At 72.5% G+C, this 55,535-nt stretch carries 51 protein-coding genes (2 of these 51 running past the window's edge); 27 read left to right on the top strand and 24 right to left on the bottom strand.

Annotated features, from left to right (window positions below; translation table 11 throughout):
• A protein-coding gene (locus ACOWU6_RS05340) for a carbohydrate ABC transporter permease (RefSeq protein WP_421074975.1) crosses the window boundary here: on the bottom strand, positions 1 to 349 show its 5' portion. 563 nt of this gene lie to the left of the window's left edge; 349 of the gene's 912 nt are visible here — the first part of the coding sequence; it begins with the start codon at positions 347 to 349; its stop codon lies off the left edge, out of view.
• Positions 346 to 1,644: an ABC transporter substrate-binding protein gene (locus ACOWU6_RS05345; RefSeq protein ID WP_421074976.1), complete on the bottom strand. Its 1,299-nt coding sequence runs from the start codon at positions 1,642 to 1,644 to the stop codon at positions 346 to 348. The genes ACOWU6_RS05340 and ACOWU6_RS05345 overlap by 4 nt, the downstream gene beginning before the upstream one ends.
• A gap of 117 nt (positions 1,645 to 1,761) precedes the next feature.
• On the opposite strand from ACOWU6_RS05345, the gene ACOWU6_RS05350 reads away from it, so the two are divergent.
• Positions 1,762 to 2,991 (top strand): ROK family protein, encoded by a 1,230-nt coding sequence (locus ACOWU6_RS05350; RefSeq protein WP_421074977.1) that lies wholly within the window; start codon positions 1,762 to 1,764, stop codon positions 2,989 to 2,991.
• 87 nt (positions 2,992 to 3,078) lie between these two features.
• Here ACOWU6_RS05350 and ACOWU6_RS05355 read toward each other — a convergent pair whose 3' ends face one another.
• The 3 genes from ACOWU6_RS05355 to ACOWU6_RS05365 form a co-directional block, all read right to left on the bottom strand.
• The gene (locus ACOWU6_RS05355; RefSeq protein ID WP_421074978.1) at positions 3,079 to 3,348 is read right to left on the bottom strand and encodes a GlsB/YeaQ/YmgE family stress response membrane protein; all 270 of its coding nucleotides are present in this window, start codon (positions 3,346 to 3,348) and stop codon (positions 3,079 to 3,081) included.
• A 115-nt stretch (positions 3,349 to 3,463) separates the two neighbouring features.
• Positions 3,464 to 4,318: an endo alpha-1,4 polygalactosaminidase gene (locus ACOWU6_RS05360; RefSeq protein ID WP_421074979.1), complete on the bottom strand. Its 855-nt coding sequence runs from the start codon at positions 4,316 to 4,318 to the stop codon at positions 3,464 to 3,466.
• The gene (locus ACOWU6_RS05365; RefSeq protein WP_421074980.1) at positions 4,318 to 4,896 is read right to left on the bottom strand and encodes a hypothetical protein; all 579 of its coding nucleotides are present in this window, start codon (positions 4,894 to 4,896) and stop codon (positions 4,318 to 4,320) included. The genes ACOWU6_RS05360 and ACOWU6_RS05365 overlap by 1 nt, the downstream gene beginning before the upstream one ends.
• A 30-nt stretch (positions 4,897 to 4,926) precedes the next feature.
• Between ACOWU6_RS05365 and ACOWU6_RS05370 the strand changes: the two genes are divergently transcribed.
• On the top strand, positions 4,927 to 5,988 hold the full coding sequence (locus ACOWU6_RS05370; protein ID WP_421074981.1) for a VanZ family protein: 1,062 nt from the start codon (positions 4,927 to 4,929) through the stop codon (positions 5,986 to 5,988).
• A 13-nt stretch (positions 5,989 to 6,001) separates the two neighbouring features.
• Here the strand turns inward: ACOWU6_RS05370 and ACOWU6_RS05375 are convergent, their stop codons facing one another.
• Complete coding sequence (locus tag ACOWU6_RS05375; protein ID WP_271173421.1) at positions 6,002 to 6,136, bottom strand: LAETG motif-containing sortase-dependent surface protein; 135 nt, start codon at positions 6,134 to 6,136, stop codon at positions 6,002 to 6,004.
• An 81-nt stretch (positions 6,137 to 6,217) separates the two neighbouring features.
• Here ACOWU6_RS05375 and ACOWU6_RS05380 point away from each other — a divergent pair, with 81 nt between their 5' ends.
• The gene (locus ACOWU6_RS05380; protein ID WP_421074982.1) at positions 6,218 to 6,745 is read left to right on the top strand and encodes an adenine phosphoribosyltransferase; all 528 of its coding nucleotides are present in this window, start codon (positions 6,218 to 6,220) and stop codon (positions 6,743 to 6,745) included.
• Between the two features lie 78 nt (positions 6,746 to 6,823).
• Positions 6,824 to 8,332 carry a nucleobase:cation symporter-2 family protein gene (locus ACOWU6_RS05385; protein WP_421074983.1) on the top strand — a complete coding sequence of 503 codons (1,509 nt, stop codon included), beginning with the start codon at positions 6,824 to 6,826 and terminating at the stop codon, positions 8,330 to 8,332.
• Positions 8,333 to 8,588: 256 nt separating this feature from the next.
• Here the strand turns inward: ACOWU6_RS05385 and pucL are convergent, their stop codons facing one another.
• Genes pucL through ACOWU6_RS05405 form a run of 4 tightly spaced genes read right to left on the bottom strand, consistent with a single transcriptional unit; the run spans position 8,589 to position 11,051 of the window.
• Complete coding sequence (gene pucL / locus ACOWU6_RS05390; RefSeq protein WP_421074984.1) at positions 8,589 to 9,506, bottom strand: factor-independent urate hydroxylase; 918 nt, start codon at positions 9,504 to 9,506, stop codon at positions 8,589 to 8,591.
• Positions 9,507 to 9,509: 3 nt separating this feature from the next.
• Positions 9,510 to 9,821 carry a hydroxyisourate hydrolase gene (uraH, locus tag ACOWU6_RS05395; RefSeq protein ID WP_421074985.1) on the bottom strand — a complete coding sequence of 104 codons (312 nt, stop codon included), beginning with the start codon at positions 9,819 to 9,821 and terminating at the stop codon, positions 9,510 to 9,512.
• Entirely contained in the window at positions 9,821 to 10,375 is a 555-nt protein-coding gene (uraD, locus tag ACOWU6_RS05400) for a 2-oxo-4-hydroxy-4-carboxy-5-ureidoimidazoline decarboxylase (protein ID WP_421074986.1), read from the bottom strand. Before uraD ends, uraH begins: the two co-directional genes overlap by 1 nt.
• Before the next feature lie 52 nt (positions 10,376 to 10,427).
• On the bottom strand, positions 10,428 to 11,051 hold the full coding sequence (locus tag ACOWU6_RS05405) for a helix-turn-helix domain-containing protein (protein WP_421074987.1): 624 nt from the start codon (positions 11,049 to 11,051) through the stop codon (positions 10,428 to 10,430).
• Between the two features lie 176 nt (positions 11,052 to 11,227).
• On the opposite strand from ACOWU6_RS05405, the gene ACOWU6_RS05410 reads away from it, so the two are divergent.
• The 12 genes from ACOWU6_RS05410 to add all read left to right on the top strand — a co-directional run bounded on the left by ACOWU6_RS05410 (position 11,228) and on the right by add (position 25,114).
• The gene (locus tag ACOWU6_RS05410; protein ID WP_421074988.1) at positions 11,228 to 12,901 is read left to right on the top strand and encodes an NCS1 family nucleobase:cation symporter-1; all 1,674 of its coding nucleotides are present in this window, start codon (positions 11,228 to 11,230) and stop codon (positions 12,899 to 12,901) included.
• Positions 12,901 to 13,653, top strand: a complete 753-nt coding sequence (locus tag ACOWU6_RS05415; protein ID WP_421074989.1) for an aspartate/glutamate racemase family protein — start codon at positions 12,901 to 12,903, stop codon at positions 13,651 to 13,653. The genes ACOWU6_RS05410 and ACOWU6_RS05415 overlap by 1 nt, the downstream gene beginning before the upstream one ends.
• Positions 13,650 to 15,002 carry an allantoinase AllB gene (allB, locus tag ACOWU6_RS05420; RefSeq protein ID WP_421074990.1) on the top strand — a complete coding sequence of 451 codons (1,353 nt, stop codon included), beginning with the start codon at positions 13,650 to 13,652 and terminating at the stop codon, positions 15,000 to 15,002. The genes ACOWU6_RS05415 and allB overlap by 4 nt, the downstream gene beginning before the upstream one ends.
• A complete protein-coding gene (locus ACOWU6_RS05425) occupies positions 14,999 to 16,156 on the top strand; it encodes an acetamidase/formamidase family protein (protein WP_324012923.1) in 1,158 nt (385 codons plus the stop codon). The genes allB and ACOWU6_RS05425 overlap by 4 nt, the downstream gene beginning before the upstream one ends.
• Positions 16,149 to 17,726, top strand: a complete 1,578-nt coding sequence (locus ACOWU6_RS05430; RefSeq protein WP_421074991.1) for an AtzH-like domain-containing protein — start codon at positions 16,149 to 16,151, stop codon at positions 17,724 to 17,726. The genes ACOWU6_RS05425 and ACOWU6_RS05430 overlap by 8 nt, the downstream gene beginning before the upstream one ends.
• Positions 17,727 to 17,772: 46 nt before the next feature.
• Positions 17,773 to 19,017, top strand: coding sequence for a pyridoxal-phosphate-dependent aminotransferase family protein (locus ACOWU6_RS05435; RefSeq protein WP_421074992.1), 1,245 nt, complete (start codon positions 17,773 to 17,775; stop codon positions 19,015 to 19,017).
• A complete protein-coding gene (locus tag ACOWU6_RS05440; protein WP_421074993.1) occupies positions 19,014 to 20,306 on the top strand; it encodes an allantoate amidohydrolase in 1,293 nt (430 codons plus the stop codon). Before ACOWU6_RS05435 ends, ACOWU6_RS05440 begins: the two co-directional genes overlap by 4 nt.
• A gap of 116 nt (positions 20,307 to 20,422) precedes the next feature.
• Positions 20,423 to 21,472, top strand: a complete 1,050-nt coding sequence (locus ACOWU6_RS05445; RefSeq protein ID WP_421074994.1) for an ABC transporter substrate-binding protein — start codon at positions 20,423 to 20,425, stop codon at positions 21,470 to 21,472.
• A 67-nt stretch (positions 21,473 to 21,539) separates the two neighbouring features.
• Entirely contained in the window at positions 21,540 to 22,352 is an 813-nt protein-coding gene (locus tag ACOWU6_RS05450) for an ABC transporter ATP-binding protein (RefSeq protein WP_421074995.1), read from the top strand.
• On the top strand, positions 22,342 to 23,226 hold the full coding sequence (locus ACOWU6_RS05455; protein WP_421074996.1) for an ABC transporter permease: 885 nt from the start codon (positions 22,342 to 22,344) through the stop codon (positions 23,224 to 23,226). Before ACOWU6_RS05450 ends, ACOWU6_RS05455 begins: the two co-directional genes overlap by 11 nt.
• Positions 23,223 to 24,059: an ABC transporter permease gene (locus ACOWU6_RS05460; protein WP_271173438.1), complete on the top strand. Its 837-nt coding sequence runs from the start codon at positions 23,223 to 23,225 to the stop codon at positions 24,057 to 24,059. Before ACOWU6_RS05455 ends, ACOWU6_RS05460 begins: the two co-directional genes overlap by 4 nt.
• Before the next feature lie 20 nt (positions 24,060 to 24,079).
• Positions 24,080 to 25,114, top strand: a complete 1,035-nt coding sequence (add, locus tag ACOWU6_RS05465; protein WP_324012911.1) for an adenosine deaminase — start codon at positions 24,080 to 24,082, stop codon at positions 25,112 to 25,114.
• A 3-nt stretch (positions 25,115 to 25,117) separates the two neighbouring features.
• Here add and ACOWU6_RS05470 read toward each other — a convergent pair whose 3' ends face one another.
• On the bottom strand, positions 25,118 to 26,551 hold the full coding sequence (locus ACOWU6_RS05470; protein ID WP_374727779.1) for an NCS2 family permease: 1,434 nt from the start codon (positions 26,549 to 26,551) through the stop codon (positions 25,118 to 25,120).
• A 172-nt stretch (positions 26,552 to 26,723) separates the two neighbouring features.
• Here ACOWU6_RS05470 and ACOWU6_RS05475 point away from each other — a divergent pair, with 172 nt between their 5' ends.
• A complete protein-coding gene (locus tag ACOWU6_RS05475) occupies positions 26,724 to 27,476 on the top strand; it encodes an SDR family NAD(P)-dependent oxidoreductase (protein ID WP_374727761.1) in 753 nt (250 codons plus the stop codon).
• Here the strand turns inward: ACOWU6_RS05475 and ACOWU6_RS05480 are convergent.
• From ACOWU6_RS05480 to ACOWU6_RS05495, 4 genes are all read right to left on the bottom strand, one after another.
• Entirely contained in the window at positions 27,461 to 30,187 is a 2,727-nt protein-coding gene (locus ACOWU6_RS05480) for a molybdopterin-dependent oxidoreductase (RefSeq protein WP_421074997.1), read from the bottom strand. The two genes, ACOWU6_RS05475 and ACOWU6_RS05480, sit on opposite strands and share 16 nt — an antisense overlap.
• Positions 30,184 to 31,020 carry an FAD binding domain-containing protein gene (locus ACOWU6_RS05485; RefSeq protein WP_421074998.1) on the bottom strand — a complete coding sequence of 279 codons (837 nt, stop codon included), beginning with the start codon at positions 31,018 to 31,020 and terminating at the stop codon, positions 30,184 to 30,186. The genes ACOWU6_RS05480 and ACOWU6_RS05485 overlap by 4 nt, the downstream gene beginning before the upstream one ends.
• Positions 31,011 to 32,393: an 8-oxoguanine deaminase gene (locus tag ACOWU6_RS05490; protein ID WP_421074999.1), complete on the bottom strand. Its 1,383-nt coding sequence runs from the start codon at positions 32,391 to 32,393 to the stop codon at positions 31,011 to 31,013. Before ACOWU6_RS05490 ends, ACOWU6_RS05485 begins: the two co-directional genes overlap by 10 nt.
• A gap of 85 nt (positions 32,394 to 32,478) precedes the next feature.
• Entirely contained in the window at positions 32,479 to 33,579 is a 1,101-nt protein-coding gene (locus ACOWU6_RS05495; protein ID WP_282979288.1) for an XdhC family protein, read from the bottom strand.
• Positions 33,580 to 33,653: 74 nt separating this feature from the next.
• Here ACOWU6_RS05495 and ACOWU6_RS05500 point away from each other — a divergent pair, with 74 nt between their 5' ends.
• Positions 33,654 to 34,208: a nucleotidyltransferase family protein gene (locus ACOWU6_RS05500; RefSeq protein ID WP_282979289.1), complete on the top strand. Its 555-nt coding sequence runs from the start codon at positions 33,654 to 33,656 to the stop codon at positions 34,206 to 34,208.
• 63 nt (positions 34,209 to 34,271) lie between these two features.
• Here ACOWU6_RS05500 and ACOWU6_RS05505 read toward each other — a convergent pair whose 3' ends face one another.
• From ACOWU6_RS05505 to ACOWU6_RS05525, 5 genes are all read right to left on the bottom strand, one after another.
• Positions 34,272 to 39,053, bottom strand: coding sequence for a lamin tail domain-containing protein (locus tag ACOWU6_RS05505; protein ID WP_421075000.1), 4,782 nt, complete (start codon positions 39,051 to 39,053; stop codon positions 34,272 to 34,274).
• A 154-nt stretch (positions 39,054 to 39,207) separates the two neighbouring features.
• Positions 39,208 to 40,137: a 2-hydroxyacid dehydrogenase gene (locus ACOWU6_RS05510; RefSeq protein WP_421075001.1), complete on the bottom strand. Its 930-nt coding sequence runs from the start codon at positions 40,135 to 40,137 to the stop codon at positions 39,208 to 39,210.
• A 66-nt stretch (positions 40,138 to 40,203) separates the two neighbouring features.
• Entirely contained in the window at positions 40,204 to 40,911 is a 708-nt protein-coding gene (purQ, locus tag ACOWU6_RS05515; protein ID WP_271173448.1) for a phosphoribosylformylglycinamidine synthase subunit PurQ, read from the bottom strand.
• Positions 40,908 to 41,156, bottom strand: coding sequence for a phosphoribosylformylglycinamidine synthase subunit PurS (purS, locus tag ACOWU6_RS05520; RefSeq protein ID WP_282979291.1), 249 nt, complete (start codon positions 41,154 to 41,156; stop codon positions 40,908 to 40,910). The genes purQ and purS overlap by 4 nt, the downstream gene beginning before the upstream one ends.
• A gap of 104 nt (positions 41,157 to 41,260) precedes the next feature.
• Positions 41,261 to 43,087, bottom strand: coding sequence for a gamma-glutamyltransferase family protein (locus ACOWU6_RS05525; protein ID WP_421075002.1), 1,827 nt, complete (start codon positions 43,085 to 43,087; stop codon positions 41,261 to 41,263).
• A 142-nt stretch (positions 43,088 to 43,229) separates the two neighbouring features.
• Here ACOWU6_RS05525 and ACOWU6_RS05530 point away from each other — a divergent pair, with 142 nt between their 5' ends.
• The 7 genes from ACOWU6_RS05530 to ACOWU6_RS05560 all read left to right on the top strand — a co-directional run bounded on the left by ACOWU6_RS05530 (position 43,230) and on the right by ACOWU6_RS05560 (position 50,121).
• Complete coding sequence (locus ACOWU6_RS05530; protein WP_421075003.1) at positions 43,230 to 44,501, top strand: extracellular solute-binding protein; 1,272 nt, start codon at positions 43,230 to 43,232, stop codon at positions 44,499 to 44,501.
• Positions 44,502 to 44,610: 109 nt separating this feature from the next.
• On the top strand, positions 44,611 to 45,645 hold the full coding sequence (locus ACOWU6_RS05535) for a sugar ABC transporter permease (protein ID WP_324012892.1): 1,035 nt from the start codon (positions 44,611 to 44,613) through the stop codon (positions 45,643 to 45,645).
• Positions 45,642 to 46,529: a carbohydrate ABC transporter permease gene (locus tag ACOWU6_RS05540; RefSeq protein ID WP_271173453.1), complete on the top strand. Its 888-nt coding sequence runs from the start codon at positions 45,642 to 45,644 to the stop codon at positions 46,527 to 46,529. The genes ACOWU6_RS05535 and ACOWU6_RS05540 overlap by 4 nt, the downstream gene beginning before the upstream one ends.
• Positions 46,530 to 46,537: 8 nt before the next feature.
• On the top strand, positions 46,538 to 47,953 hold the full coding sequence (locus ACOWU6_RS05545) for a GH1 family beta-glucosidase (RefSeq protein WP_421075004.1): 1,416 nt from the start codon (positions 46,538 to 46,540) through the stop codon (positions 47,951 to 47,953).
• A gap of 120 nt (positions 47,954 to 48,073) precedes the next feature.
• On the top strand, positions 48,074 to 49,108 hold the full coding sequence (locus tag ACOWU6_RS05550; RefSeq protein ID WP_271173455.1) for a LacI family DNA-binding transcriptional regulator: 1,035 nt from the start codon (positions 48,074 to 48,076) through the stop codon (positions 49,106 to 49,108).
• Positions 49,109 to 49,146: 38 nt separating this feature from the next.
• The gene (locus ACOWU6_RS05555) at positions 49,147 to 49,752 is read left to right on the top strand and encodes a GNAT family N-acetyltransferase (protein ID WP_282979297.1); all 606 of its coding nucleotides are present in this window, start codon (positions 49,147 to 49,149) and stop codon (positions 49,750 to 49,752) included.
• Between the two features lie 15 nt (positions 49,753 to 49,767).
• The gene (locus ACOWU6_RS05560; protein ID WP_421075068.1) at positions 49,768 to 50,121 is read left to right on the top strand and encodes a PLD nuclease N-terminal domain-containing protein; all 354 of its coding nucleotides are present in this window, start codon (positions 49,768 to 49,770) and stop codon (positions 50,119 to 50,121) included.
• Positions 50,122 to 50,124: 3 nt separating this feature from the next.
• Here the strand turns inward: ACOWU6_RS05560 and ACOWU6_RS05565 are convergent, their stop codons facing one another.
• Positions 50,125 to 50,514 carry a VOC family protein gene (locus tag ACOWU6_RS05565; protein ID WP_324012886.1) on the bottom strand — a complete coding sequence of 130 codons (390 nt, stop codon included), beginning with the start codon at positions 50,512 to 50,514 and terminating at the stop codon, positions 50,125 to 50,127.
• Positions 50,511 to 50,927, bottom strand: coding sequence for an MmcQ/YjbR family DNA-binding protein (locus ACOWU6_RS05570; RefSeq protein WP_421075005.1), 417 nt, complete (start codon positions 50,925 to 50,927; stop codon positions 50,511 to 50,513). Before ACOWU6_RS05570 ends, ACOWU6_RS05565 begins: the two co-directional genes overlap by 4 nt.
• 81 nt (positions 50,928 to 51,008) lie before the next feature.
• Here ACOWU6_RS05570 and ACOWU6_RS05575 point away from each other — a divergent pair, with 81 nt between their 5' ends.
• Complete coding sequence (locus ACOWU6_RS05575) at positions 51,009 to 51,434, top strand: GNAT family N-acetyltransferase (protein ID WP_282979300.1); 426 nt, start codon at positions 51,009 to 51,011, stop codon at positions 51,432 to 51,434.
• Between the two features lie 152 nt (positions 51,435 to 51,586).
• Here ACOWU6_RS05575 and ACOWU6_RS05580 read toward each other — a convergent pair whose 3' ends face one another.
• Both ACOWU6_RS05580 and ACOWU6_RS05585 read right to left on the bottom strand, forming a co-directional pair.
• Complete coding sequence (locus ACOWU6_RS05580) at positions 51,587 to 52,060, bottom strand: hemerythrin domain-containing protein (protein ID WP_421075006.1); 474 nt, start codon at positions 52,058 to 52,060, stop codon at positions 51,587 to 51,589.
• 46 nt (positions 52,061 to 52,106) lie between these two features.
• Positions 52,107 to 53,531 carry a uracil-xanthine permease family protein gene (locus tag ACOWU6_RS05585; protein WP_421075007.1) on the bottom strand — a complete coding sequence of 475 codons (1,425 nt, stop codon included), beginning with the start codon at positions 53,529 to 53,531 and terminating at the stop codon, positions 52,107 to 52,109.
• 232 nt (positions 53,532 to 53,763) lie between these two features.
• On the opposite strand from ACOWU6_RS05585, the gene ACOWU6_RS05590 reads away from it, so the two are divergent.
• Positions 53,764 to 55,535 carry the 5' portion of a BCCT family transporter gene (locus ACOWU6_RS05590; RefSeq protein ID WP_421075008.1) on the top strand. The gene runs 202 nt beyond the window's last position, so only the first 1,772 of its 1,974 coding nucleotides appear in the window; the start codon lies at positions 53,764 to 53,766; the stop codon falls past the right edge of the window.

Consider the following 55,535-nt stretch of genomic DNA (forward strand, 5'->3'; position numbering starts at 1 on the left):
CCATCTTGAAGCGGATGCGCGCCGTGAGCCCCACCGCGAGGAGGAACGCGATCACGTTCACGACGACGACCGTCACGAGCGAGAACCCGAAGGTGAACAGGAAGCTCGAGAGGATGGCCGGGTCGCTGAAGGCCGCGACGTAGTTGGTGAAGCCGATGAACTTCCAGTCGCCGAGCCCGATGGAGTCGGTGAAGCTGAAGACGATGCCGATGACGCCGGGAAGCGTGATCGCGAGCGTGAACAGCAGCAGCGACGGCAGCAGGAAGAGGTAGTAGATCGGCTCGACCCGCTTGCGGCTGCGGCGCACGCGGCGGTCGCCGCCGGTCACGATCGTCGTGGTGGTGCTCATTCTGCCGTCTCCTCGGTCGAGACCGCCGGCTGGCGGAAGGCGAGGCGGGCCCAGTCGGCGTCCATGGTCTGCAGGACCGAGGAGGCGTCGGCACCGAGGACGAGCGACTGCGCGTAGTTCTCGGTCGGGATGGCCCGCGGGTTGAGGACGCCGGGGCCCTGGTAGACCGCGCCCTCGTTGTAGTAGCCGATCATCCCCTCGACCCGGGGGTCGCTCGGGTCGTCGCCGGTCGTCGTCGGCACGAAGCCGAGCTGCGACTCGTTGTACTCCTGGATGAGCTCGGGCTGGAAGAGGTGCTCGAGGAACGCGAACGCGCCCTCCTTGTTCTCCGCCTCCTCGGGGATCATCGTGACGAGGTCCATGTTGACGCGCACCTTGAGGTCGGCCGGGTCCTCGGTCATCGGGAGCGGGAAGGTGCCCAGCTCGAGGTCGGGGTTCGTCTTCGCGATCTCGCTGAAGGCCCACGGCCCCTGCAGGTACATCGCGCCCTCGCCGTTCGCGAAGGCGACATTGCCCGCGTCGTAGCCGCGGCTGCTCGCGTTCGGCTGCGTGTAGGTGCTCGCGAGGAGCTGCATCTTCTCGATCGGCTCGAGGAAGTCCTTCTGGAAGGACACCGGCGAATCCGGGCCGACGTCGGTGCCCTGCGCGGCGAGCTGGTCGTAGAAGTCGAGCACGTCGAGGGATCCGCCGATCGCGTAGTCGAACCATCCCTGGTTCGCCGTCCAGGCATCCGCGAACGTCGCGTAGAACGGCGCGACGCCCGCGGCCTGCAGGGTGTCGCAGACCTCGATGAGCTCGCTCCACGTCTGCGGGACCTCGAGGTCGTGCTCCGCGAAGATCTCCTTGTTGTAGATGACCGATGCGGCCATCACCGAGTACGGGAGCGCCGTCGTGCGGCCCTCGCAGACGCCGTACTGGTCGAGGAGGGGCTGCATCTCTGGGCGGATGTCGGCGGCCGCCTCGGTCTCGGAGAGGTCAGAGAGCGCGCAGCGCTGCACGAACCGCGCGACCTCCTGGTTGTAGTTCGCGAGCATGAGGTCGGGCGGATTGCCGCGGACGAAGCTCGCCGCGATGACGTCGGGTCCCGACGTGTCCATGACCACCTCGTACTCGTCCTGCGACGCGTTGAACTCGTCGACCACCTCGGTCATGAACGAGATCGCCTCGCGCTTGCTGAACGTGAAGTGGACGGTCTCCCGTCCGCCGGCGGAGCAGCCGGCGAGCAGCGACGCGGTCACGGCGACGCCGATCCCGGCCGCGGCGACCCTCGTCGCTCTTCTCAGTCCCAAAGACATCGTCGTCCTCTCCTGCGTCTCGATTTATTCAGCGAGTAAATCTAGACTGCGAATATAACGGGGACACTCTCTCACCGCCAGTCGGGCGGCGTCAAGACCCCCAGTAAGGTCGAGAACATGGCTCACGGCACGGCGAACTCGCCCCAGGTGCTGCGTCGGATGAACTCCGGCGCGGTGGTGCGCTTCGCCCTGCGCGTCGCGGAGTTCACGGCGGCCGAGGTGATGGCGGAGACCTCGCTCACCCGCGCGACGGTGCTCGGCGTGTGCGACGACCTCGTCGAGGCCGGATGGCTCGTCGAGCTCGAGGACAGCCGCGCCGCCGGCCTGACGAGCAAGGGGCGTCCGGCACGGCGCTACCGTCTGCGCGACGAGGCGGGGGTCGTCGCCGGCATCGACGCCGGCGAGCACCGCTTCACCGCCATCGTCGCCGACCTCCGCGGGAAGGTGCTCGGCGAGGTCGGCGCCGACGCGCCCGCCGTCGACCGCCGCCCCGGTTCCGCGGCCGAGCGCAGTCGCGCCGAGGCGGCGGACGAGCGCCGCGCGCTCTCCGTGCGCCTGCTCGACGAGGCCCTCGCGGCGGCGGGGGCCCGGCGTGACGATCTGCTCGTCGTCGTCGTCGGCGTTCCGGCGCCCGTCGACGCCGACGGGCGCTCGCCCGCGGGAGATCGGGACTACTGGAAGACGATGAACCCGGGCTTCGCGGACGCGCTCCCCGGCCCGTCCGTGGTCGTCGAGAACGACGCCAACCTCGCGGCGGTCGCCGAGCAGAGCCACGACGCTCAGGCCCACACGGCGAACGTCGCGACGCTGCTCTCGGGGGAGCGCCTCGGCGCGGGCGTCATCGTCGACGGCCGGCTGCTGCGCGGAGCGCGCGGCGGCGCGGGCGAGATGCGCTTCCTCGACATCGTGGAGGGAGCGGGCAGCCCCGACGGCGTCGGCGCGCTCGCCCGCATGTGGGCACAGGACGCCGTGGCGCACGGTGAGCGGAGCGCCCTGGCCGAGCTGCCCGTCGACGAGATCACGGCGCGCGACGTCTTCCGCGCCGCCGCCGACGGCGACGCGCTCGCCGCGGGCATCCTCGATCGGCTCGGCGACCGCATCGCGCGGGTCGCGCTCGTCCTCGCGAGTCTCCTCGACATCGAGCGGGTCGTCATCGCCGGCGCGATCGCGGAGGCGATCGAGCCGGTCCTCGCGCGTGCGCGGACGGTGCTCGCGGAGGAGTTCTACCCGCCCGTGCCCGAGCTTGTCGCGAGCACCCTGGGGCGCGACATCGTCGTCCGCGGCGCGGTCGAGTCGGCTCGCGCCCGCATCCGCGAGGAGCCGCTCGCCTTCGAGCCGCGCCGCTGAGACGGCGATGGCCGGCGCATCCCCCGACGCGCCGGCCACCTGTGCCGCTCGATTCCCGGCACGCTCACATGCCGTGCACGCTCACACTCAGTTCGTCTTGCGTCGACCCGTGATGAGTCCCCAGATGAGGAGGACGATGATCGAGCCTCCGATGGCCAGCAGCCACGTGCCGAGGTCCCAGAAGTTATTCATCACGTCGGCGCTGAAGAGAAGCGATCCGATCCATCCGCCGAGCAAGGCTCCGACCACGCCGAGGATGAGGGTGGCGATCCAGCCGCCGCCCTGGTTGCCCGGCAGGATGGCCTTCGCGATGGCTCCGGCGATGAGGCCGAGGATGAGGAATGCGATGAAGCCCATGACTGCTCCCTTCTCAAAGCGGTGCGCGGATGTGCGCCGCTGATGCAAACCTAGGGGCGACGGGGGCGGCGGCGCATGGGCTTGACAGCGATGACTCGGCGGCGGTAACCGGGCCTCAGCAGTGCGCGAACACGTGCGCGGGGTCGCCGCGCGGGGTCGCGTCGCGGTCGCGGAGGGTGATCGGATGGTCGCCCGCGCGACGGGCGCACGCCCATTCGAACGCGGTCCGCGTGATGCCGTCGCGCTCGACGGCGCCCGTGTCGTCGTACTCGATCTCGAGGACGCGGCCCGGGTAGCGGTAGTCGGCGCACTCGTCGTGGAGCTCGCACTCCTCGGCGACGGCGAAGTCGAAGCCGAGCTCAGGGCCGGACGCCCCGAGCTCGGCGGTGTTCTTCTGCGCGACGGCCAGCCCGAGCCGGTGCGCGAGGGGAACGATCTCCGCCATGTAGGCGAGCGCGTGGTCGAGGGTCTGCAGCCCGTGCGAGCGCTCGTGCTGATCGAGGTTGTCCGGCTCCACGGCGTCGTAGCCGTCGTCGGCGCACCCGCGCAGCCACGCCGACTGGATCTGGAGCAGCGCCTCGCGCGTGGCGGCGGTCCGGATGTCGAACAGGGCCTCGTTCCACTCCTCGTCGACCACGAGAGCGCCGTCCGCATCGCGCAGCAGCAGCTCGGGGTGAACGGCGTCCCACCACGCGGTCGTCCCCTCGAGCGCGGGGTCGGGCCCCGATGCGGGGTCCGGCTGGGTCTGGAAGAGGTTGACGTAGCAGACGCCGTAGGCCCCGGCCGCGGGCGCCTCGGTGCGGTCGCGCACGACGATCGTCACCTCCGCGGCCGGCGTGTACGCGCCGCCGAGCTGGTAGTCGAGCACGCCGTCCGGAGGGGGAAGGCGGATGCCGTCGTCGGCCGCCGCGCATCCCGCGACGAGCGCGGCGGCCGCGAGCAGCGCGGCGGCTCCGCCGGTCCGCCGCATCAGGCGGGCGGGAGCCGGAGGACGTTCGACTCGCCGACCTCGAGGTCGTCCGAGAGGCGGATGGTACGGGCGAGGTCCTCGATCGCCGGCAGCAGCGTGCGGAAGCGCTCGCGGTCGGGCGAGGCCGCCTGCAGCGTGACGAGCTGCGTGCCGGTGTCCCACGTGTAGGTCGCCGAGAGGAGGGAGCGCTCGCCCTGCGGCATGTCGATGACGAGCTTCTCGCCCTGCCCGAGGAACGGCGACCGGAAGTCCTCGGTGTCGTCGTACTCGATCGGCATCATGGCGCGGGCGGTCCGCAGCTGCGCCGTGAGCTCCTGGACCTGGGCGATCGCGACGAGGAGCTCGGGGTCGTCCTTCCAGACCCACGCGAGGATGCGGCCATCCGATCGGCGCATCATCGCGCGCGCCGCGCGATTGGCGATCCACGCGAGGAATCCCGACCCGGGAGCGCCCTGCGGGAGGCCGGCGCTCCCGAGGAGCATGCGGATGGCCGCCTTCCGGTGGCGGCCGCCGCGGAGTCCGCGCCCGGTCACGGGCACCCAGCGGGTCGAGTCGGCGTCGGCGAGCAGGCGCGTCATGGGTCCAGGGTAGGGGCTCGGATAGCGTGGATGCCTGTGAACGGTCAGGTGCTCCCCGCTGTCGTCGCCGTCCTGCTCGGGGCGGTGTTCGCGGTGCTGCTGTTCGTGCCGTTCGTCGCCGTGCAGTATCGGCGGGAGGGCCGGCTCACCCTCCGGCAGCTGCTGCTGTGGGGCGCCTTCCTCGTCTACGGCCTCGCGCTGTGGACGTACACGCTGCTTCCGCTCCCCGACCCCGACGCGATCCGCTGCGCGGCGCCGCAGCTGCGGCCGTTCCAGTTCGTCGACGACATACTCGACTACCCGGTCGGCTCGCTCTCCGCCCTGCGGCACAATCCCGCGGTCATGCAGGTCGCGCTCAACGTGCTCCTGTTCGTGCCGCTGGGGTTCTTCCTGCGCCTCATCTGGCGGCGCGGCGTGCTCGTCTCGACGCTCGTCGGGTTCGGGCTGTCGCTCGCGATCGAGACGACCCAGGTCACGGGCGTCTGGGGCATCTACCCCTGCGGGTACCGTCTGTTCGACGTCGACGACCTGCTCGCCAACACCGCGGGAGCCCTGCTCGGCGGCGCCCTGTCGCTCGCCGTGCGGCCGCTGCTCGCCCGCCGCGATGCACGGCCCGTGGCGGACGCCCCGCGCCCGGTGACGATCTGGCGGCGCCTGCTCGGCATGCTGTGCGACGCGCTCGCGGTCGCGCTGACCGGCGGTGCGGCGGGCATCGCCGTGAACGCGTGGCAGCTCTACGTCGTCGGCGTCCCGGCTGCGCAGCTGGATCCCGCCGCCCCGAACGCCGCGGCGACCGCCGTGCCCTTCGTCCTCCTGGGGGCAATCGTCCTCGTGACGGGCGGCACGGTGGGCGACCACGCCGTCCTCGTCCGGTGGGAGGGCGGGGTCGGGCCCGCGCCGGCGGCCCGCGCGCTGCGCTATCTCGCGGGCATCGGCGGCTGGCAGCTCCTCGGCATGCTGACGTCGCCGCTCGACGCGCTGTTCGCCGTGGCGAGCATCGTCGCGCTCGTCATCGCGACCGAGCGCGGCGGACTGCCGGGCGTCGTCTCCAGGATGCGCCCGGTGGATGCGCGCGCAGGGGCTCGGGTCTAGGCGGCCCCGCGCGTCACTGCCGGCGGCGGAGGACCAGGAGCCCGGCGCCCGCGAGCACGAGCACCACGGCGCCGCCCACGATCCAGGGCACGAGGTCGTTGCCGGTGCTCGCCAGCGCGGTCGAAGCGGAGAGGAGGGTCGTCGTCACGCGCCCAGTCTGCCTCATGCCCGCCCCGATCCGGGAGCACCGCCCCCGCGGCCGTCCAGGCGGCGCCGGTAGCCTGGGCAGGTGAACGACGCCCTCGCCCGTGCCGAATCGCTCATCGACCTCACCCCGGACTACCCGGAGCCGGGCATCCTGTTCCGCGACATCTCGCCGCTGCTGGCCGACCCCGAGGCCCTCCGCGTCGCGTGCGCCGCGCTCGTCGAGCCGTTCGAGGGCCGGTTCGACATGGTCGGCGGCATCGAGGCGCGCGGGTTCCTGCTCGCGGGGTATGTCGCCGCCGTCGCCGGAGTCGGGGTGCTGCCGATCCGCAAGGCCGGGAAGTTGCCCAAGCCGGCGGCCGCCGTGTCGTACGACCTCGAGTACGGGTCGGCGGCGATCGAGGCGCCGGGCGTCCTCAAGCCGGGGGAGCGCGTCCTGCTCCTCGACGACGTGCTCGCGACCGGCGGGACACTCGCGGCCGCCCAGCAGCTCATCCGGGACCTCGGCGCCGAGGTGGCCGGGTCGGCCGTCGTGCTCGAGCTCGTCGATCTGGGCGGCCGGGCCGTCGCGGGCGACGTGCACACCCTCTTCACGGCGCACGAGTCCGCCTGACGCGGCGCGTGAGGCGCTCGTCATGAAGTGACTCCTTCACGAAACGCCGGGGCAACACCGCGTCATTAGCGTCGCGGCATGACGACCTCCTCCCGCGACGCGAACACCGTCGACTCGATCCCGCCGCTCGCGCGGCTGTTCCCTCTCGGCCTCCAGCACGTGCTCGCGATGTACGCGGGCGCCGTCGCCGTCCCGCTCATCGTCGGCGGCGCCATCGGCCTCGGCGGCGCCGACCTCGCGTACCTGATCAGCGCCGACCTCTTCGTCGCCGGCATCGCGACGATCGTCCAGTCGATCGGGTTCTGGCGGTTCGGCGTGCGCCTGCCGCTCATGCAGGGCGTCACCTTCGCCGCAGTCGGCCCCATGATCGCGATCGGAGCGCAGCACGGCATCACGGCGATCTACGGCGCGACCATCGCCTGCGGCCTCTTCATGATCCTCGTCGCGCCGTTCTTCTCGCAGCTCCTGCGCTTCTTCCCGCCGCTCGTCACCGGCACCGTCATCCTCATCATCGGCCTGTCCCTCATGGACGTCGCGGCCGGATGGGTGATCGACGGCGCGGAGGACGGCGCTGCCGACCCGCTGAACCTCGCCTTCGCGGCTGGGACCCTGCTCTTCATCGTCCTCGTCGAGCGGTTCGCTCCGCGGGCGCTCGCCCGCATCTCCGTGCTCCTGGGGCTCGTCGTCGGCACCCTCGCCGCACTCGCCGTCCCCGGGATGGTCGACTGGTCGGGCGTGGCCGACACCGCGTGGTTCGGCATCGTCACGCCGTTCCACTTCGGACTGCCGACCTTCGAGATCGCCTCGGTCGTCTCGATGCTCGTCGTGGGCCTCGTCATCATGACCGAGACGACGGGCGACATGATCGCCGTCGGCGAGATCGTGGAGCGCCCCGTGGGCCGTCGTCAGCTCGCCGACGGGCTGCGCGCCGATGGGCTCGGCACCGTCATCGGCGGTGTCTTCAACACCTTCCCCTATACGGCGTTCGCCCAGAACGTGGGGCTCGTCTCGCTCACGGGCGTGCGCTCGCGCTGGGTCGCGACGATGGCGGGCGGGATCCTCGTCGTCCTCGGCCTGCTGCCGCCGGTCTCGGCGATCGTCGAGGGCGTCCCGCGGGCCGTGCTCGGCGGCGCGGGGATCGCGCTGTTCGGGATGGTCGCGGCCAGCGGCATCCGGACGCTCGCGAAGGTCCGCTTCGACAACCGCAACGTGCTCGTCGTCGCGGTCTCGGTCGGCATCGCCCTGCTGCCGACGGTCGCGCCGGAGATCTACGCGCGCTTCCCCGACGCGTTCACGCTCATCTTCGACTCGGGCATCTCTGCGGGCGCGATCGCGGCCATCCTGCTCAACCTCCTGCTGAACTCGCGGTCGGCGAAGGAGAAGTACGGCGCCGACCCGGTCGTGGGGTCCTACGACGGCGTGCGCTCGACCGCCGCGATCGCCCTCGTCTCCTCCGAGGCCGTGGGGGCGGGTCTCACCCCTGTGCGGTTCCGCGACGAGAGCGGTCACGAGCTGCCGGCCGTCGACAAGGACGGCAACCCCGTCGAGGCGCACGTCGCGGCGCCCGAGGGCGACCCCGGCCGCTGAACGGCCGCCCTCGGCGGGCGGGGCGGGCAGGGCGGGGAGGGTCTTGTCCAGGTCGCACTTCGCGTCCGTAAGGGGGCTTTTGGGGACGCGGAGTGCGACCTGGGTGGGGAGGGTCTTGTCGGGGTCGCAGTTCGCGTCCGTAAGGCGGCTTTTGGGGACGCGGAGTGCGACCTGGGCGGGAGAGGCGGGGGAGAAGAGGGGACGACGGACCGGAGGGAGGGGCAGACCGAGGGGCAGACCGAGGAGCGGCGCGACGTCAGATGAACGTCGGGACGTCGGCCCAGGCCGCGGGCGCGTCGTCGACGCCGTCGCGCACGACCGTCCCCTCGATGAGCCCGTAGGGGCGGTCGTCGGCGATGAACACCTCGCCCTCGTTCTCGAGGTCGAAGCGCGCGAGGTCGTAGAGGAAGTGGTGCCGGTTCGGCATCGCGAAGCGGATCTCCGCGATCTCGGGTCGCGCCTCGATCGCCGCGCGCCCCATCGCGAAGAGGGTCTGCTGCAGGGCGAGCGAGTGCACGACGGCGAACCGCTCGAGGAGCACGGCCGTGACCTCCTCGTACACGCCGTTGTAGTCCACGCCCTCCGCGACCGCCTCGGGCAGGAAGCGCCAGCGCGCCGTGACCGACGTCGCCATGATGCGGTCGTCGGTCTCGGGGAGGGTCGTGAACGGCGTCCTCGGGAACCCGCGGAACTCCGATCCCGTCGACTTCAGGACGACGAGGTCCTTCACGCCGCCGAGGACGTGGGTGCCGCCATCCGCGACCTGGACGGCGGCGAGCCGCGTGCCGCGCCCCGTGCGCACGAACGCGTGATCGTGGCCGGAGCCGTCGACGACGATGCGCTCCCACACGTGCTGCTCGGCCTGCCACAGCCCTCCCTCGACCCAGTCGAACTCGGTCGTGAAGTGCTCGGCGAGGAGGGAGAGGAAGCGCTCGGGCGAGCCCACGCCGTGCGTCTTCGCGAATGCGAACACCGTGTTCTTCTGCGTGTCGGTGGCGATGACCTTCGCGTTGTCGCCGGTCAGGAACGAGTCCGCGAACGCCTCGCCGCGCAGCTGCGAGGTGACCGTGAGGTCCTCGATCTCGTGCCGGGCGGTGTCCCGCGTGATCCGCACGAGGCGGTTCTCGGCCTTGCCGTACTTGTGCGGTCCCAGGTGCACGGACACGTCGCTCATGGATCAGCTCCCTCGATAGGTGGAGTACGCGAACGGGCTCAGGAGGAGCGGCACGTGCGCGTGCGGCTCGCCGTCGACCCGGAAGGCGACGGCGACGGACGGATAGAACGCCTCGACGCCGCGCGCCGCGAACCACGCGCCGGTGTCGAAGACCAGCGTGTGCTCGCCCGCGCCGAGCTCTCCCAGTGCCGCGCGCCCGTCGGCGTCGGTCTCGGCCGTCGCGACGACGGCGCCCGCCGTGCGCACGGCGACGGCCATGCCGGCCGCGGGGCGTCCGCTCGCGGCATCCAGCACATGCGTCGTCAGCTCGGTCATCAGATCTCCTCGGATGGCGCGGCGGCGGATGGCGCGGTCTCGGATGGCGCGGCGGATGGCGCGGCGAAGTCCGCGCGGATGCGGGCGAGGGCGATCTCGAGGAGCTGCCCGCACGCCTCGCGGACCTCGGCGGCGTCGTCGTTCGCGAGCCGGCGGTCGAGCTCGCCGAGCATCTCGACGGGGGAGCGGCCCGCGGCGCGGATGAGGAACACCCGGCCGAAGCGCGCCTCGTAGGCCGCGTTGCCCTCAGTCATGCGCGCGGCGACCTCGGCGTCGGTGTCGGCCATCGCCGCCTGCTCGCGCCGGGAGGCGGCCGCCTCCGCGCTGTCTCCCGTCGGACGATCGCCGATCCGCGGATGGTGCGCGAGCGCCGCGTCGAGCTCGCGCTCACCCCAGGTCGCGGCCTCCTCGGCCGCCCTCGCGAGCAGCGCGTCGAGCGACCCGTGCGGTCGGGACGCGACGAGCGCGTCGACCCAGCTCGGGACATCCGCCCACACCCGCGCGGCCGCCGCGGCGTCGGGAGCGGGTGCGCGGTCGAAGTCCTCCAGGAGCATGCCGCCACGCTAGGGGCGGCGTATTTCGGCGCGGTAACGCGGGGCGGTTCGCTCACTCGGCTGAGGGCGGATGGACGATGAGCCAGCGGGCGACGGCGGGTTCATCGCCCGTGTTGTGCAGCCGATGCGGCTTGTCGCAGGGATACCGGATGGTGTCGCCCGCGCGCAGTACGACGACCTCGTCCGAGAAGTCGATCGTGAGCTCTCCGGAGAGCACCTCGCCGACCTCGTACCCCTCGTGGCGGAAGAGCTGATCCTTCGACGACGCCGTGCTGCCGGGCGGGTAGATCGACTCGAAGTAGTCGATGCCGGGGCTGTCGCCGGGAGCGAGGCGGCGGAAGACGACCCCTCCGCCGAGCTCGAGGTACGCGGCGTCCGCCGCGCGCTCGAGAGCGTACGACCCGTCGTCGGGCCCCGTGGCGACCGACCCGGAGAGCACCGTGGCGAGCGGGACGCCGAGGGCGTCGGTGATCGCGATGAGGCGCGAGACGCTCGGCTGCATGACGCCGCGCTCGATCTGCGAGACCGCGCTCGTGGAGATCCCGAGGCGCCGGGCGAGGGCGGAGACCGAGAGCCCGGTGAGCGTCCGGGCCTCGCGGAGCCGGCGCCCCACGAGGGTGCGCGGGTCGGGTGCGTCCCCGACGCCGGCAGCGGGTCCGGGGGCCGAGAGGGTCACGCCGACATGCTAGCCCGCGCCGCAAGCGAGCCGCCGTCGGGATTTACGCCGCCGAAACATGAGGGACACGGCGCGGGAAACGTGAAGGGATAACTTCACACCACGCCTCTCGTCCGGCAAGCCTCCATCGGCCGGAGCACCACCGACACCGCATCCTCCTCTCGAAAGGCACCATCGTGTCGCAGAGCAGCTCCCCCACCCGGCCGCAGGACGTCGTGGAGGCCGCGGGCCACCCCGTCGGCTCCGGCAACATGCGCCCCGGCTACGACCCCCGCCTCGCCAACGAGGACCTCGCCCCGCTGCGCCGCCAGCGCTGGACGAGCTACAACATCTTCGCGTTCTGGATGAGCGACGTGCACTCCGTCGGCGGCTACGTCACCGCCGGCTCCCTGTTCGCGCTCGGCATCGCGAGCTGGCAGGTCCTCGTCGCTCTCGTCGTCGGCATCCTCATCGTCCAGTTCTTCACGAACCTCGTCGCGAAGCCGAGCCAGCGCACGGGCGTGCCCTACCCCGTCGTCAACCGCTTCCTCTTCGGGGTCAAGGGCGCGAACATCCCGGCCATCGTCCGCGGCGTCATCGCGATCGCCTGGTACGGGGTGCAGACGTACCTCGCCGCCGAGTCCCTCACCATCGTCTTCCTCAAGTTCGTCCCGGCGTCGGCCGCGCTCCTCGAGCCGAGCTTCCTCGGCCTCGACGCGCTCGGATGGATCTCGTACGCGATCCTCTGGGTCGCGCAGGCCGCCGTCTTCTGGAACGGCATGGAGGCCATCCGCCGCTTCATCGACTTCGCGGGCCCCGCCGTGTACGTCGTGATGATCGTCCTCGCGGTGTATCTCGTGAGCCAGGCGGGCTGGGAGAACATCAGCCTCGACCTCTCGAGCGGCGAGCCCCTCGACCTGTGGGCCTCGATCCCCGTCATGCTCTCCGCCATCGCGATCGTCGTGTCGTACTTCTCGGGGCCGATGCTGAACTTCGGCGACTTCGCGCGCTACGGCCGCAGCTTCCGCGCCGTGAAGCGCGGCAACCTCTGGGGCCTGCCCGTCAACTTCCTCTTCTTCTCGATCCTCACGGTGGTGACGGCGTCGGCGACCGTGCCGGTCTTCGGCGAGCTCATCACCGACCCCATCCACACGGTCGAGCGCATCGACCACTGGTTCGCCATCCTGCTCGGCGGGCTGACCTTCGTCACCGCCACGGTCGGCATCAACATCGTCGCGAACTTCATCTCGCCGGCGTTCGACTTCTCGAACGTCGCGCCCCACCGCATCTCGTGGCGGATGGGCGGGATGATCGCGGCGGTCGGGTCGGTGCTCCTCACGCCCTGGAACTGGTACGCGAACGACCAGGCCATCCACTACACGCTCGGCATCCTGTCGGCCCTCATCGGCCCGCTGTTCGGCATCCTCATCGCGGGGTACTACGTGGTGGCGCGTCAGCGGATCCGCGTCGACGACATGTACACGATGTCCGAGCAGGGCGCTTACTGGTATCGCCGCGGCTACAACCCGAACGCGCTGTGGGCGGTCGCGGGCGCGGGCGTGCCGACCATCCTCCTCGCGATCGTGCCCAAGTCCCTCGTGTTCGCGGGAGCGATCGACCCCGCGTGGGGCGCGATCGGCGACTTCACGTGGTTCATCGGGTGCGGACTCGGCTTCGCCATCTTCACGCTGCTCGAGCGCGCCCGACCGACCGTCCCCGTGTTCGACGGCGAGACCGCCGGCGTCTCCGACGGCACGGCAGAGGACGTGCTCGAGGAGTACCCCGACACCGCGACCGCCTCGCTGGCGGTCGCGCAGGCCGAGGCCGCGCTCGCGGCCTCCGACGAAGAAGAGGACGCCCAGGTCCGCTGATGCGCATCACCCTCATCAACCCCAACACCTCCCGGGCCATGACGGCCAAGATCGCCGCCGCGGCCCGGGAGGCCGCCGCCCCCGACGTCGAGGTCGTCGCCGTGTGCCCCGCGGAGGGCGACGGCCCGGCCGCGATCGAGAGCCACCTCGACGAGGTGCACGCGGCGGCCGCGGTCGTCGACGCCATCCGGCGCGACCAGGCGGCGGGCGGCAGCGACGGCTACATCGTCGCGTGCTTCGGGGACCCCGGCCTCGACGCCGCGCGCGAGCTCGTCGACGCACCCGTCGTCGGGATCGCGGAGGCCGCGATGCACGTCGCCGCCCTCACCGGGCGGACCTTCGGGATCGTCACGACGCTCTCGCGCACGCTCGGCCGCGCCCAGGACCTCGTGCTCCGCTACGGGTTCGAGCGCGCGTGCGTCGCCGCCTACGGCACGGGCATCCCCGTCCTCGACCTGGAGGAGGCCGACCCCGCGGCCGTCGAGCGCATCGCCGCGTGGTGCGAGCGCGTCGCGTGGGAGGACCGCGCCGACGCCGTCGTGCTCGGCTGCGCCGGCATGGCCGACCTCTGCGCGCACCTGTCCGAGCGCGTGGGCGTCCCGGTCGTCGACGGCGTCGCCGCGGCGGTCGGGCTCGTCTCGGCGATGGCGCGGATGGGCGTGGGCACGAGCAAGCGCGACGAGTACGCGACGCCGCCGCACCGCGAGCCCCTGGCGCGCGACGCGGCTGTCGCGGGGAGCATGACCGCATGAGCGGCCCGGGCTCCGCCATCGCCGCGCGGCGCGTGCTCGTGGGCGACGCCTTCACGGCCGCCACCGTGCGCATCGCCGACGGCCGCGTGGCCGGCATGGAGCCGTTCGACCCCGACGCCGAGGTCGTGCTCGCCGACGCGGAGGTGCTGCTCCCTGGCCTCGTCGACAGCCACGTGCACCTCAACGAGCCGGGGCGCACCGCGTGGGAGGGCTTCGCCACCGGCACGGCGGCGGCCGCCGCGGGCGGCGTGACGACGCTCGTCGAGATGCCGCTCAACTCGGTGCCCGTCACGACGACGCCCGCCGCGCTGGCCGCGAAGCGCCGGGCCGCGGCCGGCAAGCTCGCGGTCGACGTCGCGTTCTGGGGCGGCGCCGTGCCCGAGAACCTCGGCGCCCTCGGCGCTCTGCTCGATGCGGGGGTCGTCGGGGTGAAGTGCTTCCTCGCCCCGAGCGGGATCGACGAGTTCGGGCACCTCGACGCCGCTCAGCTGGAGACGGCGCTCGCCGAGCTCGCCGCGCGCGACGGCCTGCTCATCGCGCACGCCGAGCTCGAGGAGCACCTGTCCGACGCCGCGGGCCCCGTGTTCACCGATTTCGTGGCATCCCGCCCTCCTCGCGCGGAGGTCGAGGCGGTCCGCCTCGTGATCGAGGCGGCCCGGCGGACCGGGGCCCGCGTGCACATCGTGCACGTCTCGGCCGCGGAGGCGCTCGACCTCGTGCGCGCGGCCCGCGCCGACGGCGTCCGCATCACCGTGGAGACGTGCCCGCACTACCTGACCCTGCGCGCCGAGGAGCTGCCGGACGGCCAGGGCCGCTTCAAGTGCTGCCCGCCCATCCGAGACGGCGCGAACCAGGACGCCCTGTGGGCGGGCGTCCTCGACGGCACGATCGCGGCGATCGTGAGCGATCACTCGCCCGCGACCTTCGATCTCAAGGGCGTCGCCGACCTCGGGCTCGCGTGGGGCGGGATCGCGGGTGTGCAGACCGGGCTGTCGGCCGTGTGGACCGAGGCGCGCCGCCGGGGCCTGCCGCTCGAGGCCATCCTGCCGGCGTTCACGACCGGGCCAGCGGACCTCGTGCGCCTCGGCTACCGCGGCCGCATCGCCCCGGGGGCGCCGGCCCACCTCGTCGTGTTCGACCCCGAGGCCGAGTACGTGCTCGATGCCGCATCGCTCGCCTACCGGAACCCCATGTCGCCGTGGGAGGGCGCGCGTCTGCGCGGGATCGTCCGGGAGACCTACCTGCACGGCGAGCTCATCCACGCGCACGGCACCGGACTGCGCGCACGACGCGGGCACGAGGTGCTCGCCCCCACGACGACCGCGACCCTGACGGAGGCCAGCGCATGACCATCGACACCGCCGAGCGGAACCGGTTCGGAGCGGCCGCAGCGCCGGCGCGCTTCGCCGACATCCCGATCCTGCAGCCCGGTCGCGGCCTGCCCGACGGCGCGACGTACCTGACGTCGTCGCCCGAGACCGTGCGGTGGGGGCGGCTCCCGAGCGGCGAGGACGAGCCTGTCCTCACGATCGCGTCGGGCGAGACGATCATCGTCGACACGGTCAGCCACGAGGGGCTGCTGCCCGACCAGGGCCAGGACCCGGTCGCGTTCTTCGCGCAGCACGGCGTCCCCGCGGGCGCCGTCCTCGACGACGCGGTCGCGATCGCCGCATCGGTGCCTCGCGACCCCGTCGCCGACGGCCCGCACGTCGTCACCGGTCCCATCCGCGTGGAGGGCGCGCAGCCGGGCGACCTCCTCCGGATCACCGTCGTCGCGCTCGAGCCGCGGGTTCCGTACGGCGTCATCTCGAATCGACACGGCAAGGGGGCGCTGCCCGGCGTGCTGCCGCGCAGCGGCCGGACGGTCAGCGTCTTCGCCCCGGTCGAGGAGCGCGCAGGCCGCCTCGTCGGAGCGCTCCCCGCGACCGAGGGCGGAGCGCGCGACGTCGTCTTCCCGCTCGCGCCGTTCCTCGGCACGATGGGCGTCGCGCCGGCCGGGCCGGAGCGCGCGCATTCGGTCCCGCCCGGTGCGCACGGCGGCAACATCGACATCAACCTCCTGACGGCGGGCTCGTCGCTCTACCTCCCCGTGCAGGTCGAGGGCGCGCTCGCGTACGTGGGCGACCCCCACTTCGCGCAGGGCGACGGCGAGGTCGCGCTCACGGCGCTCGAGGCCTCGCTGCGGGCGACCCTCCGCTTCGACGTCGTGCCCGCCGCCGCGGCCGAGCGCGCCTTCGGGCGCATCGCCGGCCCGCTCGTGCGCACGGCCGACCACCTCGTCCCGACGGGCCTCGACCCGGATCTCGACGCGGCGATGCGGGCGTGCACGACGGAGGCGATCGCGCTCCTGCAGGCGCGATGGGGAATGGACGAGCATCTCGCCTACGCCTACCTGTCGGCGGCGGTCGACTTCGACATCTCGCAGGTCGTCGACGTCGTGTGCGGCGTGCACGCGCGCATCCGCGAGGCCGACTTCGCCGCGATCGAGGCCGCCGATGCGTGACGCGACGGCCGTGCAGGCGCCGCCGCGGATCCCGGGCGACGAGACGGTTCCGGCCGAGCTGCTCGACGCGTTCCACGCGTACGAGCGGGCCGTGGTCGCGAACGACCTCGATGCGCTCGATGCGTGGTTCGACGACGCCCCCGACACGCTGCGCGGAGACGAGGGCGGCCTCCTCGTGGGGCACGACGCGATCAGCGCGTTCCGCGCGCAGCGGGGCGGGGTCGCGCCGCGCGCCATCGAGCGGATCGAGCACCGTCCGCTCGCCGACGGAACGGCGCTTCTCGTCGCGGTCTCGCGCTTCGACGCGGGCGGGCGAGGGCTGCAGACCCAGGTCTGGCGCCGCAGGGCGGCAGGATGGCGCATCGTCGCGGCGCACGTCTCCGCGCGGCCGCGGGCGTTCGACCGCGCGATCTGGCGCGAGGTCGGCGAGCCGCTCGCTCCGGCGGCCGCCGACGGCCCCCTCTCGGGCCTCTCGTTCGCGGTCAAGGACCTCTTCGCGATCGCCGGGAGCAGGGTCGGCGCGGGCAATCCCGCCTACCTCGACGAGGCGCGGCCCGCCACGACGACCGCGCCCGCCGTGTCGACCCTGCTCGGCGGGGGCGCCGCGCTGCGCGGGATCGCGCGGACCGACGAGTTCGCCTACTCGATCGCGGGCGACAACGCGCACTACGGCACCCCGCCGAACGGGGCCCTCCCCGGGGCTCTCCCCGGCGGGTCGTCGAGCGGGCCCGCGTCGGCCGTCGCGCTGGGCCAGGCCGACATCGGCCTCGCGACCGACACCGCGGGCTCCATCCGCGTGCCGGCGTCCTATCAGGGGCTGTGGGGCCTGCGGACCACGCACGGCCGGGTCCCGCGACGCGGCGTGCTGCCGCTCGCGCCCGCGTTCGACACGGTCGGATGGCTCACGCGCGACGGCGAGACGCTCGAGCGGGTGGCCTCGTGGTGCCTCGACGGCGACGCCGAGGCGCCGCTGCCGTGGCGCTTCCGCGTCCCCGTCGAGGCGCTCGAGCTCGCCGAGCCCGCCGTGCGCGAGGCGTTCGAGGAGCTGCTCGCGGCGCTCGGCCGCACCGCGCCGATCGAGCGCGTCTCGATCGGCGACCTCGCGGCCTGCCACGAGCGGTTCCGCACGGTCCAGGCCGCCGAGGCCTGGCGAGTGCACGGGGCGTGGCTGGACGCGCATCCCGGGGCGCTCGGCGGAGCCGTCGCCGCCCGCTTCGCCGCCGCGGCGGAGGTGACCCCGTTCGCCGAGCAGGCGGCGCGCGAGCAGCTGCGCCCGTTCGCCGCGCGCGTGCGCGCGCTCGTCGGAGACGCGGTGCTGATCCTCCCCGTCGTCCCCGGCCCCGCGCCGTCCCGCACTGCCGAGCCCGACGAGATCGACGCCATCCGCACCGCCACCCTCCGGCTCACGGCTCCCGCCGCGGTGGCGGGAGCGCCCTCGATCTCGGCTCCGCTCCTGACCGTCCCGTCCGCCCTCGGTCCTGCTCCCGTCGGGGTGGGGCTCATCGGGCGGGCCGGCTCCGACCTCTCCCTCGTCCGCCTGGCGCGGGCGCTCGCCGACGCCGTGTCGTGAGCCCGCGCCGTCCCCTCCCGACCGCCCCACTCGGAAGCAGCACATCATGACGATCACCGCCCCGCTCGACCCGCCCGCCCGCCTCCTCATGGGCCCCGGCCCCATCTCGGCGTATCCGCGCGTCCTGCGCGCGATGTCGGCGCAGCTCGTCGGGCAGTACGACCCGTTCATGACCGCGACGATGCGCGAGACGCAGGAGCTCTACCGTCGCGTGTGGGCGACGCGGAACGACGCGACGCTTCTCGTCGACGGCACCGCGCGCGCCGGCATCGAGGCGGCGCTCATGTCGCTCATCCGCCCGGGCGACCGGGTGCTCGTGCCGGTCTTCGGGCGGTTCGGGCATCTGCTCGCGGAGATCGCGGAGCGCGCGCTCGCCGAGGTGCACGTCGTCGAGGTCCCGTGGGGCCAGGTGGTGCCGACCTCGCTCATCGAGGAGGCCGTCGCGCGCGTGAAGCCCGCGGTTCTCGCGCTCGTTCAGGGGGACACCTCCACGACGATGAACCAGCCGCTCGACGAGATCGGCGCGATCTGCGAGCGGCACGGCGCGCTCTTCTACACCGACGCGACGGCCTCGCTCGGCGGGAACGCGTTCCTCGCCGACGCCTGGGGGGTCGACGCCGCCACCGCGGGGCTCCAGAAGTGCCTCGGCGGGCCCAGCGGCTCGGCGCCGCTCACGCTCTCGGAGCGCGCCGTGTCGGTCATCCGCTCGCGCTCGCGCGTCGAGGCGGGCATCCGCGAGGACGCCGACGCGAGCGCCGCCGACTTCGTCCGCACGAACTACTTCGACCTCGGCATGATCCTCGACTACTGGGGGCCGCGACGCCTCAACCACCACACCGAGGCGACCTCGATGCTCTACGCGGCGCGGGAGTGCGCGGCCGTCCTCCTCGAGGAGGGGCGCGAGGCGGTGATCGAGCGGCACCGGCTGGCGGGTGCCGCGATGCTCGCAGGGGTCCGCGGTCTCGGGCTGGGCGTCTTCGGCGATGTCGCGCACCGGATGAACAACGTCGTCGCGGTCGAGGTCCCGGATGGCGTGCCGGCGGACGCCGTGCGCGAGGCGCTGCTCGACGACTTCGGCGTCGAGATCGGCACGTCGTTCGGGCCGCTGCACGGCCGGGTCTGGCGGATCGGCACGATGGGCTACAACGCGCGCAAGGACGCGGTTCTCGTCACGCTCGCGGCGCTCGAGGCGGTCCTGCGCCGCTTCGGCGTCGTCGTCGCTGCGGGCGGCGGGGTCGAGGCGGCCGGCGACGTCTTCCGCGCCGCGGTGCGCGAGGAGGTGCTCGCATGATCGCCTCGCGACTCGCGCTCTCGACCGAGCAGATCGCCGCGGCCGCCCGCCGCGTCATGGCGCGCTGCGACGAGCTCGCGCGGATCAGCGCCGACCGCGGAGCCATCACGCGCGTGTACCTCTCGCCCGAGCACGCGCGGGTGAACGCGTTCGCCGACGCGTGGATGCGCGAGGTCGGGATGACCACCCGGCAGGACGCCGCGGGCAATCAGCTCGGGCTCCTCCCCGCGGCCGATCCCGACGCGCCCGTGCTCATGCTCGGCTCGCATCTCGACACCGTGATCGACGCGGGGCGCTTCGACGGCATCGTCGGCGTGCTCATGGCGATCGAGGTCGTGCGCATCCTCCGGGTCGCGTCGGCGGACGGCGGGTGGCGGTCGCCGTTCCCGTTCGGGATCGAGGTGGCGGCGTTCGCCGACGAGGAGGGCACGCGCTTCGGACGCGCGCTGCTCGGGTCGTCGGCCGTCGCGGGCACCTGGGACGACGCCTGGTGGGATCTGGAGGACGCCGACGGGATCACGCTCCGCGACGCGCACCGCGCCTTCGGACTGGACGCGGCCGCCATCCGCGACGCCGCTCGCGCCCCCGGGCAGCTCGTCGGCTACCTCGAGGCGCACATCGAGCAGGGGCCCGAGCTCGATCGGCGCGACGAGCCGCTCGCCGTGGTGTCGTCGATCGCCTCGGCGCGGCGGTTCCAGGTGGTCGTCGAGGGCGAGGCCCGTCACGCGGGCGGCACGCCCTACGACATGCGGCGCGACGCCCTCCTCGGAGCCAGCGAGGCGGCTCTCGCGGTCGAGCGCATCTGCTCATCGGAGCACCACATCATCGGCACCGTCGGGCAGCTCGAGGCGTTACCGGGAGCGGTGAACGTCATCCCCGGCGAGACGCGGATGAGCATCGACCTGCGCGGCGAGTTCGACGGTGCGCGCGACCGTGTGTGGGAGCGGATCTCCCGCGAGCTCGACGAGATCATGGGCAGGCGGCGGCTCCGCTGGCACGCGCGCGAGGTGCACAGCGCTCCCGCGCTCTTCTGCGCACCGCTTCTGCAGGACGTCGTGCGCGAGGGCATCCGCGCGAGCGTCGCGAGTGCCGAGCCGGCGTCGCTGTTCAGCCCGGCCGGGCACGACGGGATGACGCTGGGCGCGCTGACGGATGTCGGGATGCTCTTCCTGCGCAATGCGGACGGCATCAGCCACCATCCGGCCGAGTCCGTCCTCGGCGGCGACGTCGCGCTCGGCATCCGCGCGCTCGCGGAGGCCGTCGCCCACCGCGGCGCCGAGCCGAGCTGACCGGCGTCCTGCCGCGTAACACCGGCGCAACAGGCGCGCACGTCGGCGAAATCTGAGGCCCGTACTGTCGCCGAGTACTCACCCGAGAGCACCACCACCTGCAGATGGAGACCCGCATGCCCGCTTCATCCCTTCGTGCCCGGCTCGGCGCATCCGCCGCGGTCGTCGCCCTGTCATCGCTCGTGCTCGCCGGATGCGCGGGCGAGCCCGCCGGCGGCGACGACGAGAGCTTCGGCGAGATCTCGCTGCAGCTCAGCTGGATCCTCAACGAGGAGTTCGCGGGCGAGTACATCGCCGACAGCGAGGGCTACTACGAGGACGCCGGCTTCGACGCCGTGAACCTCGTGCCCGGCCCCTCGACTGGCACCGCCGAGCTGCTGAGCGGAAGCGTCGACATCGCGCTGAGCGACTCCGCCGCGGTCGGCACGGTCATCGCGAACGAGGGCGCCCCGCTCAAGATCATCGGCGCGACCTTCCAGGCCAACCCGTTCACGGTGCTCTCCCTCGCCGACGGCGGGAACATCGCCACGCCGGCCGACCTCGTCGGGAAGCGGATCGGCGTGCAGGACTCGAACACGTCGCTCTTCCAGGCGCTCCTCGCGGCCAATGGCATCGACCCCGCCGACGTCGAGGTCGTGCCGGTCCAGTACGACCCCGCGCCCCTCGTGAACGGGGAGGTCGACGGGTTCATCGCCTACCTCACGAACGAGGCCATCACGCTCGACCTCGCGGGGCTCGACACGGTCAACCTCGCCTTCGCCGACAACGGCCTGCCGTTCGTGGCGGAGACGGTCACCGTCACGGACGAGACGATCGAGACCGAGCGCGAGATGCTCAAGGCGTTCCTGGTCGCCGAGATCCGCGGCTGGACCGACGCGCTCGCCGACCCGCAGCGCGGCGCCGACCTCGCGATGGAGGAGTACGGCACCGATCTCGACCTCGACCCGGAGAAGACGCTCGCGGGCTCCGAGGCGCAGAACGCGCTGGTCGTCTCGGCGGACACCGAGGAGAGCGGCCTGTTCACGATCAGCGAGGAGCTCCAGGAGCGCACGATCGCGAGCCTTGCGGGGGCGGGCATCGACGTCACCGCCGAGGAGCTGTTCGACATGAGCCTCCTCGCCGAGGTCTACGAGGAGAACCCCGACCTCGTGGCGTACGCCGGCTGAGCGCAGCCCCCGGGCCGGCCGACCCGGCCGGCCCGTTCCCGGCATCCCGACAACCCAAGGAGCACACGTGACCGACACGGCCATCCCCGCGATCCCCGCGTCGACGGCGGGGACCGGGCTGCAGATCACGGGGCTGAACAAGGTGTTCCGCTCGGGGCGCCGCAGCGTCGTGGCTCTGCAGGACGCCGACCTGCACACCGATCGGGGAGCGTTCCTCTCGCTCCTCGGACCGTCCGGGTGCGGCAAGTCGACCATCCTGCGGATCCTCGCGGGCCTCGAGGAGCCCACGAGCGGCACGATCCTCGTCGACGGACGCAGCCCAGAGGACCTGCGCCGCGAGAACCGACTGGGCATCGCGTTCCAGGACGCGGCGCTGCTGCCGTGGCGCAGCGTGCAGGCCAACATCCAGCTGCCGTTCGAGGTGGCCGGCCGGGCTGTCGACAGGGACTACGTGCGCGAGCTCATCGATCTCGTCGGCCTCACCGGCTTCGAGAAGGCGCGCCCCGCGCAGCTCTCCGGCGGGATGCGCCAGCGCGTCTCGATCGCGCGCTCGCTCGTCCTGAAGCCCGACGTGCTGCTGTTCGACGAGCCCTTCGGCGCGCTCGACGACATGACGCGGCAGCGGCTCAACCTCGAGCTGCTGCGCATCTGGACCGAGAAGCCCGCGACGACCCTGCTCGTGACGCACGGCATCTCGGAGGCGATCTTCCTCAGCGACAAGGTCGCGGTGATGAGCCCTCGGCCCGGGCGCGTCAAGGCGGTCATGGACATCGACCTGCCGCGGCCGCGCACCCCCGAGCTCATGCGCACGCCCGAGTTCCACGCGTACGTCGACCAGGCATCGGAGCTCCTGTTCGGAGGGGGCGACGATGAGCGCTGACGGGGTGGGCGGCGGCTCGGGCGACGCGCTCGCGGCGGTTGCGGCCCAGGCCCCGGACGGACGCCGCGCGCGCATCGCGTGGGAGGACGTGCGCCTCCCGTCCTGGCTCGTCGGCGCGATCGGGCTGGTGGGCGTGGTCATCGCATGGTGGGTGCTCGCCGAGACCGCGCTCGCCGGCGTGGGCGCCGGCGTCCGCGCCGTCCCCACGCCGCCCGAGGTCGTGGTCGGCATCGTCTCGGCGGGATGGGACTTCTACGCGCGCAACTTCGCGGTCACCCTCGCCGAGGCCGGCATCGGGTACCTGTGGGGCAACGCCATCGCCCTCGTCCTCTCGGCCGCGGTGCTCGTCGTGCCGCGCCTCGAGGGCCTCGTGATGCAGCTCGCGATCCTGACCTACTGCATCCCGATCGTCGCGATCGGCATCGTGCTCGTCGTCATCATCCCGGTGCCCCCTGCGGGGCACCCGGCGGGCAACGCCGTGTTCCTCGCGGCGCTGTCGGTGTTCTTCACGACCGTCGTGAGCACGCTGCTCGGCCTCAAGGCCGCGGACCGCTCCGCTCTCGACGTCGTGACCGTCTACGGCGGCTCGCGCCTGACGCAGCTGCGCAAGGTCCGCATCGTCGCGGCGCTGCCATCCGTCCTGAACGCCCTCCAGGTCGCCGTGCCGGCCGCCTTCCTCGGCGCGGTTCTCGGAGAGTTCTTCGGCAAGGTGCAGTCCGGCGTCGGCCCGGCGATGATCGCCGCCCAGCAGGGCCTCGACGCGCCGCGCGTGTGGGGCCTCGCGCTCGTGTCGGGTCTCGTCGCGCTCGCCGGATTCGCGCTCCTCGGCGTCGTGGCGCGTCTCGTCGCGCCCTGGGCGAAGGGCGCGGCATGAGCGCGGGAGGCGCCGCGGCGGACATCCGGCGCGAGGCGCGACGGGCCACCCTCCGCGCGCTCGGATCGAGTCTCGCGACCTTCGGCCTCACGCTCGCGGCGGTGCTCGTCCTCTGGCAGGGCCTGCTGTGGGCGACGGGCGTGTCGCCCTACGTCGGGAAGGGGCCGCTCGACGTCTGGACCTTCCTCGTCGCGGCACCCGAGGCGGCGGAGAACCGTGCGCTGCTGATGGGCCAGCTCGTCACCACGCTCCAGGACGCCGCGATCGGGTTCGTCGCGGGGCTCGTCGTCGCGCTGCTCGTCGCGATCGGGTTCCAGCTGAGCCGGGGGCTCGAGCACGCGCTCATGCCGCTCGCGATGCTGCTGCGCTCGGTGCCGCTCGTGGCGATGGCGCCCGTCATCATCCTCCTGTTCGGGCGCAGCGCGGCCACCGTCGCGGTGATCGGCGGCATCGTCGTGCTGTTCCCGGCGCTCGTCAACATCGTGTTCGGGCTGCGGCAGGTCTCTCCGCAGATGAGCGACGTCATCCACGTCTACGGCGGATCGGCGTGGACGGCCCTGCGGAAGGTCGCGCTGCCGAGCGCGCTGCCCTCGCTCCTCGCCGCCGTGCGGATCTCGGTGCCGGGGGCCATCACGGGCGCGCTGCTGGCCGAATGGCTCGCGGTGGGCGGCGGGATCGGCGGAGCCGTGGGCGCGTACAGCTCGCAGGCGCAGTTCTCCGCCCTGTGGTCGGCGGTCGTGCTCGTCACGGCCGCGGCCCTCGTGATCTACAATCTCGTGGCCGTCGTCGAGTCCGTCGTCCTCGCCCGGATGGGCATGGCGGATCGCGCCTGAGCTCGCATCGAAGGGAACCCATGACCACCGACCTCCGCGCGTTCGCGCGCGCCCTGCCGAAGGCCGAGCTGCACCTCCACCTCGAAGGGACCCTCGAGCCGGAGCTGAAGTTCGCGCTCGCCGCCCGCAACGGCATCGCGCTCGCCGAGAAGACCGTCGAGGACGTCGTCGCCAGCTACGACTTCACCGATCTGACGAGCTTCCTCGCCGTGTACTACCCCGCGATGACCGTGCTGCAGACCGCCGACGACTTCCACGATCTCGCGTGGGCGTACCTGCAGAAGGCGAGGGAGCAGGGCGTCGTCCACGTCGAGATGTTCTTCGACCCGCAGGCGCACACGAGCCGAGGGGTGCCGTTCGCCGACGTCATCGCCGGCTACCGCCGTGCGGTCGTGCGCGCGCAGGATGAGCTCGGCGTCTCGGCCGAGCTCATCCTCTGCTTCCTCCGCGACTTCACGGCGGAGCACGCGATGTCGACCCTCATGGAGGCGCTGCCCTACCGTGCCTGGATCATCGGGGTCGGACTCGATTCGGACGAGCGCGGCAATCCGCCGGCGAAGTTCGCCGAGGTGTTCGCCCGTGCGAAGGCGGAGGGCTTCTTCACGACAATGCACTGCGACATCGACCAGCCCGGCTCGATCGAGCACATCCGCCAGGTGATCGAGGAGATCGGCGTCGACCGCATCGACCACGGCACGAACATCGTCGAGGACCCGGCGCTCGTCGCCGTCGCCCGCGAGCGCGGGCTCGGCTTCACGACCTGCCCCGTGTCGAACTCGTTCGTGACCGAGGAGATGAAGGCGGACGAGATCGTCCAGCTCCTGCGCGAGGGCGTGCGGGTGACGGTCAACTCCGACGATCCGGCCTATTTCGGCGGCTACGTCGCGGACAACTACGTCGCCCTCGCGGAGCACGCGGATCTCTCCGCCGCCGACCTCGCCCGGCTCGCGATCAACTCCTTCGAGGCCGCGTGGCTCACGCCCGCGCGCCGCGCGGCCTACATCGCGTCGGTCGTCGACTGCGCGCAGGCGCACGGCGTGCCGCTGCCGGAGTGAGCGCTACGCCCCGAGCAGCGCCCGGATCGGCTCGATCGTGAAGTACACGACGAAGAGCGCGCCGACGAGCCACATGAGCCAGTGCACGTCGCCGACCTTGCCGCGGGCGAGCTTCACGATGATGTAGGCGATGAAGCCCGCGCCGATGCCGTCGGCGATCGAGTACGTGAACGGCATGATGACGATCGTGAGGAAGGCCGGCAGGGCGACCTCGATGTTCTTCCAGTCGATGCCGGCGACCTGCGTGAGCATGAGGAAGCCGACGAGCACGAGCGCGGGGGCCGCGGCCTCGTAGGGCACGAGCGCGACGAGCGGCGCGAAGAGGGTCGAGAGCAGGAACGCGATGCCGGTGACGACCGACGCGAGGCCGGTTCGCGCGCCGTCGCCGACGCCCGCGGTCGACTCGACGAAGGCGGTGTTCGAGGACACCGAGCCCACGCCGCCCGCGACGGCGCCGAGCGAGTCGACGATGAGGATCTGCTTCGTGCGCGGCGGGTTCCCGTTCGCGTCGAGCAGCTTCGCCTCGGCGCCGATCGCGACCATCGTGCCCATGGTGTCGAAGAAGTCGGCGAGCAGCAGGGTGAAGACGAGCAGCACGAGGGTGACGATGCCGATGCTCTGCACCGAGCCGAGCAGGTTGAACTGCCCGATGAGGGAGAAGTCGGGCACGGCGATGACGCCCGAGAACGTCGGGGGCGAGTTGAAGCCTCCGGGGTTCTCGTCGCCGCGCGCGCCGATGTGGAGGGTGTTCTCGAGGAGGATCGCGAGCGCGGTCGCGACGAGGATCGAGATGAGGATGGCGCCCTTCACCCGGCGCGCGTGCAGGACGATCGCGAGGACGAGCCCCACGACGAAGACGAGGATCGGCCACGTGCCGAGGTTGCCGAGGGCGAGGATGGTCGCGCCGTCGCCGGTCACGAAGCCCGCGTTCGCGAGGCCGATGAGCGTGATGAACAGGCCGATGCCCGCCCCGATCGCGGTCTTCAGCGGCGTCGGGACGGCTCGGAAGACGGCCTCGCGGAACCCGGTGAGCACGAGGAGCAGGATGAGCAGGCCCTCGATCACGATGACGCCCATCGCGTCGGCCCAGGTCACGCCAGGGATCGCGGCGATCGAGTAGGTCACGACCGCGTTGAGGCCGAGGCCCGCCGCCATCGCGAGCGGGAAGTTCGCCACGACGCCCATGAGGATCGACATGATGCCCGCGATGAGAGCGGTCGCCGACGCGATCATGCTGAGGTTCGGAGCGTCGCCGCCGCCGAGGAACTCTCCCGTGCCGTCCGCCGACGTGCCGATGATGAGCGGGTTCAGCACCACGATGTACGACATCGCGAAGAAGGTGACGAGGCCGCCGCGGATCTCGGTGCCGACGGTCGAGCCGCGCTCGGTGATGCGGAAGAAGCGGTCGAGGGCGCCGCGGGGCGCAGGGGTGCTCATCATAGGGTCATCGTTCCATCGGGGTGAGGGGTGGAGCCGCACGGGTCACGGGTTCAGGATGGCAGTTGCGGGCTGCGCGCGCATCGACCCGCCTGTCTTCGACAGGCGTAGTCTAGATGTCAGGGTTCATGCAAAGGCATGGATCTTCGCGCAGGAGATCGAAGGGAACATTATGTCATTCGACGGAAGGGTCGCCCTCGTCACGGGCGGCGGATCGGGCATCGGCGAGGCCATCGCGAAGGACCTGGCGGCCCACGGCGCGAAGGTCGTCGTGACCGACATCGACCTGGATGCCGCGCAGCGCGTGGCCGACGACATCGCCGCTGCCGGGGGCGAGGCCGCGGCGTTCCGCGCCGACACCTCGGTCGCCGAGGACAGCGAGAAGGCGGTCGCGTTCGCCAAGGAGACGTTCGGCCGCCTCAACTACGCGGTCAACAACGCCGGGATCGGCGGCCGCCAGGCGCCGACCGGCGAGATCGACGTGGACGACTGGAACCGCGTCATCGGCATCAACCTCGACGGCGTGCTCTACGGCATGCGGCACCAGATCCCCGCCATGCTCGAGGCCGGAGCCGGCGAGAGCGCGATCGTGAACATGGCGTCGATCCACGGGATGGTCGCCGCACTCGGCAACTCCGCGTACACGGCCTCGAAGCACGCGGTCGTCGGCCTCACGAAGAACGCCGCCGCCGAGTACGGCGCGCAGGGGCTGCGCATCAATGCGGTCGGGCCCGGCTACATCGACACCCCGCTCCTGCAGAAGCTGCCCGCCGAGGCGCTCGAGGCGCTCAAGGCCAAGCACCCGCTCGGGCGGCTGGGCCGGGCAGAGGAGGTCGCGAAGGTCGTCCGGTTCCTCCTCTCCGACGACGCGTCGTTCGTGACCGGCGGCTACTACCTCATCGACGGCGGCTACACCGCCGTCTGACCGTCCTGCAGCAGCCGCCACACGCGCTCGCGGGTGAACGGCTGATGGAAGGGGCGCCGGCCGATGGCGCGCGCGATCGCGTTGCCGATGGCCGGCGCCACGGGGTTGTAGGGGGACTCGCTCATCGACTTGGCCCCGAACGGGCCGAGCGCGTCGGCGGTGTCGGCGAAGAGCACCTCGGTGTCGGGGATGTCGGCCGACTGCGGAACCCGATACGTGCGGAACATCGGATTCCGCACGACCCCGTCCTCGACGAGCACCTCCTCGTAGAGTGCCCCGCCGATGCCCTGGGCGACGCCTCCCTCGACCTGGCCGCGGCACTGCGCGGGGTTCATGACGAAGCCCGCGTCGGCCGCGTGGACCGACTTCAGGATGCGGACGACGCCGGTCTCCGGGTCGACGGCGACGCGGACGGCGTGCACGTCGAACGCGAGGGAGCGGCGGTCGCCGTGCTCCTCGCTGGCCGCGGTGATCCCGTCGGGCCCCGCGAGCTCCGCGAAGGGGATGACGCCCGCCGGGGTCGCGACGCCCTCGGCCGTGGGCGCGCACTCCGCCGGGGAGGCGCCCGTGCGCGCGGCAGCGAGCCCGACCATCCGCTCGCGCAGCGCGAGGCAGGCGGCGTGGAGCGCCTTGCCGGCGACGGTCGTGCCGGCCGACGCGAACGCGCCGGTGTCGTGCGGAACGAGCGCCGTGTCGGCGTGGGCGAGCCGGATCATGGAGAGCGGCACGCCGAGCGCGCTCGCCGCGATCTGCCGGTGGACGGTGGTCGTGCCGTTGCCGAACTCGGCCGTGCCCGTGCGCAGCTCGAAGACTCCGTCGGGCCGCAGCGATGCCGACGCGTGCGCCACGTGGCCGAAGGGCGCCATCGTCGCGATCATGGCGGCGGCCATCCCCTCGCCGACGAGCCAGCCGTCGGGCGCGGTCTCGCCGTCACCGCGCTGCATCGCCTCCTGGGCGAGGTCGAGGCACTGATCGAGCCCGTAGCTGCCCCACACGAGGTCGTCCTCGACGTGGCCGTCGGCCGCGAGGATCGGGTCGCCCTCGCGCACGGCGTTGCGGCGCCGAACCTCGAACGGATCGAGACCGAGCCGCTCGGCGAGCATGTCCATGGCCGACTCGATGCCGAGCATGACCTGCCCGAGGCCGTATCCGCGGAAGGCCCCCGACGGCGGGTTGTTCGTGTAGACGACCTCGGCGTCGAGCCGGAGCACGGGCGTGCGGTAGATCGTGACCGACTCGGCGACGCCGTGGAAGAGCACGCCGAGCGCGTGGTTGCCGTACGCGCCGGTGTCGCTCAGCACGTCGAGGCGCATCGCCGTGAGCCTGCCGTCGGCATCCGCGCCCAGCTCGACGCTCACGCGCATCGGATGCCGCACGGGCGCCCGGAGGAACTCGTCCGCGCGGGAGAACTCGTACGCGACGGGGCGCCCCGTGTGCAGCACGGCGAGCGCGACGACGTCCTCCGCGAGGAGCTCCTGCTTGCCGCCGAAGCCGCCGCCGACGCGGGGCGCGAAGACGCGGACGCGCTCGCGCGGCAGCTCGAGGATGCGCGCGAGCTCGTCGCGGGTGAGGAACGGGACCTGCGTCGACGAGCGGATGGTCAGGACGTCGCCCTCGAGCCATCCGACCGCGCCGTGCGTCTCGAGCTGCGCGTGCGACGTGCGCGACGTCTGCCAGGTGCCCGCGACGGTGACGGCGCTCGCCGCGAGCGCGGCGTCGATGTCGCCGCCCCGCCCCGTGTGGACGGCGCCGACGACGTTGCGCGCGGCATCCGCGACGCGGTCGTCGGGCGTGCGGTCGGGATGGATGGCCGGAGCACCCGGTGTGCGCGCGGCCTCGGGGTCGAAGACGGCGGGGAGCGGCTCGTAGGCGACCGCGATGAGACCGCAGGCGCGCTCGGCCGCCGCCGCCGTCTCGGCGACGACGGCCGCGACGCGCTGACCGATGTGCCGCACGACGTCGTCGAGCATGCGCGTGTCGTCGGGGTCGTCGGTGCGGTGCTCGTGGCGCCCCGTCGAGTAGCGGATGCCGGGCACGTCGCGGTGCGTGAAGACCGCCACGACGCCCGGCACCGCCTCGGCCGCGGTCGTGTCGATGGACGTGATGCGGGCGTGCGCGTGGGGCGACGACAGGACGCGCAGGATGAGCGCCCCGTCCGGCACCTCGTCGAACGTGTACGGCTCGCGCCCCTGCACGATGCGGCGGGCTGCCTCCGGCACGACGGACCGGCCGACGCCGCCGGCCTCCTCCTGGGACGAGCCGGACCTGGTGTCACGCACGGCCGTGAGCGTCGACGCGATCGCCTCGCGGATCGGGCGGTATCCCGTGCAGCGGCAGAGGTTGCCCTTGAGGCGCCGGTCGAGGTCTCGCTCGTCGCCCGGCTGCAGGCACGACGCGGTCACGCTCATCCCCGGCGTGCAGAACCCGCACTGGAACCCGAACCCGGTCGCGAGCGCCTCCTGCACGGGGTGGAGCTCGTCGCCCGGAGCGAGCCCGGCCGCCGTCGTGACCGCGACGCCCTCGGCGCGCACGGCGGGGATGAGGCACGAGTGGACAGGGACGCCGTCGACGAGCACGCCGCACGCGCCGCAGTCGCCCGCATCGCAGCCCTTCTTCACCTCGGTGTGCCCGTGCTCGCGCAGGAGCGTGCGCAGGCACTGACCGGGGCGCGGATCGGCGTCGACGGGGGAGCCGTTGACCGTGAACCTCATTCCGCGTCTCCTTCCGGGAGGGCCGCGCGGCAGCGCTCCGCGAGGACGACCGAGACGCCGCGGCGCCAGTCGGCGGCGCCCAGGGGGTCGGTGTACCAGCCCTGGGCCCCGGCCACCGCGGCCCTCAGGTCGGCCGCGCTCGGGAGGGATGGCCAGCGCAGCACGACGGGGCGCGCGACGCTCGCCGTGATGCCGAACACCGCGGCTCCGCCCTCGTCCACCCGGCCGGTCACGACGGCGCCCGAGCGTCCGAGCTCGGCGAGCGCGATCCGACGCAGCGCGGCCCGCGACCGCAGGGCCCGCGCGGGGATGTCGATGGCGCGGATGATCTCTCCCGCACCGAGCGAGCTGAGGCCGTTCCCTGCCGGGATCTCGGCCACGGGCATCCGGCGCTCGCCTCCGTCGGGGGGCCAGATGAGCGCCTCGGCGTCGAGGGCCGTGCCGAGCGCGACCATGGCCGCCGCGGCGTAGGACTGGGCGATGTTGCCGCCGACCGTCGCGGTGTTCCAGATCTTGAAGGAGGCGAGGAGGGCGTGCGCGGCGTCGGCGAAGAGGGGCACGGCCGTCCAGGTCGGATCGGGGCGCAGCGCGTCGCGGCCCTCCGCGAACGCGACGAGGCGCGCGATGGGGCAGGTCGCGCCGATGCGCAGGCCGTCAGCCGACGGCTCGAGGTCGGGCCAGCCGAGCGTCGTGAGGTCGACGAGCCCCGTGATGAGCGGGCTCGGCGCGCTGAAGAGCAGCGTGCCGCCCGCGAGCGGCACCTCGCCCGGCGCGAGGGCGAGGTCGGCGCGCGTGCGTGCGCGCCGGTAGGTCTCGACGGCGTTCAGATCCATGACGCCCGCTCCGCCAGCGCGCGCGATGCGGCGGTCACCCGCTCGGCGATCCGCCCCTCGTCGGAGGAGACGAGCACGTCGTCCGCCACGACCGTGCGCCCGCCGACGAGAAGCCGCCGCAGCGGCGGCAGGGCGCCCAGGCCGAGCGCCGCGACCGGGTCGAGGATGCCGGCGTGCTCGACGCCCCCGATCCACCACACGGCGACGTCCGCGAGCAGTCCGGGCTCGAGCGCCCCGATCGCGTCCTCGCGTCCGAGGACGCGCGCGCCGCCGGCCGTCGCCATCCGAAGGGCGTCCCGCACGCTCATCCCGTCAGCACCCGAGCGGAGCCGGCCCATGAGCACGGCCTCGCGGATCTCGACCCCGAGCTGCCCCGACTCGTTGGACGCCGCCCCGTCGACGCCGAGCCCGACGGGCACGCCCGCGTCGAGCATCGCGCGCACGGGCGCGATCCCGGCCGCCAGGCGCCCGTTCGACGACGGACAGTGGGCGACCCCCGTGCCGGTGGCCGCGTACCGCGCGACGGCGGCGTCGTCGAGGTGCACGGCGTGCGCCATCCAGACGTCGTCACCCAGCCAGCCGAGGCCCTCGAGATACGCCGTCGGCGACATCCCGAAGCGCTCCGCGCAGAACGCGTCCTCCTCGGCGGTCTCGGACGCGTGCGTGTGGAGGCGGACGCCCAGGGCGCGAGCCAGGGCCGCCGATTCGCGCAGCAGGTCGCCGGTGACCGAGAACGGCGAGCACGGCGCGATCGCGATGTGGACGCGCGAGTCCGGGCTCGGGTCGTGCCAGCGCTCGACCGCCTCCTGCGATGCGCGGAGGGCGGCGTCCGTCTCCTCGACGGCGGCGTCCGGCGGCAGCCCGCCCTGCGAGGCGCCGAGGTCCATCGACCCGCGGGTCGCGTGCAGCCGCACGCCGATCTCGTCGGCGGCCGCGACGAGCGCGCCGACGATGTCGCCGGAGCCCTGCGGGAAGACGTAGTGGTGGTCGGCGACGGTCGTGCAGCCCGAGCGGGCGAGCACGGCCATCGCGCCGGCGGCGCCCTCGCCCGTGAGGTCGGCGTCGATGTGCGACCACAGGGGGTAGAGCGCCGTCAGCCAGTCGAAGAGGATGGCGTCCTGCGCGCGCCCTCGGGTGAGCCACTGGAAGAGGTGGTTGTGGGTGTTCACGAGGCCCGGGGTGACGAGGCAGTCCGTCGCGTCGACGACCTCGGCGCCCGCGCGCAGCTCGGGCGGGGCGGCCCCCGCTCCCACCGCGGCGATGCGCCCGCCCTCGATGACCACGTGACCCGTGCGGTGCTCGGTCCCGTGCTGGTCGACCGTGACGACGTAGCCGCCCTCGATGATCGTGCGGGCGGGTGCGATGGTGCTCATGGCGCTCCTGGGGTCTGTGACGGACGTCGCAGTCCCCGCCCTGACGTGCGCGGAGTCATGGTGATAGGACACGCTCACGCCGATCCTAGGAACCCCGTGTCACGGCGGTGTTACGCGGAGGAGCCGCGCACGCGGCCTCGGCCGCCGGGCGGTCGCGGTGCAGCGGCCCGGTCCGCTCGCGCAGCGGCGCGCCGGTTCCCCCATGCCGGGCGGCAAGGATCTCCGCGAGGATCGCGACCGCCGTCTCCTCGGGCGTCGAGCCGCCCAGGTCGAGCCCGAGCGGGGCGTGCAGCCGCGCGAGGTCGGCGTCGGAGACGCCCTCCGCCCGCAGGAGCTCGGCGCGCCGCGCGACGGTCGCGCGGGCGCCGAGCGCGCCGACGAACCCGATCGGCAGGGCGAGGGCCTGGCGGATGGCCGGCACGTCGAGCCGCGCGTCGTGGGTGAGCACGCACACGGCCGTGCGCGCGTCGACCGCGCTCTCCGGAAGGCGCGCGAGGTGCTCGTGCGGGAGGGCGACGACGAGGTCGTCGGCATCGGGGAACCGCTCGCGCGTGACGAGCAGCTCCCACGGATCGACGACGGTCACGGCGAAGCCCGCCGCCGCGCCGACGCGGCAGAGCGCCGCGGCGTGCTCGGTCGCGCCGGCGAGGATGAGGCGCGGTCGCGGGGCGCTCGAGACCGCCAGCACCGCCGGACGGCCGACGACCCGCGTCTCGGCGAGGAGCGCAGCGGCGTCGAACGCGGCCGACGACGCGGGGCCGAGGTCGCGCGAGGCCACGATCCGACCGCGGTCCGCGCCCTCCAGGACGATCCCGACGGTCGCCGCGCGGCCATCCGCCGCCCGCTCGAGCGCCCGCATCGCGACGGGGTCGGCGGCGCGGACCTCGTAGGCGATGACGTCGACCTGGCCGCCGCACGCGAGGCCCGCCGCGTGCGCCGTCCGGTCGTCGAAGCCGAAGGTCGCGGTGCGGGCGACGCCGTCGGCCAGCACGGCGTGCGCGAGGACGACCGCGTCGCCCTCGACGCATCCGCCCGAGATCGAGCCCACGACCTCGCCCTCATCCGTCACGGCCATCGACGCGCCGAGGCCCCGGGGCGCGCTGCGCGCGACGCGGGTCACGGTGATCACGGCGGCGCGTCGGCCGCGCGCGAGCCGATCGAGGAGAGCCGACGCGAGTTCGAGCATGCTCCACGCTATCCCTCCGCATGTTTCACGGAGAAGACAGGAGCGCTGTGAGATCGGCGCGCTACGGTCGGAGGATGGCGGCGATCTGCGGGATCGTGCTGGCGGCCGGCGCCGGCACGCGCTTCGGCGGGCCCAAGGCGCTCGCGCGCACGGCGGATGGCACGCCCTGGCTCGCCCGCGTCGTCGCGGCGCTCGAGGAGGGCGGCTGCGATCGCGTCGTCGTCGCCCTGGGAGCGCGGGCCGCAGCGGCGCGCTCACTCGTGCCGGACCGCGCCGACATCGTCGTGGCATCCGACTGGCAGGACGGCATGTCCGCCACCCTGCGCTCCGCGCTCGCCGCGTCTGCGGGCGCGGACGCGGTCGTCGTCGCGACCGTCGACGTCCCCGAGCTGCCGAGCACGGCCGTCCGGCGCGTGCTCGCGGCCGCGGGCGATCCGCCGACCGCCCTCGCGCAGGCCGTCTACCGGGGCCGGCCCGGCCATCCGGCCGTCATCGGCTCCGCGCACGTCGACGCGCTGACGGCCTCGCTGTCGGGCGACCGGGGAGCGCGCCCCTACCTCGTCGCGAACCGCGTGCGTGAGGTCGAGTGCGGCGACCTGTGGTCGGGCGAGGACATCGACACGCGCTGAGGGAAGCGAGAGACGCCGAAGCGGCCGGATCCATCGGGATCCGGCCGCTTCGGGTGCGCGGTGTCAGCTGCGGCGCGTGCGGGCGCGGGCGACGAGCGCCGTTCCGAGCGCGATGAGCGCGAGCGCGGCGGCCACGAGCGTCGCGGCCATCGTGATGCCGGTCGGCTCGAGCTCCCGCTGCTCGTCAGCGGTCGGCTCCTCGCGGGTGTCCTCGGGCGCCGTGTCCTCGGGGGCAGCCTCCGGCGTCGACTCGGCCGGCGGAACCGGCTGCTCCGACTCCGGGGCCTCCGACTCGGGCGACTGCTCCGGGGCGGGGGCCTGCGGCGCCGGCGTCTCCTCGGGGCGCGGAGCCTCGGGCGAGGGCGACCCCTCGGGCTTCGGCGTCTCCTCGGGCTCGGGGGTGCCCGCGGGCGCCTCCGGCTCGGGCGTCTCCTCGGAGTCCGGTCCGCCCGGGCCCTCGCCGAAGTCCGGCGTCTCCTCCGGCCGGGGCGTCTCGCCCGTCTGCTCGGACCCGGGCGTCTCACCCGGACCAGGCGTCTCACCCGGACCAGGCGTCTCGCCCGGCTCCTCGGTCGCCTCGATGAGGGTGAAGGTGCGCACGGCCGAGACCTCGACGGCGCCGTGCGGGTCGCGCGTCTCCACGAACCAGCCGTGGTCGCCGAGCACCTCGAGCGGCCACTTGACCGCAGCCACGGTGCCGCTCTCGACGCCGGCGAGGGCGTCGATCTCGTTCGCGGTGAGGATCTCCGCCGTGAACGCGGAGGTCGCGAGCGTCTTGTCGCTCGGTGCGATCCCGAGATCCGCGTAGGGCACCTCGAAGTCCTGGTGCAGGTAGGGGTCCTCGGCGGGGCCCAGCAGGCTCGGCTCGTCGGAGTTGTAGCGCTGGAGCGACGGCGAGAACGTGCGCACGGCCATCCGCTGCCCGACGTTGTCGAACTGCAGCAGGCGCAGGAAGCCCTGACCGCCCTCGGGCAGGCCCTGGTAGTCGAACAGCATCGCGTGGACCTTGCGGTCGGCGACGCCGTCGCCGTCGTCGTCGAACTCGTCCACGCGCGTGAACGCGTCGTGGTAGTGCCCCGAGAAGACGAGTCGCACGTTGGGGTTGGTCGCGACGACCTCGTCCATGATCTGCTGCGGCACGGGTCCGAGTCCGCCCGTCGTGAGCATGAACTCGTGCAGGTTGATGATCGCGATGCGCTCGGGGTGCTGCGCGAGCACCTCGTTCATCCAGTCGATCGCGCTCTGCTGGGGGTCCCATCCCATGTAGAGCATGATGAAGTCGATCCCGCCCGCGGTGATGAGGTCGTAGTGACCGCGGTTGTCCTCGAAGCTCTCGCCGTACCAGGGTCGGTCGGCATAGCGCGCCTCCCCGAAGTACCGCGAGAAGTTCGCGTAGTCGCTCACGCCGTGCCCGACGTCGTGGTTGCCCGCGAGCACGCCGTAGGGCAGACCGGCGTCATCGAGGCGCGCGTACTGCGGGGAGGCGTTCAGCCACTGGTACTCCTGGTCGTAGTCGTCCACGACGTCGCCCGTGTGGATGAGGTACTGGATGTTCTGCGCCTCGCGCTGCCCCAGCACGTAGTCGTGGATCGCCGCCTGGTGCTGGGTGAACTCCTCGTTGTAGTACTGCGTGTCCGACTCCCACGCGATCGTGAAGTCGTACTCCGAGCGGGGCGTGTCGTCGGGATGCGCGGGGGCGACCTCCGACTCGCGCGTCGAGAGGTTCGCGCCGGCGAATCCCTCGGAGTGCTGCACGAGCGCCGTGATCACGCCGTCGTGCGCGGCGTCGGCCACGGGGATCGAGCCGGCGAGCGTGAACTCCTCGCCCTCGGCGGCCGTGAGGTGACGCGAGATCTCGATCCATGAGGCGCCGTCGGCCGCGAGCGCGTACAGGATGACCTGCGCGTGCGCATCGGCCGAGCCCGACCAGGTGAGACGCGCGGTCGCGCCCTCGCCCGCGTCGTCGGGGACGGCGACGTCGAACGTGTAGTACGGCAGCGCGTCGGTCGACGCCACGGGGGCGAGCCCCGTGGTCGTCGGCAGGTCCGCTGCGGCCGCTGCGGCACCGGCGGATGGCGCGGGCTCGGCCGACGGCTCGAGGTCGCGCTCGAGGGCCGACGCGTCGTGCGTCGTGCCGCTCGCCGCGGTCACCTCCTCATCGCCCAGCTCGAAGCGGTGCCCCTCGCGGAACGAGACGTCGAGCGGGTCGCCCGTGGGGTCGGTGACCGTCGCCTGCAGGATGACGTCGCCGGCCTCGACCTCGGCGCCCTCATCGGGGGCGAAGCCGTCGGCGCCCGGCTGCTCCTCGGGCACCGTGAAGGTCGTCGTGGACTCGCCCGCGTTGCCGACGTGGTCGGTCGCCGTGACGGCGAGCACGTGCTCCCCGGCTGCGAGCTCGACGGAGGAGGTCCGCGTGCCGAGCTCGACCGGCTCGCCGTCGAGGGTCGCGACGACCTCCGCGACGCCCGAGCCCGCGCCATCCGACACCTCGGCGTCCAGGACGATCTCGCCCTGGTACACGCGCCCGTCCTCGATCGCGGGTGCGATCTCGGGGGCCGTGTTGTCGACCGTGACCTGCGCGGTCGCGGCGTGCGTGCCGTCGGTCGCGCCCACCTCATGGGCGCCGTCGGCGGTCGCCGTCGTGTCCCAGTCGTGCGCGACCGCCGTGAACGCGTCGTCGGGGATCGCGAAGACCGACGCGAACATGTCGTTCTTGCCCGCGCTGTCGCCCATCTGGATGATCCGCGTCGGGTCGTCGTAGCCCTCGGGGCGCAGCGTGCGCCCATCCGGCAGGACGAGCCGCATGCCCGAGATGACGAAGTCGTCGTTGTTCTCGAACTCGTCGATCCACGGGCCGGCCTTCGTGCCCGCCCAGATGTCGACCGAGAGCGGCGCACCCTGCGCGATGTGCTCGAGCGGCACGGGGACGGCGATCGTCTCGGTGCGCTCGTACGTGCCCTCGTCGAAGATGTGCAGGATCTCCTCGCCGATCCGCACGCCGTTGCGGAAGTAGAAGTCGGTCTGCGACGTCTCGAACACGAACTGCGGCTCGTGCTCGAGCGACGCGCGCGTCGGCACCGACGTGCCGTCGATCGCGAGGTCGAGCGCGGGCGGGAAGTCCTCTCCCGCCGCCGACACGGTCGTCGTGCCGCCCACGAACTGCCCGTCGGACACATTGAGGCGGACGGGATCGGTCGACGCGCCCGCGACCGGGACGCGTCGCGTGTCCGTGCGGATCTCGTTGACGCCGTCGGTCGCGACGACGGTGTACTCGTACCAGCTCTTGCCCATGAGGTCGGCGGCGCCGATGGTGTGCCGGTAGGCCGCTTCGTCGTCTGCGGCGTGGACGAGGTTGACGACGCGCGACTCCGGGTCGACGTCGTTGCGGATCTCGAGCGAGACCGTGCGCACGCGCACGTCGTCGGTCACGGAGAGATCGACCGTGAAGCCGGCGGCCGGGTCGATCTCGGCGACCGTGCGGTCGGCGAGAGACGGCGCGACCGCGTCGTCGGCCACGACCGCGAGGCCGGACGGCACCTGATCGACCTGGACGCGACCCGGCGACGCCGCGCGCGCATCGACGATCGACTGCAGGGCGAGGTCGTCCGAGGCCGTGTAGCGGATGCCGCGATCGGCGTCGACGTCGTCGGCTCCCGCCATGTTGTAGTAGGCGCGGTTGATGCTGAAGCCCGTGTTCGTGCGGATGTCGAGACCGCGCGCCGAGCCGTTGGCCATGCCAGCCGACGCGATCTCGACGAGACTCTCGCCGGCGACGAGGTCGGTGCCGAACTTCGCGTTGAAGTCGGCGGCGCCGAGACCCGCGTTGCCGGCGTTCTTGATCCAGAGGACGAGCGTCTCGCCGCCCGGGATCAGGACGTCGCGCGGCGACGACGGCCACAGCGCCTCGTTGGTGTTCGTCTCGTAGTCCTGCGGGTACAGGTAGGTGATCGCGTAGTCCGCGAAGTCGATCGGAGCGCTCGTGGCGTTGTAGACCTCGATGAACTCGTAGCCGTCGGCGCCGCCGACGTTCTCCGAATCCGGGAGCACCTCCGTGATCTGCAGCGGCGCGGCGACGACCGACGGGTCCGGCTCGAGCACGCCGATGTCGGCCGGATCGCCGGGCGTCGGCTCAGGCGTCGCGGTCGGCTCGGGGGTCTCGGTGGGCTCGGGCTCGGGCGTCGTGGGCGTGAGCTGCGCGGGCGAGACCGCGCCGGGGGTCATCGCCGTGCGGGTCGCCACGACCGGGGCGGGCTCGCCGACGGCGGATGGCACCGAGAAGTCGACGCCGAGATCGGTCGCCATCGAATCGGTCGGGTAGAACGACCAGGTGAGGATGCCGTGGGCGTCGCTCACGCGGATGCCGCGCCCGCCGCCGTTGGCCATCCCCGGCTGTCCGGTCACGCGGAGCACCTGCGTGCCCTCGGGCGTGCCGGTGGCCGCGCGGAACTCGTCCGCCGTGCGCGCGAAGGAGTCGAGCGTGCCGTCGCTGTTCGCGTAGCTCACCCACAGCACGACCGACCCGCCGGGGGCGATCGTCGCGTCGCCGTCCACCGTGAGCGCGACGTCGCGCGCCGTGTCGGCCGAGTCGACGTAGGTGTACGCGAAGGAGAGGCTCGAGAGCGGCACGGGCGCATCGGTCGGATTGGTCACCTCGATGTACTCGAACTCGTCGGCTCCCGCGGGATTCGCGAGGATCTCCGACACGAACACGGGCGGCGTGGCACCTCCTTCCGCCGCGGTCGCCGAGACGGGGACGAGGGCAGCGCAGCCCGCGAGGATCACGGCGGTCGTCGCGAAGGCGAGCGACCGCGTGAGCCCCGGGCGCGCCGAACGATGTTCGGGCATGAGGGTGCTTCCGGGAGAGATGCGGGAGAGGGGCCGTCGAGACGGCGATGACCCGCACGCTAGCGATCCCGGTCAACCTCGCGGTGACGCCCGCTGTCCGAACGGTGAACGACAGGTGTCGAAAGAGGGGCCGCACCGAGGGGCGCGTCCGCGATCAGGTCCGGATGACGACGTTCTCGGGCTCCTCACCCCGCGCCATCCGCTCGGCCTGCCGCGCGATCAGGCGCGCGATCCGCGGGCGCATCGCGCCGCTGTTGCCGCCGACATGCGGGGAGATGAAGACGCCGTCGAGCGACCAGAGCGGATGGCCCTCCGGCAGGGGCTCGGGATCGAACACGTCGCTCGCCACGCGGATGCGCCCGCGGCGGACGTGCTCGACGAGCGCGTCGGTGTCGACGGTCGGCCCGCGGCCGACGTTCACGAGGAGCGCGTGCTCGGGGAGTCGCCCGAGGACCGCGGCGTCGATGAGGTGGCGCGTCTCCTCTCCGCCCGGGAGCGCGTTGACGAGGATCTCGGCGCCGGGAAGCAGCTCGTCGAGCTCGTCGAGGGCGTGGACGTGCAGCCCGTCCTCGTCGCGCGCGCGGGAGGCGACCGGCACGAGATCGACCTCGAAGGCCGCGAGGCGGCGCGCGATCGCCTTGCCGACGCCGCCGAAGCCGAGCAGCACGATCCGCCGATCGGCGAGCCCGGGCATCCGGAAGCTGCGCCATTCGCCGCGCTCCTGGCTGTGCACCATCCGGTCGAGACCGCGCTGAGCGAGGATCATGAGCCCGACCGCGAGCTCGGCGGTCGCGGTCTCGTGGACGCTCGCCGCGTTCGCGTAGACGGTCCCCGGAGGCAGGCGCTCCTCGACGCCGTCGAAGCCGATGGCCTGCGCCTGCACGAGACGGCACTCGAGCTCGGGCAGCCGCGCGAGCATTCGACCCTGGCGCATGTACGGCGGCACGACGATGTCGATGCGGTCGCGCGGCGGCGCATCCTGCCCGTCCCACAGGACGACGTCGATGTCGAGCGCGGGGTCGAGCAGCGCCGTCACGTCGGCGACGAGCTCGTCGGTGGGAACGGAGAGCGTCAGTGCAGTCACGCTTCGAGGCTACCGGCGCGGGCACGCCGAAGCCCCGGGGAGATCCCCGGGGCTTCGGACTGCGCGCTACGCGGTCTGCGCGACGACGGCCGCGATGGCCGACTCGAAGAACCGCAGCCCGTCGATGCCCGAGCGCATGGCGGCGGGGGTGCCGGGGCCGAAGCCGGGCTCCACGGCGTGCTCGGGGTGGGGCATGAGGCCCACGACGTTGCCGCGCTCGTTCGTGAGGCCGGCGATGTCGTCGAGCGAGCCGTTGGGGTTCACACCGAGGTAGCGGAACGCGACCTGGCCCTCGCCCTCGATGCGCTTGAGCGTCTCGTCGTCGGCGATGTAGCCGCCGTCGGCGTTCTTGAGCGGGATGACGATCTCCTCGCCCTGCTCGAACGCGTTCGTCCAGGCGGTCGACGCGTTCTCGACGCGGAGGCGCTGGTCGCGGCGGATGAACTGCTGGTGCGCGTTGCGGATGAGGCCGCCGGGAAGGAGGTGCGCCTCGACGAGCATCTGGAAGCCGTTGCAGATGCCGAGCACCGGCATGCCCTTCGCCGCGGCGTCCGCGACCTCGGCCATGATCGGCGCATGCGCGGCGATGGCGCCCGCGCGCAGGTAGTCGCCGTACGAGAACCCGCCGGGGAGGATGACGGCGTCGACGCCCTCGAGATCGTGCGAGCCGTGCCAGAGCGCGACCGGCTCGGCGCCCGCGATCCGCACCGCGCGCTGGGCGTCGCGGTCGTCGAGGGAGCCGGGGAAGGTGATGACCCCGATGCGGGCGGTCACTCGACCACCTCGATGTTCACGACATCCTCGATGACGGCGTTCGAGAGGATCTCGTCGGCGACCGTCTTGGCCTCGGCGAGCACCTCGTCGGTGACCTCGCCCTCGACCGTGAGCTCGATGCGCTTGCCGATGCGGACATTCTGGAAGGCGCCGTGGCCCAGACGGGCGAGCGACCCGGTGACGGCCTTGCCCTGCGGGTCCAGCAGCTCGGCCTTGGGCATGACGTCGACGACGATGGTGGGCATGAGATGAGCTCCGGATGTCGCGGGCGGGGAATCGGGACCATTCTAGTCGCCGAGACCCGGGCAATCCGCCGCGCTGCCGTGGGCCGCTGGTCGCGGTGCTTGGCTCAGCGCCCCACGGCGTAGCCCTGGGCGCCGCGCGGGTTCGCCGCGGCGCCGAGCAGCCCGGTCCGCGGGTCGCGCGTGACCGCGGAGAGGCGCCCGAGGGCCCATGCGCCGGCGCGCGTCACGGCGTGACCGCGGCGCTCGAGACCCGCGATGACGTCGTCGCCGAGTCGGTCCTCGACGACCGCGCCACCGGGCGTGCCCGTCCGCGGCCAGAACGAGCCGGGGAAGGCCGTCGTGTGGAAGGCCGGCGCGTCGATCGCCTGCTGCGGCGACCATCCGCCCACGAGCACCCGGAGCAGGAAGAGCAGCTGCCACTGATCCTGCTGATCGCCCCCGGGGGAGCCGAGCGCCATGACCGGCTCGTCTCCCTCGAGCACGAGGGTCGGCGTGAGCGTCGTGCGCGGTCGCGCGCCGGGGCGGAGCGCCGACGGCGACGTCTCATCGAGCCAGGTCATCTGCAGGCGCGTGCCGAGGCAGAAGCCGAGGCCGGGAAGGGCCGGCGACGACTGCAGCCAGCCGCCCGACGGCGTCGCCGAGATGATGTTGCCCCACCGGTCGACGACGTCGACGTGGCACGTGTCGCCGCGGGCGACCCCGCGGGCGTCGGTCTCGAGTCCGCTCTCGGAGGGCCGGGCTCCCGGGACGGTCGGCTCGCCGACGCCCGCTGCGAGCTCTGCCGCGTCGCGGTGCAGCGGGCGGATGGTCGGCGCCGGGCGGCCGGGCAGGCGTCCGGGGCGCGGGGCGAGCGCCGCCCGATCGCCGATCAGGGCCCGCCGTTCCGCGGCATATGCGTCGGAGAGCATGTACGCGAGGTCGTCCGAGGAGAGCTGCTCGCCGTACCAGGCCTCGCGGTCGGCGAAGGCGAGCCCCAGCGCCTCGAGGATCGTGTGCGCTCCGAGCTCGGTCGACGGGTCGAGTCGGTCGTCGTCGAACCCCTCGAGGATCTTCAGGGCCTGCAGCAGGACGGGGCCCTGCCCCCATGGCCCGGTCTTCGCGATGGTCCGTCCGCGGAACGTCGCGGTCGTCGGATGCTCCCAGCTCGCCGAGAACGCCTCGACATCCGCGCGAGAGAGCACGCCGGCGTGATCGCGGCCGTCGGAGTGGCGGTGCGGTGTGCGAGCGAGCTCCTCCGCGGCGCGGCCGAGGATCTCGCGCCACCGCACCCGCGCGGCGTCGATCCGCGCGACGCGGGTCCCCGCGACGGCCGCGGCGTGGGTCGCGACCTCCTCGAGCAGCGCCGCGTACTCGGGGTTCGTCACGATCTCGCCCGGGCGCGGGATGCGGCCGCCGGGCATCCACCGCTCCGCCGAGGTCGGCCAGTGGTCCCGGAAGAGCGCCGACACGCCCTCGATCGTCGTCACTACGTTGCGGAGGACGGGATGGCCCTCCCTGGCGTACCCGATCGCGTAGGCGAGAGCATCCGCCGGCTCCCATGTGCCGTGGTCGCGCAGGAGGAGGAGCCACGCGTCGACGGCACCCGGGACGGCCGCCGCGAGCGCGCCCGCGCCCGGGACGAGGTCGAGGCCCTCCGACCGGAAGTGCGCGACCGAGGCGGCCGCGGGCGCCGGGCCCTGGCCGACGAGCACGCGGGGAGGGGCGCCGGCAGGTCGGATGATCGCAGTCAGGTCGCCGCCGGGCCCGTTGAGGTGCGGTTCGACGACGTGGAGCGTGAAGGCCGCGGCGACCGCGGCGTCGAAGGCGTTGCCGCCGCGCTCGAGCACCGACTGGGCGACGCCGGTGGCGGTCCAGTGCGTCGAGGCGGCCATCCCGAACGTGCCGGTCAGGTCCGGTCGCGTCGTGAACGCAGCAGGTGTCGAGAACGCCATGTCCTCCACCCTCGCATCGAAATTTCGACCAGCGCCGTCGAAATATCGACTTGACGGATGTGAGAGCGCTCCCATAGAGTCCGTGAGCATGTCGTGGGAGCGCTCTCACGGCAGGTCCCACATCCACCACAAAGGAGTGACAGTGAACACTCGTGCCTTCCGCCGCGGAGCCGCCGCGGTCAGCGCCCTCGCCATCGGCGGTCTCGCCCTCGCGGGCTGCTCCGGCTCGTCGCAGGGCGCCGACGCCGCCGATCCCGACGCTCCCGTCGAGATCTCGATCTCGACCTTCAACGACTTCGGCTACACCGACGAGCTCCTCCAGGAGTACATGGACGAGCACCCGAACGTCACGATCGTCCACAACAAGGCGGCGACGTCGAACGACGCCCGCGCCAACTTCTTCCAGAAGCTCGGGAACACGGGCCTCGCCGACATCGAGGCGGTCGAGGTCGACTGGTTCGCCGAGATGATGGAGTACGCCGACCTGCTCGCGCCGGTGCCCGAGGACCTCAAGGGCCGCTGGCTCGACTGGAAGGAGGCCGCGGCGACGGATGCCGACGGCAACCTCGTCGCGTACGGCACCGACATCGGCCCGCAGGCGGTCTGCTACCGGTCCGACCTCTTCGAGGCAGCGGGCCTGCCGACCGATCGGGCCGAGGTAGCGGGCCTGTTCACGACCTGGGACGACTTCTTCGCCGTGGGCCAGGAGTACGTCGACAAGACGGGCAAGCCGTTCATCGACTCCGCGAACTCGGTGCTGCAGGGCCTCATGAACCAGATCGAGGTCACCTACGAGGAGGCCGACGGCACCGTCGTCGCCACCGAGAACCCCGACGTCCAGCAGGCGTACGAGACGGTCGTCGAGAAGGCCGTGCCGATCTCGGCCTACGCAGGCCAGTGGAGCGAGGACTGGTACGCGTCGATGGCCAACGGCGAGTTCGCCGCGATGCTCTGCCCGGGCTGGATGCACGGCATCATCTCGGGTGAGGCGCCCGACATCGAGGGCTGGGACATCGCCGACGTCTTCCCGGGCGGCGGCGGCAACTGGGGCGGTTCGTACCTCGTGATCCCGGCGAACGGCGAGAACGTCGCGGCCGCGCAGGAGCTGGCCGACTGGCTGACGTCGCCCGAGACGCAGGTCAAGGCGTTCGTGAACGCCGGCACGTTCCCGAGCCAGCCCGAGGCGTACGAGGACGCCGAGCTCACCGGCTTCTCGAACCCGTACTTCAATGACGCGCCGACCGGCGAGATCGGCATCGCGCGCGCCGAGGCCGTCGAGGTCTCGCCCGTGAAGGGACCGAAGTACTTCCAGTTCCACGACGCGCTGCAGAACGCGGTCACCCGTGTGTTCGACGGCATCGAGGACGCCGACACGAGCTGGGACACGTGGGTCGAGGAGGTCTCGGCGTTCTGACGCCCCTCCGTCTCCCCGACGCGGGCGGCCGGCCCCGGCCATCCGCCCGCGTCGGGGGCAGGCGACCGCCAGCCCCGACCATCCGCCCGCTCCTTCCGAGGGAACCTCCGTGACCGTCACCGCCACTCGCCCGACGCGCGCCGACGCGCCGCCGCCGGATCGGCCCATCCGCGTGCTGTCCTTCTCCCAGCGCCTCAGCCGCTGGGACCTCAAGCTCTCGCCGTACCTCTACATCTCGCCGTTCTTCGTGCTCTTCGCGATCGTCGGCCTCTTCCCGATCATCTACACGGGCGTCATCTCGTTCATGGACTGGGACCAGGTGCGCCGATCGGGCGAGTTCATCGGCTTCGACCAGTACGCGTGGATCCTCACGCAGCCGAAGTTCTGGACGGCCCTCGGCAACACCTTCAGCATCTTCCTGCTCTCGAGCGTGCCGCAGCTCATCCTCGCGATGTTCATCGCGGCGATGCTCGACCGCCACATCCGCGCGCGGACGTTCTGGCGGATGAGCGCCCTCCTGCCCTATGTCGTCGCACCCGTCGCGGTGGGCCTCATCTTCAACGCGCTCTTCGCGGACAAGTCCGGAGCGATCAACGGCTTCCTGTCGCTCGTGGGGATCGGGGCGATCCCGTGGCACGTCGAGCCGTTCTGGAGCCACGTCGCGATCGCCACGATGGTGAACTACCGCTGGACGGGGTACAACGCGCTCATCCTGCTCGCGGCGATGCAGGCCATCCCGCGCGACTACTACGAGGCGGCGACGGTCGACGGGGCGAACGCGTTCCGGCAGTTCTGGAGCATCACGCTCCCGTCGCTCAAGCCGACGCTCATCTTCGTGATCATCACCTCGACGATCGGCGGCCTGCAGATCTTCGACGAGCCGCGGATGTTCGACCAGTTCGGGCGCGGAGGCTCGGCCCAGCAGTGGCTCACGATCACGCTGTACCTCTACGACATCGGGTGGGGCGAGTGGAACTTCGGGCGCGCAGCCGCGATGGCCTGGATCCTCTTCCTCATCATCCTGGCCATCGGCCTCATCAACCTGCTCATCACCCGGTCGCTCGTGCGCGACGAGGGGACGCGCGGGCGGCAGCTGTCGCGACGCGAGCGTCGAGCCCTGAAGCGAGCGGAGGCCCGCCGATGACCGCCACGTCCGCACTCGTCCTCAAGGAGGCGCCGCGCCGGTCCCGCACGGTGCGCATCCGCGGCGCCCGGCCGGGCTTCTGGGTCTACGCCGGACTCGCCGTGGTCCTCGTCGCGAGCCTCTTCCCGCTGTACTTCTCGTTCCTCATCGGATCGGGCGACTCCACGACGCTCCGCGATCCCGCGCGGTCGTGGATTCCCGGGGGCAACTTCATCGCCAACGCGCTGAGCGTGATGAACGATCCCGCCGTGAACTTCTGGCTCGCGCTGTGGAACTCGCTCTGGAGCTCGACGGTCATCGCCGTGAGCGTCGTCGTGTTCTCGACGCTCGCCGGATGGGCGTTCGCGAAGCTGCGCTTCCGCGGCGGCAAGGTGCTCCTGTCGTTCGTCGTCGCGACGATGGCGGTGCCGCAGCAGCTGGGCGTCGTGCCGCTCTACATCCTCTTCAGCGAGATCGGATGGACGGGGCAGATCGGCGCGATCGTCGTGCCCGCTCTGACGAGCGCGTTCGGCGTGTTCTGGATGACGCAGTACCTCCAGCAGGCGGTGCCCGACGAGCTCATCGAGGCCGCTCGGATGGACGGCGCGTCGATGATCCGCACCTTCTGGACGGTCGGGGTGACGGCCGCGCGGCCTGCCGCCGCGATGCTGTTCCTCTTCACGTTCGTCACGGCGTGGAACAACTTCTTCTGGCCGTTCATCGTGCTCGACCGGCAGAACCCGACGCTGCCCGTGGCGCTCTCCCTGCTGCAGTCGAACTACTTCGTCGACTACTCGATCGTTCTCGCGGGGGTCGTGCTGGCGACGCTTCCGCTGCTGCTGCTGTTCGCGGTGGCCGGAAAGCAGCTCGTCAGCGGCATCATGGCCGGCGCGGTGAAGGGATGATGTCCTTCATGACCCGAACCTTTCCGGACCACTTCCTCTTCGGCGCGGCCACGGCGGCCTATCAGATCGAGGGCGCGGCGTTCGAGGACGGACGCACCGCATCGATCTGGGACGCGTTCGCACGCGTGCCGGGAGCCGTGATCGACGCCGACAACGGCGACGTCGCGTGCGACCACTACCACCGCTACCGCGATGACGTTGCGCTCATGAAGGACCTGGGCCTGCAGGCCTACCGGTTCTCGACGTCGTGGTCGCGCGTGCGCCCCGACGGCGGGGCGCCCAACGCCCGCGGCATCGACTTCTACAGCCGCCTCGTCGACGAGCTGCTCGAGGCCGGCATCCTGCCGTGGCTCACGCTCTACCACTGGGACATGCCGCAGGCGCTCGAGGAGAAGGGCGGATGGACCGCCCGCGACACCGTCGACCGCTTCGTCGAGTACGCGATCACGATGCACGAGGCGCTCGGCGATCGGGTCACGCACTGGACGACCTTCAACGAGCCGTGGTGCTCGTCGTTCCTGTCGTACACGGCCGGCGCTCACGCCCCCGGCCGGCAGAGCGTCCGCGACGGCCTGCTCGCCTCGCACCACCTCCTGCTCTCGCACGGGCGCGCCGTGCAGGAGCTGCGGGATCGCGGTGCGCAGGAGCTCGGCATCACGCTCAACCTCACGAACGCCGAGCCGGTCGACCCCTCGGATCCGGCCGACCTCGATGCCGCGCGGCGCATCGACGGCCAGTTCAACCGGTGGTTCCTCGAGCCCGTCTTCCACGCGACCTATCCCGGCGACATCGTCGAGGACATCCGCGCGGTCGACGCGGCCGCGGTCGACGAGTTCCAGGCGGCCGTGCGCGACGGCGACCTGGCGACGATCTCGACGCCCCTCGAGTTCCTCGGGGTGAACTACTACCACGGGGAGTACGTGTCGGGGCGGCCGTCGTCGACGCCCGTTCCGGGCGGCGACGCACCCACCGATCGGCACATCGAGCCCGCCTTCCCGTCGCACGAGGGGATCCACTGGCACGAGCGCGGGTACGAGCGGACGAACATGGGCTGGGAGATCGACCCGGCCGGGCTCACACGGCTCCTGCAACGCGTCTCGGACGAGTACGCGAGCGCGGCCGGCGTGCCCCTCTACGTCACCGAGAACGGCGCGGCGGGCGACGACGCCATCGCGGATGGTCGCATCGACGACGCGCAGCGCGTTGCGTTCGTGCGCGACCACGTCGAGGCGGTGGGCGCGGCGCTCGACGAGGGCGTGGATGTGCGCGGCTACTTCTACTGGTCGCTCATGGACAACTACGAGTGGGCGTGGGGCTACGCGAAGCGCTTCGGCATCGTGCACGTCGACTACGAGACGCAGCAGCGCACGGTGAAGGCATCGGGCCGCGCCTACGCGCGCATCATCGCCGATCGCGCGGTCTGACCCGCGCCCGGAGGCGCCGTGCTGCGGAGCGCGGCGCCTCCCGAGGGGTGCCCGGATGGCGGGGGTGCGCGGCGGGGCCCGGTCGCGAGAAGATGTCCTGAAGACAGAAGGAGCCTCCCGATGAGCGCGGATGCCGACGCGGGGCGCGTCCCGGCGACGCTGGAGCAGGTCGCCGCGCGCGCGGGGGTGTCGCGCTCGACCGTCTCGCGCGTCGTCAACGGCGGGGAGCGGGTGAGCCCCGAGGCGCTGGAGGCCGTGCGCCGCGCGATCGCCGAGCTCAACTACGTGCCGAATCGCGCGGCGCGCTCGCTCGCGAGCCGGCTGACGCATGTCATCGCGCTCGTCGTCCCCGAGGACACGACCCGATTCTTCGGCGACCCGTTCTTCGCGGCGATCGTCACCGGGATCAGCAACCGCCTGTCGCGGTCGGATCACATGCTGAACCTCATCATCGCCTCGGACGACCCGGGCGACAAGGCGACGACGTTCCTCGCGGGCGGCAACGTCGACGGCGCGCTCGTGGTCTCGCACCACACGAGCGACACGTACATCGACCGGATCTCGGCCTCGGTCCCCGTCGTGTTCGGCGGGCGCCCCGCGCGCGAGCGCGTCGACGACTACTTCGTCGACGTCGACAACGTCGCGGGCGGCCGCGTGGCGACCGAGTACCTGCTGAGCCGAGGGCACCGCCGCATCGGCACGATCACCGGTCCGCCCGACATGCCGGCCGGCGTGGACCGGCTCACGGGCTTCCGCGATGCGCTCGCGGAGGCCGGGATCGAGGCGGGGCCGGTCGTCGACGGCGACTTCACCTCGGTCGGCGGCGCGGCCGCGATGCGCCGCATCATCGAGAGCGTCGACCGGGGCGAGGCCGAGTGGCCCGACGCCCTCTTCGTCGCGAGCGACCTCATGGCGCGCGGCGCGCTCGAGGTGCTCGCCACGGCGGGCAGGCGCGTCCCCGACGACATCGCGATCATCGGGTTCGACGACTCGCCCGTCGCGACGAGCGTCGCCCCCGCGCTCACGACCATCCGCCAGCCATCGCTCGAGCAGGGCGAGGCGATGGCCGACATCCTCCTGGCGCGGCTCGCCGGGCAGTCGCCGCCGCGCGTGACCATCCTGCCCGCCGACCTCGTCGTGCGCGACAGCGCGTAGGGCTGTCGGATGTCGGCGGTGCGCGGGATGCTGTCGACATGGACATCGAGGTGCGCCCCGCGACCGTCTTCGACGACGTCAAGGTGCTGCTGGGCCCGAAGCGCCCCGATGCGAGCGTGTGCTGGTGCCTGAGCCACCGCCTGCCCTCGAAGGTCAACAGCGCCCTGCACGGCCCCGAGCGCGGCGCCTTCGTGGCCGAGATGTGCGCATCCGATCTGCCGCCGGGCGTCGTCGCATATGACGACGGCGAACCGGTCGGATGGGCGGGGGTCGCTCCCCGCGCGCACACGCAGTTCGCGCGGAGCACGAGGATCCCGCACGTCGAGGGCCCCGAGCCGTGGTCCATCTGGTGCCTGAGGGTGCGCCCGGGGCACCGCGGCCGCGGCATCCTGCCGCCGCTGCTCGACGGCGCCGTGGCGTTCGCGATCGAACGCGGCGCCGCGGCGATCGAGGGGTATCCCGTCGACAACGGCGACCGGAAGGTCGATCTGACGATGGCCTTCGTCGGCTTCCGGTCGCTGTTCGAGCGGGCCGGCTTCCGCAAGGTCGCCGACACCGACTCCGTGTCGGGCGGCATCCCGCGCGTGCTCATGCGGCTCGAGGTCGCCGGCTCGCCCTCGACGGAGGCGGAGGGTGCTCGCTAGCGTGAGAGCGTGCCCATGCTCTTCTCGCTCCTCGTCCTGGCCTTCTCGGTCGTCACGCTGATCGACATCATCACGCGCGAGGAAGGGCAGGTGAAGCACCTCCCGAAGTTCGGATGGGTGATCATCGCGATCCTCATCCCCCTGCTCGGCGGCGCCCTGTGGTGGGCGATCGGCCGCGAGTACCCCGAGCGCGTCGCGCGCCCCGTGCTCTTCACGCGACCCGCGGCCGAGCAGCCTCAGGCCGCGCCCGCGCGCCCCGTGGACACGCGCACGACGGAGCAGCAGCTCGCCGACCTCGAGCGCGAGGCCGAGGAGGAGCGGTTGCGCGCCGAGATCCTCCGCCGCAAGCGCGAGCGCGGCGAGGCCTGAGCCTCACGCGGTCGCGACGATCTCGGCCTTGAAGCCGCCCGGCCCCTCGATCCAGCCGGCGTAGTGGTCGGGGCCGCCCGCGTGCGGGTACCGCTCCGAGTACAGGGGCGTCCACCGGTGCGCGGGCGCGGCCGCGATCACGGCGTCGACCTCCTCCTTCGTGCCGCCCTCGAAGGCGAGATGGTTGAGCCCGGGGCGACGTCGGTCGTGGAGGTGCCCCACGAGGTTGGGCGACTCGGTGAACGTCAGGTAGGCGCCGTCGGACACGAAGGTGAAGCCGCCGTCCCACGCGGCGTCCAGCAGCCATCCGAGCCGCTCGAGCAGCCAGGTCCACTCTTCGCGCGCGTCGGCGGCGTCGGCGACCCAGATCTCGACGTGGTGCAGCCCGCTCATCGCTCCATCATGCCGTTCTCCTCGAGCCAGTCCCGCGCGATCCGCTTCGGCGCGCGGAGCAGCCACGACTCGACGACGAGCTCGCGCAGCAGGTCGACGGGCGTCTCCGGAAGGCGCAAGAGCACCGCGGGATAGCGGTCGAAGTGCGGGATCGTGAAGGCGGCCCGCGGGTTCGCGGCGAGCACCTCGCGCTTGCCCTCCTCGCCGTCGACGCGGACCCCGAGCACCGCGTCACCCGGCTCGTCGCCCTGCGCGCGCATCCACTCGAGGTCGCGCCCCCGCACCGGTCGCGACCACGCGAACATCGTGCCGCCGATGATCCGCCAGCTCGGGCCCATGTGCCATCCGCCCTCGCGCTCCTCCGTGCGGGGGAGGGCGAGGGCGATCGTCCGCACATCGTCGAACGTGGACATGACACCAGTGTGGCCCCGATCGGGCCACCGGTGTGCGATCGGACCGGGAACCCGCTGCGGACGCCTTGCCAGACTGGGACGATGGACGACGCGCTGTACGAGTTCTCCGCCGACGCCGCCCGGATCGACGCGGCGTGGGTGCACGAGATGCTGAGCACCCACGCGTACTGGGCCGTCGGCCGCACGCGCGCACAGCAGGACGCGGCGAACGCGGGCTCACGCTGCTTCGGGGTCTACCGACGGGCCCGAGGCCGCCAGGTGGCGTTCGCGCGCCTCGTCACGGACGGGGTGACCTTCGGATGGCTCGCCGATGTGATCGTCGACCCGGCCGTGCGCGGCGAGGGCATTGGGAAGGGCCTCGTCGAGGGCATCGCGGCGGAGGCCGACGCCCTGGGCCTCAGACGGACGCTGCTCTTCACGAAGGACGCGCACGCGCTCTACGCCCGCAGCGGCTGGGAGCCCGTCACACCGCCCGAGAGCTGGATGGTGCGCTGGCGGAGTGAGTGAGCGTCACGCCGTGTCGTCCCACCAGGAGAGCACGCGCAGGGCGAGGAACGTCACCCAGGGGGAGGCAGCCCGGGGGAGACCATAGGGCGGAGGGTTCTCGCGACCGCCCGTGAGCTCGACCCCGACGCACTCGGCCTCAGAAGCACTCGGCCTCAGAACGGCCCGAGCGCCTCCTCGGTCGTCGCGTCGAGGTCGAGCGCGTCGAGCACGACGAGCAGCTGTCGCTCCTCGAAGCGGAAGTGCGACTCCATGATCGCGGAGACGCCCTCGAGATGACGGAGCAGCTCGTCCGGCGAGCTGCCGCCGTCGACGGCCTGCTGCAGCCCGCCGAGGAGGTGCGCGATCATCGAGTGGTCCTGCTCGAGCTTGCGGATGGCGTCGCGCAGTTCGGGGTGCGCGCTCACGACCGCGGGGAACAGCGTCCGGTCCTCGGCGACGTGGTGCGCCGTGAGCGCCGCGCAGAATCCGTGGCAGAACAGCAGCAGCTCCCGCGAAGCCGCCTCGGCCATCCGCTCGTCGGACGCGAGGGCTTCGCGCGTGACCTGGAGCGCCTTGCGCAGGCGCGCGTGCACGTCGCGCAGCTCACGCGCCCACGCGGCGAACCGTCTCTCGTCGCCCTGACTCATCTGCCTGTGAGACTAGCGCCCGTCGCCGAGCCCGGTGCCGGGAGCACTAGTCTCGACCACCGCCGCTAGTCTCGCCGAGCGGGTGACCACCGCCGCTAGTCTCACCGGCGGCGTCGCCGTCGAGGGGGTCGCCGCCGAGCGGGCCGACGGCGGGGATCGGGCCGCCGTCGTCGGCGCCCGTGCGGCGCGCGCGGGCGATGAGGTTGCCCAGGTGGTAGATCGCGAGCGCGGCGACCGTGCCGAGCACGATGCCGCCGAACGAGAACGCCCCCGCATCCAGGCTGAAGCCCGCGATCGCGATGACGAGCGCGACGGCCGCCGTGTACTGGTTGACGGGGCGCGAGAAGTCCACGCGGTTGTCGACCCAGATCTTGATGCCGATGATGCCGATGAGCCCGTACAGCGCGGTCGTGGCGCCGCCCAGCACCCCGGCAGGGATGGAGTTGAAGACCTCGCCGATCTTCGGCGAGAAGGCGAGCAGGATCGCGAAGCCGCCGGCGATCCAGTACACGGCCGTCGAGTACACGCGCGTCGCGGCCATGACGCCGATGTTCTCCCCGTACGTCGTCGTGCCCGAGCCGCCGAAGCCGCCCGCGAGCATGGTCGCGGCGCCGTCGGCGATGAGCGCGCGCCCGGTGTGCCGGTTGACGGACGCGTCCGTCATCGTCGCGACGCCGCGCACGTGCCCGACGTTCTCGGCGACGAGCACGAGCACGACGGGCAGGAACATGGCGATCGTCGTCCAGGTGCCGGGCGAGACGAAGTCGGGCAGGTGGAACTCGGGCAGCCCGATCCACGGCGCATCCGCGATGAGCTCGGCCGGAGTCCGGTCCCCGCGCAGCGGATTCGGGATGTCGAACGAGCCCGTGAGCGCCGCGTAGACGTATCCGACGACGACACCGAGGAAGATCGAGATGCGGCCGAGGAAGCCGCGGAACAGCACCGAGAAGAGGATGACCGCGACGAGCGTGATCGTCGCGGTCGCGCCGTCGGCCTGGAAGTTCGTCCACGCGGTCGGCGCGAGGTTGAACCCGATGAGCGCGACGATCGCCCCGGCGACGACGGGCGGCATGAGCGCGTCGACCCACCCGAGTCCGGCCACCTGGACGACGACGCCGACGAGCGCGAGCAGCAGGCCGACCGCGACGACGCCCGCGAGCGCCGAGCCGGTGCCGCCGGCCGCGACGGCGGCCGTGATGGGGGCGATGAACGCGAAGGACGAGCCGAGGTAGCTCGGCAGCTGGTTCTTCGTGACGACGAGGAACAGCAGCGTCCCGAGACCGCTGAAGAGCAGCGTGGTCGACACGGGGAAGCCGGTGAGCGAGGGCACGAGGAACGTCGCGCCGAACATCGCGACGACGTGCTGCACGCCCATCGCGAGCGTGGCCGGCCACGACAGCCGCTCGGTCGGCGCGACGACGGCGCCAGGGGCGACGGTGCGTCCGTCGCCATGCACGGTCCACAGGGGCATGGTTCTCCTTCGGGAAGCGGGAGCGCGCGCCGATGCGGATGGCCGGCGCGGGAGGAGCGGATGGCCGGATGCGGCCTCTGAAACGCTAGCGCCTCGCGCGCGCGGGCGGTGCGGGCGCCGCGCGTGCCCCTGTGCGATCGGGCCGTCGTCGCTATCGTGAAGCGCAGCATACGGACGGACGCATACGGAACGCAGGGAGAGCCCCGCGGGGCGACGACGGCTTGGGGGAGACATGACCCAGAACACCGGCGCGGCAGGTGCCGCGCGCAGGAGCGAGGCCGGCAGGGAGAGCAGGAAGAGGGTCCTCCGGGAGGTGACCCACCCCGCCCTCATCCCCGGCATCGGGGTGGAGGACACCGGGAGATCGTTCACCACGAACTGGGCGGTGTTCGGCATCGCGGGCGTGCTCGTGTTCGCCGTGGTGCTGTGGGGCTTCCTCGCGCCCGAGAGCATCAGCGAGGTCGGTGCGGCATCGCTGAGCTGGGTGACGACGAACTTCGGATGGCTGTTCTCGCTGCTCGCGGTCGTCACGATCGTCTTCATGCTCGTCGTCGGCTACGGGCGGACGGGCGGTGTGCGCCTCGGGTCGGATGAGGAGGAGCCGGAGTTCTCGACGGTCTCCTGGATCGCGATGCTCTTCTCCGCCGGGATGGGCATCGGCCTGCTCTTCTGGGGCCCCGCGGAGCCCCTCGGCTACTTCACCGACGTGCCGTACGGCTTCGACTCGGAGCCCGGCAGCCGCGATGCCATGCACGACGCGCTCGCGCAGTCGCTCCTCCACTGGGGGCCGATGGCGTGGGCCTTCTACGCGCTCGTCGGCGGCGCCATCGCGTACGCCGCATACCGGCGCGGGCGCCCGCCGCTCATCTCCGCGATCTTCCATCCGATCTTCGGCCAGCGCACCGAAGGATGGGCCGGCGCGATCATCGACGTCTTCGCGATCATCGTCACGCTCTTCGGCACGGGCGTCACGCTCGGGATGGGCGCGCTGCAGATCGCGAGCGGCGTCGAGTACGTCACGGGCGCCGGGCCCTTCGGCAATGCGGGCCTCATCATCATCGTGACGGTGCTGACGGCCGCGTTCGTCGCGTCGGCGGTGTCCGGCATCAAGCGCGGGATCCGGGCGCTGTCGAACATCAACATGGTGCTCGCGTTCGTCATCGCGGTGATCATCTTCGTCGTCGGACCCACGCTCTTCCTGCTGAACATCATCCCGGCGAGCCTGTCGGCGTTCCTCGAGGACCTCTGGACGATGCTCATGCGCAGCGCCGCCCAGGGTGAGGCCGCCGGAGAGTTCGTCTCGACGTGGACGAACTACTACTGGGCCTGGTGGATCTCGTGGACGCCCTTCGTGGGCATGTTCATCGCGAAGATCTCGCGCGGCCGCACCCTGCGGGAGTTCGTCACGGTCGTCATCGTCGTGCCGTCGGCCGTGTGCGCGATCTGGTTCGGCATCCTCGGCGGCACGACGATGTGGCTCGAGGAGGCCGGACGCGGGATCAGCGAGGCCGGCGCGCCCGAGGCCATCCTCTTCGCGGTGCTCGACGAGATGCCGTTCGGGGTCGTCCTGTCGGTGGTCGCGATGGTGTCCATCGTGCTCTTCTTCGTCACGTCGGCCGATTCGGCCGCGATCGTCATGGGCTCGATGAGCCAGCGCGGAAAGCCCGAGCCGTCGACGTGGGTCACGCTCACCTGGGGGCTCCTCCTCGGCGCGGCGGCGCTCGCGCTGCTCCTCGCGGGCGGCGAGACCGCGCTGTCGGGCCTGCAGTCGATCATGGTCGTCTCGGCTCTGCCGTTCGCCTTCATCGTCATCGGCGTGCTGATCGCGTGGGCGAAGGAGCTGCACACCGACCCGTACATGCTCCGTCGGCGCTTCGCGAAGGCCGCGATCGCGCAGGGCGTGCGTCTCGGCATCGCCGAGCACGGTGACGACTTCGTCTTCGGCGCGACCGAGGTGGCGGCCGACGAAGGCGCGGGAGCCGGCATCGACACGGAGGACCCTGC

Origin of the sequence: Microbacterium sp. SA156, from assembly GCF_049065455.1 — a bacterium.
GTDB classification, from domain to species: Bacteria; Actinomycetota; Actinomycetes; order Actinomycetales; family Microbacteriaceae; genus Microbacterium; species Microbacterium barkeri.

Excerpts from the sequence above, each read along its gene's own strand:
- ACOWU6_RS05345 (WP_421074976.1), bottom strand. The coding sequence starts at position 1,644 with ATGTCTTTGGGACTGAGAAGAGCGACGAGGGTCGCCGCGGCCGGGATC.
- ACOWU6_RS05350 (WP_421074977.1), top strand. The coding sequence starts at position 1,762 with ATGGCTCACGGCACGGCGAACTCGCCCCAGGTGCTGCGTCGGATGAAC.
- ACOWU6_RS05355 (WP_421074978.1), bottom strand. The coding sequence starts at position 3,348 with ATGGGCTTCATCGCATTCCTCATCCTCGGCCTCATCGCCGGAGCCATC.
- ACOWU6_RS05360 (WP_421074979.1), bottom strand. The coding sequence starts at position 4,318 with ATGCGGCGGACCGGCGGAGCCGCCGCGCTGCTCGCGGCCGCCGCGCTC.
- ACOWU6_RS05365 (WP_421074980.1), bottom strand. The coding sequence starts at position 4,896 with ATGACGCGCCTGCTCGCCGACGCCGACTCGACCCGCTGGGTGCCCGTG.
- ACOWU6_RS05370 (WP_421074981.1), top strand. The coding sequence starts at position 4,927 with ATGCCTGTGAACGGTCAGGTGCTCCCCGCTGTCGTCGCCGTCCTGCTC.
- ACOWU6_RS05385 (WP_421074983.1), top strand. The coding sequence starts at position 6,824 with ATGACGACCTCCTCCCGCGACGCGAACACCGTCGACTCGATCCCGCCG.
- pucL (WP_421074984.1), bottom strand. The coding sequence starts at position 9,506 with ATGAGCGACGTGTCCGTGCACCTGGGACCGCACAAGTACGGCAAGGCC.
- uraH (WP_421074985.1), bottom strand. The coding sequence starts at position 9,821 with ATGACCGAGCTGACGACGCATGTGCTGGATGCCGCGAGCGGACGCCCC.
- uraD (WP_421074986.1), bottom strand. The coding sequence starts at position 10,375 with ATGCTCCTGGAGGACTTCGACCGCGCACCCGCTCCCGACGCCGCGGCG.
- ACOWU6_RS05415 (WP_421074989.1), top strand. The coding sequence starts at position 12,901 with ATGCGCATCACCCTCATCAACCCCAACACCTCCCGGGCCATGACGGCC.
- allB (WP_421074990.1), top strand. The coding sequence starts at position 13,650 with ATGAGCGGCCCGGGCTCCGCCATCGCCGCGCGGCGCGTGCTCGTGGGC.
- ACOWU6_RS05425 (WP_324012923.1), top strand. The coding sequence starts at position 14,999 with ATGACCATCGACACCGCCGAGCGGAACCGGTTCGGAGCGGCCGCAGCG.
- ACOWU6_RS05430 (WP_421074991.1), top strand. The coding sequence starts at position 16,149 with ATGCGTGACGCGACGGCCGTGCAGGCGCCGCCGCGGATCCCGGGCGAC.
- ACOWU6_RS05435 (WP_421074992.1), top strand. The coding sequence starts at position 17,773 with ATGACGATCACCGCCCCGCTCGACCCGCCCGCCCGCCTCCTCATGGGC.
- ACOWU6_RS05440 (WP_421074993.1), top strand. The coding sequence starts at position 19,014 with ATGATCGCCTCGCGACTCGCGCTCTCGACCGAGCAGATCGCCGCGGCC.
- ACOWU6_RS05445 (WP_421074994.1), top strand. The coding sequence starts at position 20,423 with ATGCCCGCTTCATCCCTTCGTGCCCGGCTCGGCGCATCCGCCGCGGTC.
- ACOWU6_RS05455 (WP_421074996.1), top strand. The coding sequence starts at position 22,342 with ATGAGCGCTGACGGGGTGGGCGGCGGCTCGGGCGACGCGCTCGCGGCG.
- ACOWU6_RS05460 (WP_271173438.1), top strand. The coding sequence starts at position 23,223 with ATGAGCGCGGGAGGCGCCGCGGCGGACATCCGGCGCGAGGCGCGACGG.
- add (WP_324012911.1), top strand. The coding sequence starts at position 24,080 with ATGACCACCGACCTCCGCGCGTTCGCGCGCGCCCTGCCGAAGGCCGAG.
- ACOWU6_RS05470 (WP_374727779.1), bottom strand. The coding sequence starts at position 26,551 with ATGAGCACCCCTGCGCCCCGCGGCGCCCTCGACCGCTTCTTCCGCATC.
- ACOWU6_RS05475 (WP_374727761.1), top strand. The coding sequence starts at position 26,724 with ATGTCATTCGACGGAAGGGTCGCCCTCGTCACGGGCGGCGGATCGGGC.
- ACOWU6_RS05480 (WP_421074997.1), bottom strand. The coding sequence starts at position 30,187 with ATGAGGTTCACGGTCAACGGCTCCCCCGTCGACGCCGATCCGCGCCCC.
- ACOWU6_RS05485 (WP_421074998.1), bottom strand. The coding sequence starts at position 31,020 with ATGGATCTGAACGCCGTCGAGACCTACCGGCGCGCACGCACGCGCGCC.
- ACOWU6_RS05490 (WP_421074999.1), bottom strand. The coding sequence starts at position 32,393 with ATGAGCACCATCGCACCCGCCCGCACGATCATCGAGGGCGGCTACGTC.
- ACOWU6_RS05495 (WP_282979288.1), bottom strand. The coding sequence starts at position 33,579 with ATGCTCGAACTCGCGTCGGCTCTCCTCGATCGGCTCGCGCGCGGCCGA.
- ACOWU6_RS05500 (WP_282979289.1), top strand. The coding sequence starts at position 33,654 with ATGGCGGCGATCTGCGGGATCGTGCTGGCGGCCGGCGCCGGCACGCGC.
- ACOWU6_RS05505 (WP_421075000.1), bottom strand. The coding sequence starts at position 39,053 with ATGCCCGAACATCGTTCGGCGCGCCCGGGGCTCACGCGGTCGCTCGCC.
- purS (WP_282979291.1), bottom strand. The coding sequence starts at position 41,156 with ATGCCCACCATCGTCGTCGACGTCATGCCCAAGGCCGAGCTGCTGGAC.
- ACOWU6_RS05525 (WP_421075002.1), bottom strand. The coding sequence starts at position 43,087 with ATGGCGTTCTCGACACCTGCTGCGTTCACGACGCGACCGGACCTGACC.
- ACOWU6_RS05540 (WP_271173453.1), top strand. The coding sequence starts at position 45,642 with ATGACCGCCACGTCCGCACTCGTCCTCAAGGAGGCGCCGCGCCGGTCC.
- ACOWU6_RS05545 (WP_421075004.1), top strand. The coding sequence starts at position 46,538 with ATGACCCGAACCTTTCCGGACCACTTCCTCTTCGGCGCGGCCACGGCG.
- ACOWU6_RS05550 (WP_271173455.1), top strand. The coding sequence starts at position 48,074 with ATGAGCGCGGATGCCGACGCGGGGCGCGTCCCGGCGACGCTGGAGCAG.
- ACOWU6_RS05555 (WP_282979297.1), top strand. The coding sequence starts at position 49,147 with ATGGACATCGAGGTGCGCCCCGCGACCGTCTTCGACGACGTCAAGGTG.
- ACOWU6_RS05560 (WP_421075068.1), top strand. The coding sequence starts at position 49,768 with ATGCTCTTCTCGCTCCTCGTCCTGGCCTTCTCGGTCGTCACGCTGATC.
- ACOWU6_RS05565 (WP_324012886.1), bottom strand. The coding sequence starts at position 50,514 with ATGAGCGGGCTGCACCACGTCGAGATCTGGGTCGCCGACGCCGCCGAC.
- ACOWU6_RS05570 (WP_421075005.1), bottom strand. The coding sequence starts at position 50,927 with ATGTCCACGTTCGACGATGTGCGGACGATCGCCCTCGCCCTCCCCCGC.
- ACOWU6_RS05575 (WP_282979300.1), top strand. The coding sequence starts at position 51,009 with ATGGACGACGCGCTGTACGAGTTCTCCGCCGACGCCGCCCGGATCGAC.
- ACOWU6_RS05580 (WP_421075006.1), bottom strand. The coding sequence starts at position 52,060 with ATGAGTCAGGGCGACGAGAGACGGTTCGCCGCGTGGGCGCGTGAGCTG.
- ACOWU6_RS05585 (WP_421075007.1), bottom strand. The coding sequence starts at position 53,531 with ATGCCCCTGTGGACCGTGCATGGCGACGGACGCACCGTCGCCCCTGGC.